This is a genomic window from Streptomyces sp. NPDC104761 (assembly GCF_055583445.1).
In genome coordinates, this window is record NZ_JBVJNZ010000029.1 from 1 (window position 1) to 57,232 (window position 57,232).

Consider the following 57,232-nt stretch of genomic DNA (forward strand, 5'->3'; position numbering starts at 1 on the left):
TGGGATGGGCTGGGTATGCCCCAGACCTCCGGGGGTGGTCCCCCCCCCCCCCACCCCACCACCCCCCCCCCCCCCCCCCCCCCCCCCCCCCCCCCCCGCTTCCCCTGGGGGCCGGATCCCCCCTGTGGGTCAGACGGCCGTACGGCCGCCGTCGACCGGCAGGATCGCGCCCTGCACGAAGCTCGCCGCGTCGCTCACCAGGTAGGCGATCGCCTCGGCGATCTCGCGCGCCTCCGCGGGCCGGCCGGCGGGGGCCTGGGCGTCCAGGTCGTCACCCATGACGGCCGTGCCCTCGGTGCGGGTGGGGCCGGGCTCCACGGCGTTGACGCGCACCCCCTGCGGGCCGAACTCGGCCGCCCACGACTTGGTCAGCAGGTTGACCGCCGCCTTGCTCGACGAGTACAGCGCCATCCCCGCGAGCCCGTACTCGGCGACCATGGTGCTGACGTTGACGATGGCGCCCTGCCCGCGCTCGGCCATGGCCGGGGCGAGCTCGCCCACCAGGTAGAACGGCGCCTTCACGTTCAGGTCGTAGACGGTGTCGACCTGGTCGGCGGGCGTCTGTGCCGTCGGCCCGAACGGGAAGACGCCGGCGTTGTTGACGAGGATGTCGACGCGGCCGCCGCCCAGCGCGGTGGCCTCGCGGGCCAGGCGCCGTACCGAATCGGCGTCCCTCAGGTCGGCCGCCAGGAAGTCCGCCTTGCCGCCGCGCTCCCGGACTGCGCCGACCACCCGCTCGCCACGGTCCGCGTCGCGCCCCGCGACCAGGACGTGCGCACCGCGCTCGGCGAGCAGTGCCGCGGTCGCGGCGCCGATACCGCTGGTCGCACCGGTCAGCAGGGCCACGCGTCCGGTCAGGTCAGCAGAACTCATGAGGTGTCCTTAAAGTGTGGAAAGTGGGGCGAATCCATCGTCCCGCCGCCCGCTTCGTGAGGCGACGGGAGTCCATAGCGGCAGCGGCGTTCCGGGGATTCCGCTCGCCCCATCGGCGGATCCGATGCCCCTCATAAGCGCCCCTTCCACAGGCGGTGCTTATGGCGGCTCTTCGCCGGCCGTATGGCCGTGGCGCGACCGACTGCACACGTCCCGCGGTTACATGACCCGTACGGCTCGGGGCCCCGGCGGCCCGGAACAGTGCGGACCGGCACCGATCGTCAGGTGAGGCAGCGATGAGCGAACCGAACGCAGAACCGAACGCAGAACTCCACGCAGAACCGCACGCGGGCATGAGCGCGGACACGGGCGCGGCGTCCCGGGCGGCGCCGAACGCGTCCGGGGAGAGCAGCGCGTACGACGTGATCGTCCTGGGCGCGGGGCCGGTCGGGCAGAACGTCGCGGACCGGGCCCGGGCCGCCGGGCTCTCCGTGGCCGTCGTGGAGCGGGAACTAGTCGGCGGCGAGTGCTCCTACTGGGCCTGCGTGCCCAGCAAGGCGCTGCTGCGTCCGGTCCTCGCGGTCGCCGACGCCCGCCGCGTGGACGGCGCCCGGCAGGCCGTCACCGGACAGCTCGACGACGCCGCGGTCTTCGCCCGCCGCAACCGTTACGTCACCGACTGGGACGACAGCGGGCAGGCGCTGTGGGTCAAGTCCATCGGGGCCGACCTGTTCCGCGGCCAGGGCCGGCTCGACGGGCCGCGCCGGGTCACCGTGAGCCGGGACGACGGCGCCCGGCAGACCCTCGTCGCCCGGCACGCGGTGGCCCTCGCCACCGGCAGCCGGCCCGCGCTGCCGGACATCCCGGGGATCGAGGAGGCCCGGCCCTGGACGAACCGGCACGGCACCGACTCCAGCACGGTGCCCGGCCGGCTGGTCGTGGTCGGCGGCGGCGGGGTCGGCGTGGAGATGGCGACGCTGTGGCAGGGGCTCGGATCGCAGGTCACGCTGCTCGTCCGGCGGCGGCTGCTGCCCCGCATGGAGGCGTTCGCCGGGGAACTGGTCGCCCAGGGGCTGGCCGAGGCCGGCGCGGACGTGCGGACTGGCGTCCAGGTGACCGCCCTGCGCCGCCCGGACCCGGCGGGGCCGGTGACGCTCACGCTCGACGACGGCAGCGAGCTGGAGGCCGACGAGGTCCTGTTCGCCACCGGGCGCACGCCCAACACCGACGACATCGGCCTGGAGACCGTGGGCCTGACCCCCGGTTCCTGGCTGGACGTGGACACGACCTGCCTGGTCGACGGGGTCGAGGGGGCGTGGCTGTACGGCCTCGGCGACGTCAACCACCGCGCCCTCCTCACCCACCAGGGCAAGTACCAGGGGCGGACGGCCGGTGACGCCATCGGCGCTCGCGCCGCCGGGCGGCCGCTGGACGACCAGGACTGGGGCGACCACGCCACGACCGCCGACCGGCATGCCGTGGCCCAGGTCTTCTTCACCGACCCGGAGGCGGGCGCGGTGGGCCTGAGCGCCGAGCAGGCGGCCGCCGCCGGGCACCGCGTCGAGACGGTCGACCTCGACCTGAACGCCGCCCAGGGCGCCAACCTCTACGCCGACGGCTACACCGGCCACGCCCGGCTGGTCGTCGACACCGACAGGGACGTGCTGCTCGGGGTGACCATGGTCGGGTCCGGGGTCAGCGAGCTGCTGCACGCGGCCACCATCGCGGTCGCCGGCGAGGTCCCCCTCAAACGCCTCCGGCACGCGATCGCCCCGTTCCCCACGGTCAGCGAGATCTGGGTGTTCCTCGTCGCGGCGTACCGACGGCAGCGGGAGCAGTCGCACGCCTGAGCAGGGCGTGAGCGCCCCGGTAGGGGCCGCTGGGAGGGCCCCCGGCGGAAGGCCGGGGGCGGAACTGCGCGGCCGGCCAAGACGCGCCGCGCCCGCCCGACGGCGCACCGCCGGCCCAGCCGCCGCTGACGGGCCGTCACCTGCGGAAGAGCTCGTTCAGGTCCGTCTGCGAGAGCTGGTTGTCGGCGTAGGAGAAGGTCCCCCGCTCCGCCAGCTCCCGGGCCGCGGCGAGCAGTTGGGCGTACATCGCGCGGGCGATGCTGCCGCCCACCGTGACCCGGCGCACGCCGAGTCCGCGGAGGTCGGCCAGCGAGAGGGCGCCGCCCGTCAGGCCCATCACCACGTTCAGCGGGCCGTCGATCTCCCGGACCAGGGTGCCGATCGTCCCGGCGTCGGCCGCGCCCGGCACGAACGCGCAGTCGGCGCCCGCCGCGAGATACGCGTTCGCCCGCCGTACCGCCTCGTCGAGCGGTCCGCCGGTGAGCAGCACGTCGGTGCGGCCGACGAGGACGAACGGCTCGCCGGCCGCGTCGACCGCCTCGCGCGCGGCGCGGATCCGCTCGGCCGCGAGCTCCGGGTCGTACAGCGGCCGGGAGCGGTCGCCGGTGAAGTCCTCGATGTTGCCGCCCGCCGCTCCCGCCGCGAGCGTCATCGAGATCGTCTCGGCCACGGTCCCGGGCGCCTCGCCGAACCCGTCCTCCAGGTCGGCGCTGACCGGGACGCGCACCTCGGCGGCGATCTCCCGGATCCGGTCCACCATCGTCGCGCGGTCGACCCGGCCGCCGCCGTAGTCGTGGTCCGCGCGGCCCAGGGAGAAGGCGATGCCCGCGCTGGTGGTGGCCACGGCCGGGAAACCGGCCGACTCCAGGACGCGGGCGCTCCCCGCGTCCCAGGCGTTGGGCAGCAGGAAGCAGCCCTCCCGGTGCAACTCCACGAAGCGTGCGGCCCGTTCCCGGCGTTGAGTGTCCACGCCGGACATCCTGTCAGCCGGCACCGACAATCAGGCGTCAGCGGCTCCCGGCGAGGTCCAGGGCGATGTCGGTGATCATGTCCTCCTGCCCGCCGACCAGCTTGCGGTGGCCCACCTCGACCAGGATCGCCCGGGTGTCCAGGCCGTGCCGGCGGGCGGCGGCCTCGGCGTGCCGCAGGAAGCTGGAGTACACGCCGGCGTAGCCGAGGGTGAGGGTCTCGCGGTCCACCCGCACCTCGCGGTCCTGCAGCGGTCGTACGACGTCGTCGGCGGCGTCCATCAGCGGGAAGAGTGCGCAGCCGTGCTCCCAGCCCATCAGGTCGGCGACCGCGACGAACGCCTCCAGGGGGCAGTTGCCGGCCCCGGCGCCCTGCCCGGCGAGGGAGGCGTCGACGCGGGTGACGCCGTTCTCGACGGCGACGACCGAGTTGGCCACGCCCAGGCCGAGGTTGTGGTGGGCGTGGATGCCGAGTTCGGTGGCCGGGTCGAGGAGGTCCCGGTAGGCGCGGACGCGGTCCCGGACGCCGTCCATGGTCAGCCGGCCGCCGGAGTCGGTGACGTACACGCAGTGCGCGCCGTAGGACTCCATCAGCTTGGCCTGGCGGGCCAGTTCGGCGGGCTCGGCGAGGTGGGACATCATCAGGAAGCCCGCCACGTCCATGCCCAGCTCCCGCGCGGCGGCGATGTGCTGGGCGGAGATGTCGGCCTCCGTGCAGTGGGTGGCGACACGGACCGAGCGGACGCCCAGGGAGTGCGCCTGCTCGAGGTCGTGGAGCGTGCCGATGCCCGGCAGGAGGAGGGTGGTCGGGACGGAGTTGCGTACGGCGTCGACGACCGCCTCGATCCACTCCCAGTCGGTGTGCGCGCCGACGCCGTAGGTGACGCTGGAGCCGGACAGGCCGTCGCCGTGGGCCACCTCGACGGCGCGGACCCCGGCCGCGTCGAGGGCGGCGGCGATGGTGCGGGCCTGGTCGACGGTGTAGCGGTGGCGGACGGCGTGCATGCCGTCCCGCAGGGTGACGTCCTGGACGTACAGACGGGTACCGGTCATCGGGACGCCACCTCCGGGGCACGGCGGGCGGCCATGCGTTCCGCGGTGCGCAGCGCGGCCGAGGTCATGATGTCGAGGTTGCCGGCGTAGGCGGGCAGGTAGTGGGCGGCGCCCTCCACCTCCAGGAAGACGGAGACCTTCACCGCGTCGCCGCCGGGGGCAAGGGTGCGCAGCGGGTCGTCGGCGGGCACCCGCTCGAACTGCACCTGCTGCTTGAGGCGGTAGCCGGGGACGTAGGTCTGCACCCGGGCGACCATCTCCGCCACGGAGTCGGCCACGCGCGCGTCGTCGCAGTCGCCGACCAGGCAGTGCACGGTGTCCCGCATGACGAGCGGCGGCTCGGCCGGGTTGAGCACGATGATCGCCTTGCCGCGGGCCGCGCCGCCGACCCTCTCGAGGGCGGACGCCGTGGTCTCGGTGAACTCGTCGATGTTGGCGCGGGTGCCGGGCCCGGCGGAGCGGGAGGAGATCGAGGCGACGATCTCGCCGTAGTGGACCTGTGTCACGGCGTTGACGGCGGCGACGACCGGGATGGTGGCCTGGCCGCCGCAGGTGACCATGTTGACGTTCGGGGCGTCCAGGTGGGCGTCGCCGTTGACGGGCGGCACGACGTACGGGCCGAGCGCGGCCGGGGTGAGGTCGACGACCGTGCGGCCGAGGGCGCGCAGCACCTCGTCGTGGCGGCGATGGGCGCCGGCGGAGGTGGCGTCGAAGACGACCGACACGTCCTCGAACTCGTCCAGACCGACCAGGCCGTCGACGCCCTCGTGGGTGGTGGCCACCTTCAGGCGCCGGGCGCGGGCCAGGCCGTCCGAGTCCGGGTCGACGCCGGCCATGGCGGCGATCTCCAGGCTCTCCGACAGCCGCAGGATCTTGATCATCAGGTCGGTGCCGATGTTCCCTGACCCGATGACGGCGACCTTGGTGGTCATGCGCCGGCCCCTTCCGTGGCGAAGGCGACCCCGACCGTGCCGAGGCCCTCGATTCGGGCGGTGAACTCGTCGCCCCCGGCGGCGACCGCCATCGGGCCGAGCGCGCCGGTCAGGACGATGTCGCCGGCCCGCAGCGGGTCGCCGAGACCGGCCAGGGTGCCGGCGAGCCAGCGGGCGGCGGTGAGCGGGCTGCCCAGGCAGTCGGCGCCGGTGCCCTGCGAGACCGCCTCGCCGTTCCTGGCCAGGGTCATCCGGACCCCGCGCAGGTCGACGCGGTCCAGCGGGACCGGGGTGCCGCCGAGGACGAACAGCCCGCAGGAGGCGTTGTCGGCGACGGTGTCGACGATGGTGATGTCCCAGTCGGCGATCCGGCTGTCCACGATCTCCAGCGCGGGCAGCGCGAAGGCGGTGGCCCGCAGCAGGTCGGCGACGGTCGGGTCGCGGTGGGGCAGGTCGGCGGCGAGCACCAGGGCGACCTCGGCCTCGACCTTGGGCTGGAGCAGCCGCCCGGCCGGGACCGGCTCCCCCTCGCCGACCGCCATGTCGGCGAAGAGGGCCCCGAAGTCGGGCCGGCCGACCCCGAGCTGGCGCTGTACGGCGGGCGAGGTCAGCCCGATCTTGCGGCCGACGAGCCGGCGGCCGGCGGCCACGCCCCGCTCGACGTGCAGCCGCTGCACCGCGTACGCGGTCTCGATGTCGCCCTCGGGGAGCAGGGCGCGGACGGGGGCGCAGGGCGTGCCGGTGCGGGTGGCTTCCTCGAGGACGTCGGCCACCTTGGTGACGAGGTCAGGGCTCATGCCGACAGGTATAGGCGGGTGCCCGGAAACGCGGCAAAATGTGTTCCGTGATACGGAACGGCAGTCAGGGAAACATGCTCGACAAGGCGGTGGCGGTGCTGGACTGCTTCCGCCCGGAGGGCGGTGCGTTCCGCCTGACGGAACTGGCGGCGCGCTCGAAGCTGCCCAAGACCACCGTGTTCCGGCTCTGCGCCGACCTGGTCAGGCTCGGCCTGCTGGAACGGGACGCGGACACCTACCGGCTCGGCGGCGCCCTCTTCGAACTGGGCTCGCTGGTGCCGCGCCGGCACGACCTGCGGGAGGCCGCGCTGCCGTTCCTCCAGGACCTGTTCGAGGCCACCCACGAGACCGTGCACCTCGGCGTGCGCGAGGGCCACGAGGTCGTCTATGTCGAGCGCATCCACGGCCACGACGCCCTGCGGCTGCCGTCCCGGATCGGCGGCCGGCTGCCGCTGACCTGCACCGGGGTCGGCAAGGCCCTGCTGGCGTTCTCGGGCGCCGAACTGGTCGAGGAGGTGCTGGCCGCGCCGCTGCCCCGCCTCACCCCGCACTCGATCACGGACCCCGGCCGGCTGCGCACGGCCGTCGAGCAGGCCCAGGTCGCGGGCCTCGCGTACGAGGAGGAAGAGGCCGCGCCGGGGGTCAGCTGCATCGCGGCACCCGTCTTCGCCGGCCCCACCGCGGTCGCGGCGCTCTCGGTGGCCGTACCCTGCGGCCGCTTCCGCCCGGCACAACTGGCCCCGGCAGTACGAACGGCGGCCCTGGGCCTCTCCCGGTCCCTACGCGGCGTCAGGCACCCGCCGGGTACGGCGTGAATGTGCCGTGACGGTGTACGCAGCCGCAGCCGCAGCCGGTTCGGGAGCGGCGGATCGGCTGCCGCACCGTCGACGGACTCGACGCCGATCGCGGAGGCGGACTGCGTAGGCGGACGCCGGACTGCGGAGGCGGACGCCGGACTGCGGACGCGGACGGCGGACTGCGACGGATGGCGGATGGCGGACTGCGACGGCTGACGGAGACGGCTGACGGCTGACGGCTGACGGCGTACTGTCGTGCCCGTCCGGCACCCGCCCTCGCCGGTGCCCGTTGTACGACCGAGGAGGGACTTCCCCTGTGACCTGCCGAGTCGTCCTCGTGGCGCCCGCCGTCACCCCCTCGCTGCGGCGGGCCCGATTCGACGACGGCGACTCGATCGAGAGGCCCGGGGCGGTGGCGCTGTCCTTGCCGGCCGCGGGCGGGGAGGTCAGCTCGCCGAGTGTGCGGTGCCGGGAGACGGCGGCCGCGCTGGGCCTGGACGCCTTGGTGGAGCCCGAGCTGGCGGGCCTGGACGCGGGGCGCTGGCGGGGGCGGACGCTGGAGGAGGTCGGCACCGCCGAACCCGACGCGCTGCTCCAGTGGCTGACCGACCCGGCGGCCGCGCCGCACGGCGGCGAATCGGTAAGGGAGTTGTGCGCACGGGTCACCGGCTGGCTGGACCGGACGGCTCTGACCGCCGGCAGGACGATCGCCGTGGTGGAGCCGGAAGTGGTGCGGGCCGTGGTGCTGCACGCGCTGGGTGCGCCCGAGGCCGCGTTCTGGCGCGTGGACGTCCCGCCGCTGTCGGCGACGGAGATCACGGGCGGCCCCGGACGCTGGAACCTGCGGCTCGGCCAGGCCGGCGGCTAGGTACCGGTCCGGCGGGGCGCCGGAAATGCGGTGGAGCGGTGCGCCGCGTCCTGCCTAGGGTCGCGCCATGACCACCCGCACCTTCCGCGTCACCGTCCGCGGCGTCTTCGACGGCCTCAGCGCCGAGCAGCGCGCCGAACTGCTCTCCCATGCCGCCGAGCACGACGTGCTGCGCGCGGCCTTCACGCCCGAGGGCCACCTCAGTTACGACATCACCGCCCGTCCGGCCTTCACCTTCCGCTTCCAGGACACCGGGGAGGAAGAGGAGGACATCCTGGCGGCGACCGAGCGCGCCGAGGAGGCGGCCGTGGCGTGGCTCACCGAGCGCGGCTACGGCTACAAGAACCTCAGGTCCAGCGCGGAGGACCTCTCCCAGGCGCCCTTGAGCAAGCGGCAGCGCCGGGCGGCCGCGCAGCGGCAGGACTGACCCCGGCTCCAACTCCTCTTCCGGCGCCGCCGGATACGGCCACGGGGGCCTGAAGTCGCCGTGGCTCAGGTCACGTCGAGATGTGGGCGGATTGTGGGGAGCCTGTGCCACGGGCGTGGCATGCTCGGGGGCCACACCGGGTTACCGGCCGGTACTGCCCATCGGTAACCACGTTCGGTGTCTCTTCGCCACCCCCCACCCTCAGGACTGACCTTGCGCAGACGCACAAGGCTCGGGCATGCCCTCATGCCCGGCTTCGCCATGACCGCCCTCCTCCTCGCCGCCGGCTGCGCCTCACCGCCGCACCAGACCGCCGCCGACGGCCGTGCGCGGGAGGCCGCCCAGGTCTCCGACGGCTCCAGCGCCGCCGCCCGCGCGGACGGCCGGACGCTCGCCGTCGCCGCCGCACCGGCCACCGCCGCGACCACGGCCGCGGGCTCGGCGGGTGCGGGCCGGCCGGCGCACCGCACCACGCTCACCGTCACCTCGTACGACAGCAAAACCCGACGTGCCGTCATATCCTCCGCGAAGCAGGGCAGTTCGGCGAGCAAGGGGAAGGCGGGCGCGCCCGCCGTCTCCCCCAGCCCCGCGGCGCCGTCGCCGTCAGCGTCACCGTCGGCATCCGGACCCGCATCCGCATCCGCCCAGCAGGCCGCCGTCGGTGACGTCATCGCCAGCGCCCCCGCGCCCGGCGCCCCGGACGGGCTGCTCGCCAAGGTGACGAAGGTGCTCGGCGAGACCGACGCCGGCACCGAGGTGCAGACCGAGCCCGCGACCCTCGACGCCCTGCTCGGCGACGACACCGCGAAGGGCACCGTGCCCGTCGACCCGGCCGCCTTCGACGTCGACAAGCTGCTGCCCGACGTCAAGGTCTCCTGGTCCAGGACCGGTGACGTGCACGTCGGCCCCGAGGGCGCCCATGTGCCGCTCGGCAGCCTCCGTCTGGACGTCAGCACCGAGGTGCCGGCCGCCGAGGGTGCGCCGGCCTCCGCCGCGGCCTCGGTCGCGGGCTTCGTGCAGGTCGCCCCGCAGGTGGACTTCGCCTACGGCGGCGCGGGCACCGGCACCGCGCCCGGCTCCGCCTACCTCGGGGTCTCCGGCGACTGGAACTCCGGCTGGGCGGTCAAGGGGCGGGCCGGGGCCACCGCGACCCCGCTGCGCATCCCGTTCGCCAAGCTGCACGCCGACCCCGTCCTCCAGGTCGGCGCGGTCCCCGTCGTCGTCAACCTCGACCTGACCTGCTACCTCCAGGTGAGCGGCGACGGCAGGATCACCGTCGACGTGGAGCAGAACCTGAAGGGCGGCTTCAAGGCGGGCGGCACCTTCGGCACGGCCCAGGGCTGGACGCCGGTCAGCAGCTCGACCATGACGAGCACGCCGGTGCGCACCTCGGTGACCACATCGGGAAGCGTCCGCACCGCGCTGGGCGCCGAGGCCTCCGTCGGCCTCTACGGCAGCGTGGGCGTCACCGCCGACCTGGCGCCGTACCTGCGGGGCGAGGCCACCGGCACGGTCACCGCCACCTCGGCGACCCCGGGCGCGGATGCCCAGGGCGCCTGGAACCTGTACGGAGGTGTCGACCTCTCCGGCACCCTCCGCCTCCAGCTGTCGGTCTTCGGCACGCCGGTACTGGAGCGGGGCATCCCGCTGGGCACCCTGCACCGCGAGTGGAAGCTGGCGGGCGGCACCCTCTGACGCAGGTCAGTCCGCGCCGCCCGGTATCCAGCCCTGGCCGCGCAGCACCGCCGAGACGTCCGGCGCCCGGTAGTGCTCCCCCTTGAGCACCTTGCCGTCGGCCCGGCGGGCCACCTGCCCGTCGGGCCCCAGCTTGCTCATGTTGGACCGGTGGATCTCGGCGAGCACCTCGTCGAGGTCGATCCCGTGCACCAGTGCGGTGCCGTACGCCACGTAGACCACGTCCGCGAGCTCGTGCGCGAGCCGGTCGAGCGGCCCCTCGACCGCGACCTCGGCGACCTCCGCGGCCTCCTCGGCGAGCAGCTCCCCGCGGTGCGCGGCCAGTTCGGGAGAGACCTCGGCCGGCGTGGTGCGGGCAGCCAGGCCGAAGGCGTGGTGGAACTCCCGGACGAGCCGGGCGGGCGAGGCACCGGTCGGGGCACCGGGGACGGAACTGGTCATGCGAACGACTGTAGCTCCCGCCACTGACAGTCCCGGCTCGACGCCGTGCCCCGGCCCCGGCCCTGGTCCCGAGCCCGGTCCCACCCCTGGTCCCGACCCCGGCCCTGGTCAGGACGGTGACCTGCTGGCAGGATCGCGCGCATGCCCAAGCTGCTCCCCCGTATCGGCAGACGCCGCGCCCTCCAGTGCGCGGCCGCCGGCGTCGTCGCGTTCGGTCTGCTGCTGTGGTGGCTGCTGCCGCTCGGTGAGAAGCCGCCGACCGGGACGATCGTCTTCAGCACCGGGACGCTGCGCGGCGTCTACCAGGAGTACGGCGAACGGCTGCGCACCGAGCTGCGCAAGGACATGCCCGGCCTGAAGGTGAAGCTGGTGCAGAGCAACGGATCGTACGAGAACGTACGGCGGGTGGCGACCGGCCACGCCGACTTCACCATCGCGGCGGCCGACGCGGTGGAGACGTACGAGCTGAACGGCGGCCAGGACGCCGGACGGCTGCGCGGTGTGGCCCGGCTCTACGACGACTACGTCCAGCTCGTCGTACCCCGCGACTCGGGCATCACCGGCGTCGCGCAGCTGCGGCACAAGCGGGTGGCGATCGGGCTGCCCAACTCGGGGGTGCGGCTGATCGCCGACCGGGTGCTCAGGGCCGCCGGAATGGACCCGGCGAAGGACATCACACCGGTGTCCGACGGCATAGACACCGGCCCGGACCAGCTGCGGGACGGCAAGATCGACGCGTTCTTCTGGTCGGGCGGCCTGCCGACCAAGGGGCTGCTCGACCTGGCGAAGAAGTTCAGCTTCACGTTCGTCCCGATCGGCGAGGGCCTCGTCGCCAAACTGCACACCGAAGGCGCGGCCTCGCTGTACTACCGGGCGACCAACATGCCGGAGTCGGCGTACCCGTCCGTGCAGCAGGGCACGACGGTGCCCACGATCGCGGTGTCCAACGTCCTGATGACCCGCAAGGACGTCGACCCGCGCCTCACCGAGTGGGTGACCCGCACGGTCATCAAGAGCCGTGACGACATCGGCAACCACGTCCACTCGGCCCAGCTGGTGGACCTGCGCACGGCGATCTACACGGACCCGCTGCCACTGCAGGAGGGGGCGCGCCGCTACTACCGCTCGGTGAAGCCCTGAAGCGCCCCGTCAGGAGCCAGGGAGGACCCCTCGCTCACCCCTCTCACCCGTCCCTCGCTCACCCGCCCCGCGGCACGGTCACCGTCACCCGCAACCCCCGCGGCTCATGGTGCTCGCAGGACAGCGAACCGCCGCCCGCCGCCAGCAACGCCCGCGTGATCGACAGCCCCAGCCCCGACCCCTTCACGTTCTGATGCCGCCCGCTCCGCCAGAACCGGTCCCCCACGCGCGCGAGTTCCTCGTCCGTCAGCCCCGGCCCCGTGTCGGTCACCACGACCGTGGACACGTCGCCCTCGGCGCGTACGGTCACCTCCACCAGACCCCCCTCCGGCGTGAACTTCACCGCGTTGTCGATCACCGCGTCCAGCGCGCTGGACAGCGTGACCGGGTCGGCCCACCCGGTGGTCGGCGCGCAGTCCCCGGTCAGCCGGACCCCCTTCGCCGCGGCGGCCGGCGCCCACGCGGCGATCCGCTCCTCGGCCAGCCTGCCGAGGTCGGTCGTCATCAGGTCCGCATCGGCGTGCTCGGCCAGCGCCAGGTCGAGCAGGTCGTCCAGGACCTGCGCGAGCCGCTTGCCCTCGGTGCGGACCGAGGCGATCTCCTCGTTGTCCTCGGGCAGTTCGAGGGCGAGCAGCTCGATGCGCAGCAGCAGCGCGGACAGGGGGTTGCGCAGCTGGTGGGAGGCGTCGGCGACGAAGGCGCGCTGCTGCTCCAGCACGTCCTCGACGTTGTCCGCCATCTCGTTGAACGCCCGGGCCAGCCGTCTGAGTTCCGGCGGACCGCCGGCCGCCGCGACCCGGGACTTGAGCCGGCCGCTGGCGATCGCGTGCGTGGTGGCGTCGAGCACCCGGACCGGCCGCAGCACCCACCCGGTCAGCCGCAGCGCCGCGCCGACGGCCAGCAGCATCGCCGTGCACTCGCCGGCGCCGATGACCAGCCAGTCGCGCAGGGTGCGGGAACGCATCGGGCCGGTGGGCGAGTCGGTGACCACCACGGCGACGACGTCGCCGTCCCGGATCACCGGTGAGGCCACCACCAGCCGGCTGCGCTGCCACGGCCACACCTGTGCGGGATCGTGGCTGCGGCGGCTGAGCAGGGACTCGTCGAAGGCCTCCCGGACCTCGCCGGTCGTCGGCAGCACCCAGTCGTCGGGCGCGTTGGCCATGGAGGACGCGTTCCGGTAGAAGACGCCCGCTCGGATGCCGTAGACGCCGTAGTAGCTGGCGAGTTCGCGGCGGAGGGTCTCCAGGCGGTCGTCCGTGCTCGTGGGGCGTGCGCTGGTGGGCGTGTCGGTGACGAACTGGGCGAGGGCGGCGAACCGCGCGGTGTCGTCGATGCGGTCGACGACGACCTTCTGCTGCTGCGCGGCGGCCGTGCTGACGGCGAGCGGGACGCCGAGCGCGAGCAGCACGGCCGCCATCAGGACGATGAGCAGCGGAAGGAGGCGTGTGCGCACCCGTCCCCGCTACGCGGCCGGGGCGACGAGCCGGTAGCCCACGCCGCGTACGGTCTCGATGAGCGCGGGCATGCGCAGCTTGGCGCGCAGGGAGGCGACGTGCACCTCCAGGGTGCGGCCGGTCCCCTCCCAGCTGGTGCGCCAGACCTCGCTGATGATCTGCTCCCGGCGGAAGACCACGCCGGGCCGCTGGGCGAGCAGCGCCAGCAGGTCGAACTCCTTGCGGGTGAGCTGGACGACCTTGCCGTCCACGCTGACCTGGCGGGTGGGGAGTTCGATGCGGACGGCGCCGAGCCGCAGCGCGCTGTCGCCGTCGGCGCCGGCCTGGCCGTCCTCGTGGTGGGTGCGCCGGCTGACGGCGTGGATCCGGGCGAGCAGTTCCCCGGTGTCGTACGGCTTCACCACGTAGTCGTCGGCGCCGAGGTTGAGGCCGTGGATGCGGGAGCGGACGTCCGAGCGGGCCGTCACCATGATGACCGGGGTGCTGGTGCGCTTGCGGATCTTGCCGCAGACCTCGTAGCCGTCCTGGTCGGGCAGGCCGAGGTCGAGCAGGACGACGTCGTAGCCGTCGCTCTCGGGGACGAGGGCGCGGAGAGCCTCCTCGCCGCTGCGGGCGTGGGTGACGGAGAAGCCGTGCCGGGCCAGGACCGCGGAGAGTGCGGCGGCGACGTGGTTGTCGTCCTCGACGAGCAGCAGTCTCATCCCGGCCCCCTCCGGTTCAGCGGTCGTACGGTCGTGGTTCGTCGTCGGCTTGCCTGCGGAAAACCCACGCGTTGCGAAAAGCGTGCACGCGCGCGTGCACGAGGAGCAGTCACGCTGATGGACGCCGACGGCGTCAAGTGGGTTCCGGTGGCGCGCGGGTTCCGTTACGCGGCCGATACCCGGGCGGCCGCCGGTGCTACGAGCCGTGTCCGACTGCTACCGGATCGTGATGCTCAGATCTCCCTCAGATGTAATGACGCTGGTCATCCGCCCTCACTACATTCCTCCGCAACCGAGGAGGACGGAGCCCGAAAGCGATGACCGAAGTATCGGTGGCCGAGCAGGACGTGGCCGCGACCGGCGAACTGGTCGTCCTGAAGAGTGTCAACAAGCACTTCGGCGCGTTGCACGTGCTCCAGGACATCGACCTGACGATCGCCCGCGGTGAGGTCGTCGTGGTGATCGGGCCCTCCGGGTCCGGCAAGTCCACGTTGTGCCGCACCGTCAACCGTCTGGAGACCATCGACTCCGGATCGATCACCATCGACGGCAGGCCGCTGCCCCAGGAGGGCAAGGAGCTGGCCCGGCTGCGCGCCGACGTCGGCATGGTCTTCCAGTCCTTCAATCTCTTCGCCCACAAGACAGTGCTCGAGAACGTGATGCTCGGGCAGGTCAAGGTCCGCAAGGCGGACCGGAAGCAGGCCGAGGAGAAGGCGCGCGCCCTGCTCGACCGGGTCGGCGTGGGCACCCAGGCCGACAAGTACCCCGCACAGCTCTCCGGCGGCCAGCAGCAGCGCGTCGCCATCGCGCGGGCGCTGGCCATGGACCCGAAGGTCATGCTCTTCGACGAGCCGACCTCGGCCCTCGACCCCGAGATGATCAACGAGGTCCTGGAGGTCATGCAGCAGCTGGCCAGGGACGGCATGACGATGATCGTGGTCACCCACGAGATGGGCTTCGCCCGCTCGGCCGCGAACCGGGTGGTCTTCATGGCCGACGGCCGGATCGTCGAACAGGCCACCCCGGACCAGTTCTTCAGCAACCCGAGCAGCGACCGGGCCAAGGACTTCCTGTCGAAGATCCTGCACCACTGAGGCGCGGCAGACCCCGCTCCCTTTTCACAGAGCTCTTCCGCAGACCTCTGCACCGAGTTCTTCGCAGAGCTCTTCACCGAGCTCTTCACAGCCGTCTCACCACAACGAGGGATGTTCATCATGCAGCTCCGCAAGGTCACCGCCGCCTCGGCCGCCGTGCTCGCGCTCGCCCTGTCCGCCACGGCGTGCGGCAGCGGCGACAAGGACGACAGCGGTTCCTCGGGCGGCGGCAAGATCAAGATCGGCATCAAGTACGACCAGCCCGGTCTCGGCCTCCAGGAGCCCGACGGTTCCTTCTCCGGCTTCGACGTCGACGTGGCCACCTATGTCGCCGGGCAGCTGGGTTACAAGCCGAACCAGATCGAGTTCGTGCAGACCAAGAGCGCCGACCGGGAGAACGCCCTCGCGCGCGGTGACGTGAAGTTCATCGCGGCCACCTACTCGATCACCGACGAGCGCAAGGCGAAGGTGGACTTCGCCGGCCCGTACCTGCTGGCCCACCAGGACCTGCTGGTCAAGAAGGACTCGACGATCGCCAAGGGCGCGGACCTCAACGGCAAGAAGCTCTGTTCCGTGACGGGTTCGACCTCGGCGCAGAACATCCAGAAGACGATCGCGCCGCAGGCCAACCTCAAGGCGGTCGGCACCTACTCGGAGTGCATCGCCGGCCTGCAGAGCGGCGCCGTCGACGCGGTGACCACGGACGACTCGATCCTCGCGGGCTTCGCCGCGCAGGACAAGTACAAGGGCCAGTTCAAGCTCGCCGGCCTGAAGCTGAGCAACGAGAACTACGGCATCGGCGTCAAGAAGGGCGACTCCGCGACCCTCGACAAGATCAACAAGGCGCTGGAGAAGATGGTCGGCGACGGTTCCTGGGACAAGGCCGTCACCAAGAACTTCGGCCCGGCGAACTACAAGAACGAGCCCGCCCCGAAGATCGGCGTGATCGTCAAGTAAGGCACGGGTCTCACGAGGCCCCTCTCGGACGCGCCGCCCGCCACCGCTTCCCCGGCGGCGGCGCCCCACGCCCTCCACGTACGCCACACACCCGGAAGCGCGGGAAATCGTGTTCGACTTTCTTCAAGGCTACGACGTCCTAGGGGCGTTCTGGACGACGGTGGAACTGACCGTCCTCTCCGCCGTCGGCTCCCTGGTCTGGGGCACCCTGCTGGCCGCGATGCGGGTCAGCCCGGTCCCGCTGATGCGCGGGTTCGGCACCGCCTACGTCAACATCGTCCGGAACATCCCCCTGACGGTCATCGTCATCTTCACCTCGCTCGGCCTCGCCGACATCTTCGGCGTGACGCTGGGCGCCTCCGACTTCAAGGTCCAGGGCTTCCGCCTCGCGGTGCTCGGCCTGACCGCCTACACCGCCGCCTTCGTCTGCGAGGCGATCCGCTCCGGCATCAACACGGTGCCCCTCGGACAGGCCGAGGCGGCCCGCGCGATCGGGCTGAACTTCTCGCAGACCCTGCGGCTGGTAGTGCTGCCGCAGGCCTTTCGCGCGGTGATCGGCCCGCTGGCCAACGTCCTGATCGCGCTGACGAAGAACACCACGGTGGCAGCCGCGATCGGCGTCGCCGAGGCCGCGGCCCTGATGAAGACGATGATCGAGAACGAGGCCCAGACGGTGGCCATCGGCGCGGTCTTCGCCCTCGGCTTCGTGGTCCTGACCCTCCCGACCGGCCTGTTCCTCGGCTGGCTCGCCAAGCGCCTGGCGGTGAAGCGATGAGCTCCGTCCTCTACGACACCCCGGGGCCCCGCGCCAGGCGGCGCAACGTGGTCCTCTCCGTCGTCTTCGTCCTGCTCCTGGCCCTGGCCATCTGGTGGGTCTGGCAGACGATGGACGACAAGGGCCAGCTCAAGTGGGCCCTGTGGCAGCCGTTCACCACCTCCGATGCGTGGACCACGTACCTGCTGCCGGGCCTCGGCAACACGCTCAAGGCGGCGGCGCTCGCCATGGTCATCGCCCTCCCGCTGGGCGCGCTCTTCGGCATCGCCCGCATGTCCGACCACGCCTGGGTGCGGATACCGGCCGCCTGGATCGTGGAGTTCTTCCGCGCGATCCCGGTCCTGCTGCTGATGCTGTTCGCCAACGAGTTCTACGTCCGCTCCACCGATGTCGGCAGCGACGAACGGCCGCTGTACGCGGTCGTCACCGGCCTGGTGCTCTACAACGCCTCGGTGCTCGCCGAGGTGGTGCGGGCCGGCGTCCTCGCGCTCCCCAAGGGGCAGACGGAGGCGGCCTACGCGATCGGGCTGCGCAAGGGGCAGACGATGACCGGCATCCTGCTGCCGCAGGCGGTCACCGTGATGCTGCCCGCCATCGTGAGCCAGCTCGTGGTGATCGTGAAGGACACCGCGCTGGGCGGCGTGATGCTGCAGTTCACGGAACTGCTCACGGCACGCGGCACGCTCGCCGCCAACTACGCCAACGTCATCCCCAGCTTCGTCGTCGTCGGCGTCGTCTTCATCCTGTTGAACCTCGCCCTCACCACGTTCGCCTCCTGGCTGGAGAAGCGGCTGCGGCGCAGCAAGCGCGGCACCGGTGCGGTGCTGGGTGCCGAGGACGTCAGCGACCTGAACGCGGCGGAGATCAGCGGTACCTTCGCGACCGGGGCGGGCGGGGCCAACGCCTGACTCCCGGTCAACCCGAACGACGCACACGGAGGCAGCGGCCGCAGGGGCGCTGCCTCCGCCGTTTTCCCGGGCGCCACGGCACTCGCGCGCCCACCATGCTGACGTGTCACCGGGTGCGCCGCTTGACCGGGTGGCGCCCAGTCTGTTGCATACGTTCTGTGATCGTGCACCCTGCTCCAACAGTCTGTTCAACTGTGTCCGTCGGGACGTACGTACGGGCAGGGGGCGCCGCGCCGTGGACCCGGTGATCATCGTCGGAGCGGGGCCCGTCGGGCTCACGCTCGCCCTGGCGCTGGCCCGCCAGGAGGTGCCGTCCGTCGTCCTGGACGAGGGTCCGGGCAAGGACGAGCCGCGCCCGGCGCGCACGGTGGTGCTCCGCGAGGACACCGCCGCCCTGGTGACGCGCCTGTCCGGCACCCCGCCGGAGGACCTGGGCGCCCGCTGGACCGGCTGGCGGTCGATGCGGCGCCGGCAGTTGCTGCGCGAGGTCGTCTTCGACGACGTCGGCGAACCGTCCCCGCTGCACCTCGCCCAGCACGTGCTGACCAACGCCCTGCGCGCCGCGATCGCCGACGAACCGCTGGTCAAGGTCGCCACCGACAGCCGTCTTGACGCCGTCGAGCAGGAGCGCTCAGGCGTCACCGCGCACACCCGGGGCCCCAAGGGCACCTGGTGGCGCGGCAGTTACCTGGTGGGCTGCGACGGCCCCCGCTCGACCGTGCGCAAGCTCCTGGACATCCGCTTCCCGGGCCGTACGGCGGTGGAACGGCACGCGGTCGCCGCGCTGCGCACGGAACTTCCGTGGCCCGGCCAGGCGTTGCTCCATCGGACACCGCCGTGGCGGACGTCCGGGCCCTCGGCCGGGGAGGTGACCGCCCGCCCCCTCCCGGACGGCGTGTGGCGCCTGGACTGGCTGCTGCCGCCCGGCAAGGACCTGGTCACGCCCGAGCTGCTGGTGACCCGGATCCGCGAGACCCTCGCGGGCTGGACGGGCGGCACCACCCCGCCGTACGACCTGCTCGACACCGGCGTCCACACCGTGCACCACCGCCTCGCCCGCAGGTGGCGGGTGGGCCGGGTGTTCGTCGCCGGGGACGCCGCGCACCTGCTCGGCGCGCTCGGGACGCACGGCCTGGACGAGGGCCTGCGCGACGTGGACAACCTCGCCTGGAAGCTGGCCCCGGCCTGGCACCACGGCCCGCACGAGGCGCTGCTCGACAGCTACCAGACCGAGCGGCGCGCGGTGGTCGCCGCCCGGCTGCGCGCCGCCGACCAGGCACTGCCGCTGCTGCGCGGCGGTGGCGGGCTGCGCGGGTTCGTCCCCGGCGCGTCCCGGGGGCGCGACGCGCTCCTCACCGAAGGTCACCTGGGGCAGGGTCCGCTCGGTGCGCCGGGGGCGTACGCCGACTCGCCCCTCGCCCCCCGGCACCTGGAGCACGAGATCCCGGTCGGCACCCCGCCGGGGGCACCGGTCACCGATGTCCGGGTCACCGCGGAGGACGGCACCTTCGTGCAGCTGCGCTCGCGTCTCGGCCGCGGGGCGCTGCTCGTCGTCCTGATCGCGCCCGGTACGGGGGTCTGGGACCGCAAGCACTGGGTCTCCGCCGGGATCATGCCCCGGCTCGCGGCGGCCGTGACCGCGCTGCCGCACCCCGCCGAGCTGCTGGTCGCCGAGGCCTACCCGGGCGCGCCGGCGCACACGGTGCTGCTCGTGCGCCCCGACGGCCAGCTGGTCACCGCCCTCAACGGAGTCCGCCCGGCCGACCTGTACGCGGCGGCCGAGGCGACGCTGGGCGGCAAGGACCGGGAGCAGAACGAGCAGGCGGAGCAGAGCGAGCAGGCGGAGCAGAGGACGGAGACGGAAGCGCAGACCGGTTCCCCCGCCCGGTGACCGGGCCGTCCACATCGTGACGGTGAGTTGACCGGCCCGCACCGGCATGGTGTACTCCGCATCGTGAACGACACGACTGTGCGCCTGTGGCGGAAGGTCCATGTGGACCTGGTCCGCTATGCGGGCTGCGTGTGTCTTCCGTCCTGCTGACTTCGCATTCCTCTTTCTCTCTCCGGGCGCCGTCTGCGCCCGCTTCTGCGAACCCTCATCAGGATCGGTGCACGTGTCTGCCTCTCTCTCGTCGTCCTCCGTTTCCTCGTCCGCCCCCGCGCCCGGCGCCGCGCCCACCCAGGCGGACCTCCTCGACTTCGTCCGGCGTACGGCTGCCGACGCCGAGCTGATCGCCTCGCTCCCGCTGGACCCGGAAGGCCGCACCTGGGTACGGCTCGAGGGCCCCGCCGGCAGCGAGGCCTGGCTGATCGGCTGGCCGCCCGGCTCCGGCACCGGCTGGCACGACCACGCCGAGTCGGTCGGCGCCTTCCTCACCGCCACCGGCGAGCTGAAGGAGTACTCGCTGGCCACCCGGCTGCCCACCGACGGCTGGAAGACCCTGGAACTCTCCGAGGGCGTCGACCGCGAGCGCCGGCTGCCCGCCGGAAAGGGCAGGTCCTTCGGCCGCGACCACGTCCACGAGGTACTCAACGAGTCCACCGAGCACCACGCGGTCTCCGTCCACGCCTACTACCCGCCGCTGCCGCGGATCCGCCGCTACAGCCGCACCGGACAGGTACTGCGCCTGGAGCAGGTCGAGCGCCCCGAGGACTGGCAGTGAGCGGCACGGAACCGGTGGAGGCACGTCCGGTGGGCATCGACGAACTGCTGGAGCGGGTGCGCGCGGGCTATCGGCGCATCGAGGCGCAGGAAGCGTACGAGGCGGCGCACACCGGCGAGGCCCTGCTCGTCGACATCCGCTACGCGGCGCTGCGCGAGCGGGACGGGGTGATACCCGGTGCGCTCGTCATAGAGCGGAACGAACTGGAGTGGCGCCTGGACCCGCAGGGCAGCCACAAGACCCCGGAGGCCACCGGCCACGACCTCCAGGTCGTCGTGATCTGCAACGAGGGCTACGCCTCCAGCCTGGCCGCCGCCTCCCTGCACCAGCTGGGCCTGCACCGGGCGACGGACCTGATCGGCGGCTTCCAGGCATGGAAGACGGCAGGCCTGCCGGTCACACCTCCGTCGTCCTAGTCCCTACGGTCGTCCTAGTCCCTACGGCTCCCCGGTCCCGGTCGCGTCCGTACGGCTGTCGATGAGCGCGGCGACGGCGCTGCAGACGGCTGATGGCAGACGGCGGACGGGGGACGGCGGACGGCACCTCGCGGCGCGTCCGGCGGGGCGCCCAGGCTGAGCGCCTAGTCCTTCGCCGTCGCCGCCGTCACCGCCGGCACCCGCAGCGCCACCCGCCCGGGAAGGGCCGTAGCCATCAGGGCGAGCAGACCGGCGGTTGCCACGACCGTCACGTACAGCAGGGGCGTGACGGTCGGCGCGGCGCGGCCCGTCATGCCGACACTGAAGGCCGTCAGTACGGCGAGCGCGATGCCGCTGCCGAGGGACGTGGCGAGCGTCAGCACGGACAGCACCTCGGTGCGCAGCATGCGCAACACCTGACGGCGGGTGGCGCCGGCCAGCCTGAGCAGCGCGCACTCTCGCACGCGGTCCGCGATCGACATGGCGATCGTGTTGACGACGGCGATGGCGGTGAAGGCGAGGACCAGCCCCATGGCCAGGAAGTTGACCTCGGCGTTGTCCTGCCGGCGGTGGGCCTGGAGCGAGTCGGCGGCGGTCGGCGAAAGAATGTCGAGCCCTGGGAACTCACGCAGTGTAGTCGCGAGTTCTGCATGTGTACGGGCGGTGCGCACGAGGACGGAGGAGGCGAGCGGGTTGTCCACGTGGTGCGAGACGAGGTCGTGGGCGAAGGTGAGGTCGCCGAAGCCCAGACCCCGGGCGTAGACGGCGGCGACGGTGAGCGTGGCGGGCGTGCCGTCGCCGAGGGTGAGTTTCAGGGTGCTGCCGGGCCTCAGACGGTGCTGATCGGCGGCCAGTTCGCTGACGGCGACGGTGCGGTCGGTGAGCCGGCCGAGGGAGCCGGCGGTGACCTCGGGGTCCCAGGTGCGGGCGAGGCCCTCGGGGGTGACGCCCTGGGCCGGGTACTTGTCGAGTCCGATGCGGACGGTCGTACGGACCACTTCGGTGACCGTGTCGTGGCGCGCGCGCAACTGCCGTGCCGCCGCGGCCGGTACGCCGGGTCCCCGGGCGGCGACGACCCAGTCGGCGGTGATCCCGGCGCGGGCCTGGGCGCGGGCGGCGTCGTCGAGGGTGGCCTGGACGAACAGCACGGTGCAGGTCATGCCGATGAGCAGGGTGAGCGGGGTGACGACGGAGGCCATCCGGGCGGCGTTGCCGCGCAGGTTGGCGGTGGCGAGCCGGCCACCGTGACCGGTGAGCCGCAGCGGGCCGGCGAGCAGCAGTGCGGCCGCCCTGACCAGCAGCGGACCGAGCAGGGCGACGGAGGTGGCGAGGACCACGACGGCGAGGAAGGTGACGGGGGTCGAGGCGGGTTCGGTACGCAGGGAGGTGAGCAGCACGACGAGGACGGCTCCACCGGCGAGCAGCAGCAGACCGGCGGCGATCCTGCCCCAGGCGGGCCGGGCGGGCTCGACGCGGGACTCGGCCAGCGCCTCGGTCGGCCGGATCCGGGTGATGCGCCGCGAGGCGATGCGGGCGGCCGTCCAGGCGCCGGCCAGGGTCGCGGCGAGCGCGGCGAGGGGCGGGACGACTCCGGTGGTGTGCTGAAGCGTGGTGGGTACGGCGCCGAGTGCGACGAACCTGTCGTGCAGCCAGGCGCCCAGCGGCAGGCCGAGGAGTGCGCCGAGCGTGCCGGCGACCCCACCGATGATCAGGGCCTCGCGGCCGAGCACCCGGCGGATCTGTCCCGGCGTGGCGGCGATGGCGCGCAGCAGGGCGAGTTCTCGGTGGCGCTGCTGCACGGTGAGCGCGAAGGTGCCGACCACCACCAGGACCGCCACGAGCAGCGAGGTCCCTCCCATGGCAGCGCCCATGCTGACCAGCCGGACCCGGGCGGCGGCCGCGTCCAGGAACTCGGCGGTGCCACGGGCGTCCCCGGTGGAGACCTGGGCGGTGGTGCCGCGCAGTGTCCGCGTCACGGCGTCCTTCAGCTGCTGCGGGTCCGTGCCGTGCGCGGGCAGTACGCCGAACGCGGTGACCTGCCCGGGATGTGCGGCCAGTCTGCGGGCCTCGGCGGCGGAGAAGAAGAGTGCCGTCTGGTGGCGCACGTCCGTGGCCGGGGCGGCGATTCCGGTGATCCGGTAGGCGCGCGGGGCCTGTGTCGACTGCACGGTGAGGGCGTCGCCGGTTCGCAGGTGGGCGCGTGCGGCGAGGTCGCGGTCGACGACCAGGTCGGTGGCGGCTTTTGGAGCCGTACCGGAGACCAGGCGGTACGGAGTGAGCGCGGCGGACTCCCAGGCGTGTCCGTAGGCGCTTCGGCCGCCGGTGCCGGCCCGGAGTCAACGGCTGGGCCAGGAAGGTCAGTTCGGGCACGACCCGGGCGACACCGGGCGTGCGGGCCAGTCTGGTTTCCAGGCCGGCCGGCAGCCAGGCGCGCTCGGCGATGGGTTTCGCCTTGTGCTTGACCTTGGTCTTGCCGTGCTTGTGCTTGACGGTGGTTCGGTGAACGTACTGGTCGGCAGAGACCACGACGGGTGTTGCCGCGTAGCGCTCGGTGCGGATCGTGCCGCGCAGTCCTGTGTCGAGGAGCGTGCCACAGGCGGAGATCAGCGCGGCCGCACACAGCAGGGCGAGGAAGGCACCGAGAAACCCGGCCTTGCGGGCGCGGACGGTCTTGAGGGCGTAGCGCAGCATCATGGCGTACACGCTCGTCCACGCACGGCTGCGCGGGCACTGCGGTGGTCCGGCGTCTTGGAGTGGGGTTAACCCCACCCCCTCAAGGCTGTCGCCCCGTCAGAAGTCCCCGCCCTCCAGGAACTCCGTGTCCTCGCCCTCCTCCTCCAGCGCCCGCCGGACGACCCGGAGGGCCATGCCCTCGGAGTATCCCTTGCGGGCGAGCATGCCGGCGAGGCGGCGGATCCGTCTGTCGCGGTCGAGGCCCCGGGTGGAGCGGAGCCTGCGGGCGACGAGTTCGCGGGCCGTCTCCTCCTCCTGCTCGGAGTCGAGCTGGGCGACCGCCTCGTCGATGAGCGCCGAGTCGACGCCCTTGGTGCGCAGTTCCTGGGCGAGCGCGCGCCGGGCCAGTCCCCGGCCGTGGTGCCGGGACTCCACCCAGGCGTCCGCGAACGCGCTGTCGTTGATCAGCCCGACCTCCTCGAACCGGGACAGCACCTCCTCGACGACGTCGTCCGGGATCTCCCGCTTGCGCAGGGCGTCCGCGAGCTGTTTCCGGGTGCGCGGGGTCCCGGTGAGCAGGCGCAGGCAGATCGCCCGCGCCCGCTCAGCCGGGTCCGCTGGAGGTTCCCCCTGCTCGGCCCTCGACGAGGAGGAGGAACCCCCGTCCTCACCGGACGGCTCCCCGAAGCCGCGCCGGCGCCGCGTCCCGGGCCGCCGCGAGCCACGGCCGGGTGACCCGTGCCCGCGGGGCCTGCCCGGGCCCTCGCCGTACGTACCGTCCCCCTCGTGTCCCCCGTGCTCGGCGCCGCTCGTGCCGTAGGCCTCGTCACCGTCCCCGGCGGAGCCCGGGTCGCCCCCGGTGCCCCTCCCCCGGGGGGCACCGGGGGACGTGTACTCGTGGTCGGCCCAGTCGGTTCGTCGTGTCACGTCGTCAGCTCTTGGCGGTGGCGGCCTTGGGCTTGGTGACCTTGGCGGCGGCCGGGGCGGGCACCGTCTTCGCGGCGTCGTCCGGGGCCGCGGTGGTGGTGACCGCCGCGTCCGCGCCCGGCTCGGCGGCGGGCTTCTCCGGGCGGACGCCGACGCCCAGCTTCTCCTTGATCTTCTTCTCGATCTCGTTGGCCAGGTCGGGGTTGTCCTTGAGGAAGTTGCGCGCGTTCTCCTTGCCCTGGCCGAGCTGGTCGCCCTCGTACGTGTACCAGGCACCGGCCTTGCGGACGAAGCCGTGCTCCACGCCCATGTCGATCAGGCCGCCCTCGCGGCTGATGCCCTGGCCGTAGAGGATGTCGAACTCGGCCTGCTTGAAGGGCGGCGCGACCTTGTTCTTGACGACCTTGACCCGGGTGCGGTTGCCGACCGCCTCGGTGCCGTCCTTCAGGGTCTCGATGCGGCGGATGTCGATACGCACCGAGGCGTAGAACTTCAGCGCGCGGCCACCGGTCGTGGTCTCCGGAGAGCCGAACATCACGCCGATCTTCTCGCGGAGCTGGTTGATGAAGATCGCGGTGGTCTTGGACTGGTTGAGCGCGCTGGTGATCTTCCGCAGCGCCTGGCTCATCAGGCGGGCCTGGAGACCGACGTGGCTGTCGCCCATCTCGCCCTCGATCTCCGCGCGCGGGACGAGCGCGGCGACGGAGTCGATGACGATGAGGTCGAGGGCGCCGGAGCGGACCAGCATGTCCACGATCTCCAGGGCCTGTTCGCCGTTGTCGGGCTGGGAGAGGATCAGGTTGTCGATGTCGACGCCGAGCTTCTGCGCGTACTCGGGGTCGAGGGCGTGCTCCGCGTCCACGAACGCGACCTGGCCGCCGGCCTTCTGGGCGTTGGCCACGGCGTGCAGGGTCAGGGTCGTCTTACCGGAGGACTCCGGTCCGTAGATCTCCACCACACGGCCGCGCGGCAGGCCACCGACACCGAGGGCGACGTCGAGCGCGGTCGAGCCGGTCGAGATGACCTCGATGGGCTCCTTGGCCCGCTCGCCCATGCGCATGACCGCGCCCTTGCCGAATTGCCGTTCAATCTGTGCGAGTGCGGCGTCGAGCGCCTTCTCGCGGTCGGTTCCTGCCATGGGTTCCACCCGGTTTGCTTGAGTCGATCGCTTCACGTCAAAGACGCTAACGCCTGCCACTGACAATGCGCCCCGACGCCGGTTCGGCCTGTGGACAACTCGGGGACATATCCGCCGAAACCGTGTCGTACCGCCGCTGGGATCCCCGCCGTGAGCCGTTCCGGAGCCTCCATAAGAATGGATGTTCGATTTTCGTGTCAAGCGCACCACGCGGTACTCCCGCCACTTCCCCGCAGGGCGCTCACCCACCGCTCACCCGCTGCCCGTCCACCGTTCCGCCACGGGCTCCGGGCGTACACGGCACGCGTGCCGGAGCGCGCGGCACGCCGGGGGCGGCAGCCGGAAGCGGGACCGCCGGGCGGTGGTCCGCACCACCCGGCGAGGCGTTCACCCGATCGTGAGTTTCCTCCTGCCCGCGCCCGTCGTGCGGCGATGCTCGAAGAGGCGGCCGGGGAGAGCGCCGCCCCTGGGTGGCGTGGGTGGGAGAGCGCATGACACGTGAGACGGGACGACGCGGCCTGGACGAGCAGGCCGTGCTGCTGGCAGCGGGGCTGGCCGACCTGGCCGTGAGCACGGTGGGCACCGCATTCGGGACGTTACGGGGGCTGCTGCGCCGCTCGGACGCCGCCGCGCTGGCGGCGGAGGCCGAGCACGACCTCACCGCACGGGGGCGCCTGGTCCTGGACCGGTACGCGGCCGTGCCCCCGGCCCACCTGGAGATCCTCGCCCGGCACGCTCTGGCCCGGCGGACCGCCGGCGATGACTGACCGCTGGGATCCGGCCGCCTTCAAGAGCCGAGTCGACGACGTGCTGCGCCGGTTCGTCGCCGAGGAGGCCGGCCTGTTCGCGGCGGTCGACCCGCTCCTGGGCCCGGTGGCCGAGCAGCTGGAGGCGGCGGCCGCGGACGGCAAACGGCTGCGGGCGGCGTTCTGCTACTGGGGCTGGCGCGCGGCGGGCCAGCCGGACAGCGACGCGCTGGTGCGGGCGGCGGCCTCCATGGAACTGGTGCACGCCGCCGCCGTCGTCCACGACGACCTCATCGACGACAGCCCCCTGCGGCACGGCCGCCCCACCCCGCACGTCGCCCTGCGTGCCGCCGTACAGGACCGTCCGCGCGCCGACGACACCGCGCGGTCGCTGGCGATGCTCGTGGGCGATCTGCTGATGTCACTGGCCGGGCAGCTGTTCGCGACCTGCGGGCTGCCCGCCGCCTACCTCGCCCGGGCCCGCCCCCTGTGGTCGGTGCTGGCCAGGGAACTGATCGCGGGCGAGTGCCTGGAGATCCTGCGCACCGGAGCCGGTCCGGACACCACGGCCTCACTCAAGGTGATCCGCTACAAGACCGCCAAGTACACGGTCGAGCAGCCCCTGTTGATCGGCGGCGCCCTGGCCGGGGCCGGCGAGCGGCTGCGCGAGGGGTACTCCGCGTACGGGCTGCCGTTGGGCGAGGCGTTCCAGCTCCGCGACGACCTGCTCGGCCTGTTCGGAACACCGGAGCACACCGGCAAGGCCAACGCGGACGACGTGCGCGGGCACCGGCCCACCGCCCTGCTCGCGGAGACCTGGCGCCTCGCCCGTGCCGACGACCGGGAGCGGCTGGGCGCGCTGCTCGGCTGCCGTGATCTGGACGCGGACGGCCTGGACGCGGTCCGCGAGGTGATGTGCCGGCTCGGGGCACCCGACCGGATCGAGCACATGATCGGCGCGCGGGTCGCGGAAGCCCTCGACGCCCTCCACCACCTGAACGTGCCGGCCCCTGCCGCCGGTGCCCTGACCGCGCTGGCCCACTCGGCCGCGACCCGGCTGTCCTGAACCCCACGGGCGGCCCGGACCACACCCGCGACGACCCGCGACCACCCCGCGCCCCGCGCGACCGGCGCGCCCCGCGCGACCCGCGATGACAAGGAGCCCTGCCGTGATCCACACCGAGGCCTCGCTGGACACCCTGCGGCACGCCGGTGACGAACTCGCCGACGCCACGGTCGCCGCACTCTTCGAGCGCGGGGAGGTGGGCACGTTCAACACCCTGATGCGCTACGTCTCCACCGCCGGCGCGCCCCTGCCCGACGGGCTGCCCGAGGTCGCACGGGAGTACCTGGAGGCCACCCGGGTGCCGCCGTCCTGGGTGGACTGGGGCGAGATGGAGAAGGCCCGGCTGTTCTTCATCGACAACAACGTGCACATCTCGACCGCGCTCTCCTTCGCCGCCATGCCCGCCTGTTACGTCGTCCCGCGCGTGGCGAAGCTGCTGTCGGCCACCCACGGGCTGAAGTACCCGTCCAAGCGCATGGCGGAGACCGGTCAGTTCACCGTCTACCTCATGCGCCCCGACGCCTTCGAGGCCGGCAGCCGCTTCGTCCCGGCCGTCCAGAAGGTGCGCCTGCTGCACGCCTCGATCCGGCACCACCTCAAGCGCGAGAACCGCTGGGACACCGAGGCGCTCGGCACGCCGATCTGCCAGGAGGACATGATCGGGGGCCAGATGTTCTTCTCGATGCTGGTCCTCGACAGCCTGCACCGGCTGGGCATCCACCTGTCCACGGAAGGCGCGGAGGCGTACTACTACGCGTGGCGGGTGGTGGGCGCCATGCTCGGCGTCGACCAGGAGGCCGTCCCTGAGACCCTCGAAGAGGCACGCGCCTTCCTCGACCTGTACATGGTCCGGCACATGGGCCCCTCCGAGGAGGGCGCGGTCCTGACCCGGCAGCTCATCGACCTCTACGAGGAGGTCGTCCCCGGCACCTTCTTCGACCCGGTCGTCTCCGCCCTCATCCGCCACCTGGTCGGCGACACCTGCGCCGACTGGCTGGAGGTGCCGCGCACCCCGTGGGACACCGTCGTCAAGGCCGTACCGCACCTGCTCGGCGTCCTGGAGACCGTCGAGGACCGCTCCCCGCTGGGCGCCTGGGCCCTGGACCGCCTCGGCCACCTCACCACCGTTCTGGAACTGTCCTCGCTCACCCGTGGCCGCGTCATGCACTACGCCATCCCCGAGCACCTCAGGAAGGACTACGGCGTCGCGGGCACGGTCCCCCGCGCCCGGCGGTGGACCCCGCCGGCCGCCACGGTCTCCTGATCGCCCCCTGCGCCCCTACTCCGCGAGGCGTACGGCGGGTGTCTTCGGCCGGACGACGACCGCGCGGGCGGGCGCCGGGAGGCTGGGCGCATGTCCTCCTCCCTGCAGAGTCCGCCCCGCAGGCCACCGGCGAACCCGCTGGCCGGGATCCTGGTCCGGGTGCGCCCCGCCGAGCGTCTGTGTCACGTGACCGGCGTGCTCCTCGTCCTCTGCGGTCTGGCGCATCTGGTGGTGTTCGCGGTCGACGGCGGGCCCTGGTACGGGCCGGTCTCCTGGCGCAAGCCCGTCACCTTCGGGCTCTCCTTCGGTCTGACGCTGATGGCGGTCACCTGGGTCACCTCCTACCTGAGGGTCGGGGAGCGGCTGCGGACCGTCCTGCTGCTCGTGTTCGCCGCCGACTGTGTGGTGGAGGTCGGCGGGATCACCCTGCAGGCGTGGCGCGGGGTGCCCTCGCACCTCGACATGGAGACGCCCTTCGACACCGCGGTGTCCATGATGCTCGCGGTGGGCGGCGGGGTCCTGGTGGTGCTGCTCACCGTCTTCGCGGTGGCGTCCTTCCGGCACCGGCCGGCCGGTCCCGTGGGCATGGCGCTCGCCGTGCGCTCCGGGTTCGCGGTGCTGCTGGTGGCGCTGGCCTCGGGAGCGGCGATGATCGCGCGCGGGGTGGTGCTCGTCCGGACCGGACACCAGGAGGCGGCGTTCGCCTCGACGGCCCCGCTCAAGCCGCTGCACGCGGTCAGCCTGCACGCGGTGCTGGTCCTGCCGGCCCTGGCCCGGCTGCTGTCGCGCACCGGGTGGAGCGAGCGGACCCGGCGGCGGGTCGTCGCCGCGGCGGTGGGCTGCTACGCGGCGGCCGTCGCCGTCGCCGGGGTGTGGGCGACTCTCACCTACTGACCGCGACTCACCTACTGACCGCGACTCACCCCTGGCGACCGCGACTCACCTCTGGCCACCGCGGAGGCCGTCAGGCCGAGCCCCCCTCGGACTCCGGTTCCTCGGCCGGCCGCTGCCATATCAGGCGCTGCGTCAGGCGCCGCGCGCGCGTGCGCAGCCCGGGGCCGCCCGTGCTCCGCCGGCGGTGCCCCTGCACCCGCGGGTCGTCCGTGACGTCGTACCGCTTCACGTAGGCGCTCAGGAACGCCTGGAGCGTGGCGACCGCCGGGATGGCGATCAGTGCGCCGACCGCGCCGAGGAGCGCGGTGCCGGCGATGACCGAGCCGAAGGCGACCGCCGGGTGGATGTCGACCGACTTGGAGGTCAGCTTGGGCTGCAGCATGTAGTTCTCGAACTGCTGGTAGATCACGACGAACACCAGTACCCACACCGCGTACAGCGGGTTGACGGTGAACGCGATCAGCATCGGCAGCGCGCCCGCGAGATAGGTGCCGATGGTGGGGATGAACTGCGACACAAGTCCGACCCACACGCCCAGCACGGGCGCGTACGGCACGCCGAGGGCCTGCAGCAGGATGTAGTGCGCGATTCCGGAGATCAGCGCCATCACACCGCGCGAGTACAGGTAGCCGCCGGTCTTGTCGACGGCGATCTCCCAGGCGCGCAGCACCTCGGCCTGGCGGGCGGGTGGCAGCACGGAGCACAGGGTGCGGCGCAGCCGGGGGCCGTCGGCGGCGAAGTAGAAGGCGAACAGCGTGATCGTCAGCAGCTGGAAGAGGCCGCCGAGCACCTGTCCGGACACGTCGAGCGCACCGGCCGCGCTGTTCTGCGCGTACTTGCGCAGCCAGTCGGAGTGCAGCAGGCCCTCCTGGACGTCGACCCGCTTCACTTCGGTGTGGAAGGTGTGGTTGACCCAGTTGATGACCGAGTCCAGGTAGTCGGGGAAGTCTTCGACGATCTTTATGATCTGCCCGGCCAGCATCGAGCCGAGCAGGGTGATGAACCCCGCGGTGGCGATCGCCAGGCCGAGGAAGACCAGGAAGGTCGCGAAGCCCCGGCGCATGCCCCGGGAGGCCATCCAGCTCACCGCGGGCTCGATGGCGAGCGCCAGGAAGAACGCGATGAGGATGTTGATCAGCAGTCCGGTGAGCTGGTGGAAGGCCCAGCTGCCCAGCTGGAAGGCGGCGACGAGGGCCAGGGCCAGCACCAGGGCGCGCGGCAGCCAGCGCGGCATGCGGGCGCCCGGTACCGCGGCGCCGGCGGCCGGTGCTCCGGCGCGCGGCGTCGTGTCGGCCGTGCCGGCCGGGGATGCGTCCTGGGCGGTCCGCCCGTCCTCGTCAGTGGATACCACGGTGCAAGTCTCGCCTACGCCACTGACAACGCGTGGCCCGTCTCCGATCCTCGCGCACGGTCAGCGCCTCTCCCCCGGAACGTTCATGACCGTGCAGACCACGCGCCACACGTCCTTGGCCTCCCAGCCGGCGTCCAGGGCCTCGTGCACCGTCAGCCCGCCGAGCTCCGTCATCACGTGATCGCGCGCGAAGGTGTCGGCGTACCCGGAACCGAAGTGTTCATCCATCCGCTGCCAGAAAACCGTCAACCGCATGAAACCAGTATCCCGCCCCTGAGAGTGGGCCCTGCCCGGGAGCGCCTGCCGAGACCGCTTTCCGCCCTACGGTCTTGCGCATGGCCGAATCCGGAGCTTCCTCACTCCCCCCCACGCCCCCGGCGCACTCCCCGCTCTTCCGCGCCGAACGGTTCATGTGGCTCACCGCCCGCGTGCTGGAGCAGCGTCTCTTCGCGTACCACTTCCTGAACGGCGGCCCCGACCCGGTGGAGACCGCGCTGGACGCCTACCGCAACGAGGACGGCGGCTACGGACACGCGCTGGATCCCGATCTGCGCGGCCCGGTGAGCCAGCCGCTGCACGCCGGGCACGCGCTGCGCGTCCTGGACGCCATCGGGCGGTGCGGCGGGCAGCGGGTGGAGCGCGTGTGCCGCCATCTGACGGCGGTCTCCACCGCGGACGGGGCGCTGCCGGCGGTCCTGCCCGGCCCGCGCGGCTACCCGGCGGCGCCGTTCGTCCCGGTCGTCGACGACCCTCCCCCAGCCGCGCATACGCTCGGCCGGGGACACCCCCATGGCTCGCTCCTCGCCACCGGCCCGGTGGTGGGCCTGCTGCACCGCAACGAGGTCTGGCATGCGTGGCTGTTCCGGGCCACCGACTTCTGCTGGCAGGCGATCGACGACCTGGAGAAGTCGCACCCGTGCGAGATCGAGGCCGCGGTCGCCTTCCTGGACACGGTGCCCGACCGCTCACGCGCGGAGGCGGCCGCCGACCGGCTGGGCCGCCTGGTGCGCGAGCAGCGCCTGGCCGCGCTCGACCCGGAGCGCCTCGGCGCGTACCCGGTCGCCCCCGGCTATGCCCCGGGCGAGCACCACTTCCCGCACGACTTCGCGAAGTCCCCGGACTCGCTCGCGCGCACGTGGTTCACGGACGAGGAGATGACCCGCTCGCTCGACTTCCTCGCCGCCGGGCAGGAGGCGGACGGCGGCTGGCCGGTCCGCCGCGAGCAGTGGGCGCCTGCCGCCGCGCTGGAGGCCCGCCCCCGGGTGACGATCGAGGCCCTGCACACGCTGAGGGCGTACGGCCGCTTCGTGGGGTGACCGACGGCTTCGGGAAGGCGGGCGGCGGAAGTCTCAGCCGGTGACGGCCCGCAGCCCCGCCGTGACCACCACGGCGACCCCGACGACGACCAGGAAGGGCGCGCGCAGCACCAGCGCCACGGCGGCCGCCCCGAGGCCCGCGGCCCGGGCGTCCAGCACGAGCGCGTGCCCGTCGGCGAACGTCTGCTGGGCCGTGAGGGCGGCGAGCAGGGCCACGGGCAGCAGGGCGGACAGCCGTCGCACCACCGGCCGCTCCAGCACCCCGGCCGGCACCAGCAGGCCGGCGAGCTTGACGGCGTAGCAGCCGAGGGCGGTCGCGCCGATCGCGATCCAGAAGTTCACCGGGTCTCCTCGGGTGCCTCGTCGCGGGTACGGTCACGGCCGGAGCGGATGCCGGAGACGAACAGGGCGGCCGGTGCCGCCAGCGCGGCCACCAGGACCGGCACCCCGGCCGGCAGCACGGGCAGCAGCCCGAGCCCCAGCAGCACCGCGAGGGCGGCGACCGCGCGGTCGGTCGTGGTCTTCAGCATGGGGGCGAGCAGGGCCAGGAAGACGGCGGGTCCGGCCGCGTCCAGGCCCCAGGCGCCGGTGTCCCCGACGGCCTTGGCGCCGAGCGCGCCGAGCAGGGTGGTGAGGTTCCACAGCACGTACAGGCTGAGCCCGGTGACGGTGAAGCCGATCCGGGCGGCGCGCCGCGTCGGCTGGGCCAGGGTGACCGCGGTGGTCTCGTCGATCACCCACTGGGCGGCGAACGGCCGCACCACGCTCGGGAGGGACAGCACCTGTGAGAGACGCAGCCCGTAGAACGCGTTGCGCACCCCGAGGAAGAAGGCCCCGGCCGCCGCGGTGAACGGGTTGCCGCCGGCCGCGAGCGCGCCCACCAGCGCGAACTGGGAGGCGCCGGTGAACACCAGGAGGCTGAGCGCGCAGGTCTGGAGCAGGCCGAGCCCGCTGCCTGCCGAGGTCACCCCGAAGGCGAACCCGGAGAGTCCCACGGCGACCCCGACCCCGAGGGCGTCCCTGACCACGGCGGAGTCCGGCTTCGGGCCGCCTTCGCCGCGTATGTCTGCGAGTGCTGTCTGTTGTGCCACGCCCGGGACGCTACGGGCCGCCGTGCCCCGCGTCTTGTACGTTCTTGCGCTCGCGCTGGTAGGCGCCCGGTGGGACGCCGACGATCCGGGCGAAGTGCCGGTTGAGGTGCGGCTGGTCGGTGAAGCCCACGGCGACGGCCGCGGCCGCGGGTGCCGTGCCGGCGTCCAGCAGCAGCCGGGCGCGGCGCACCCGGGCGTCGGTCAGCCAGGTGTGCGGGGGCATGCCGTAGGCGTCGCGGAACGCCCGCAGCAGCGCGAAGGGGCTGGTGCCGAGGTCGGTGGCGAGCCGCTCCAGGGTCGGAGGCTCGGCCATCCGCTCCTCCAGCACCGCACGCGCGCGTGCCGCGAGCCGGGCGCCGGCGGTACGGACCTGCCGCTGCGGCAGCGGGCCGCCGTTCAGCCGCAGGAGTCTGGTGACCGCGACGCGCAGCAGGGTGTCGGCGGCGAGCGCGTTGCCCTCGTCGGCGGCGCGCAGCACCCGGTGGACGAGGGCCACGCTGTACGGGTCGTCGAGCACGGGACTGACGAAGCCGGGGGTGCCCCGGATCGCGGTGGTCTCGGCGGCGATCCCCGCCACGAGGTCCGGCGCCGGGTAGACCGCCCCGTACCGCCATCCCTCGGGCACCCCGGCCCGCCCGGTGTGCGGGGTGTCCGGGTTGACCAGCGCAAGCGCCCCCGCCCCCGCCGACACGTCGGAGCCCCGGTGGTGGAAGACCTCGACGCCGTCCGCGATGGCGGCGATCACGAAGTGCTCGTGGGTGTGCCGCACGAACGTCTTCCTGATGTACCTGGCACGCAGCAGATCGACACCGGGCAACGCCTCGTACCGCCAGTGCCGCGCCCGCTCGTCCGATCCCGCCATACGACCATTGTCGGCCGCCCCGGCACACCCGGTGGACCCCTGCCCGCTTCGGGCAGCCGCAGACGGCGAACCGGCCCACGAGGGCTCACCCGCATCCGACGGCGAAGCCGGACCGGGTGGCGATGCGGGCGCCAGACACAGGACCGAAGGCGAAGCCGAGGGCGTCTTTGCAGGTCAGCGCCGCTTGTCAGTGCTCGGGTGCAGGATGGACCCATGGCGAAATCCGCACACCGGGCCCTCGACGGCTTCTCCCCCGCGACCCGCGGCTGGTTCACGGGGGCGTTTTCCGCGCCCACCGCGGCCCAGGCGGGCGCGTGGCAGGCCATCGGCGCGGGCTCGGACGTGCTGGTCGTCGCCCCGACCGGCTCCGGCAAGACGCTGGCCGCCTTCCTCGCCGCCCTGGACCAGCTGACCGCCACGCCGCCCCCGGCCGACCCGAAGAAGCGCTGCCGCGTGCTGTACGTGTCGCCGCTCAAGGCCCTCGCGGTCGACGTCGAGCGGAACCTGCGCAGCCCGCTGACCGGCATCCGCCAGGAGTCCGTGCGCCTGGGCCTGCCCGAGCCGGAGGTGCGGGTCGGTATCCGCTCCGGCGACACCCCGGCCGCCGAGCGCCGCGCGCTGTCCACCCGTCCGCCGGACATCCTGATCACCACCCCGGAGTCCCTGTTCCTGATGCTGACGTCGGCCACGCGCGACGCGCTGACCGGCATCGAGACGGTGATCCTGGACGAGGTGCACGCGGTCGCGGGCACCAAGCGCGGCGCGCACCTCGCGCTCTCGCTCGAGCGGCTGGACGAGCTGCTGCCGAAGCCGGCCCGCCGGATCGGCCTGTCGGCGACCGTCCGCCCGGTCGACGAGGTGGCCCGCTACCTCTCACCGCACCGCAAGGTGGAGATCGTCCAGCCGAAGTCCGGCAAGGAGTTCGACCTCTCCGTCGTCGTCCCGGTGGAGGACATGGGCGAGCTGGGCGGCTCCCCGGCCACCGACGGCAGCGAGGGCGCGGAGAAGCCGTCGATCTGGCCGCATGTGGAGGAGCGGATCGCCGACCTGGTGCAGGCCCACCGCTCGACGATCGTGTTCGCGAACTCCCGCCGGCTGGCGGAGCGGCTGTGCAACAGGCTCAACGAGATCGCCTACGAGCGGGTGACCGGCGAGCCCCTGGACGAGCACCACTCCCCGGCCGAGCTGATGGGCGGCTCGGGCGCGGCCCATGGCGCCCCGCCGGTCCTCGCCCGCGCGCACCACGGCTCGGTCTCCAAGGAGCAGCGCGCGCTGGTCGAGGAGGACCTGAAGGCGGGCCGGCTGCCCGCGGTCGTGGCCACCTCCAGTCTCGAGCTGGGCATCGACATGGGCGCGGTGGACCTGGTCGTCCAGGTCGAGTCCCCGCCGTCGGTCGCCTCCGGCCTGCAGCGCGTCGGCCGCGCCGGACACCAGGTCGGCGCGGTCTCCACCGGCGTGGTCTTCCCCAAGTACCGGGGCGACCTCGTGCAGGCGGCCGTGGTCACCGAGCGGATGCGCACCGGTTCCATCGAGTCCCTGAGGGTCCCGGCCAACCCGCTGGACGTCCTCGCGCAGCAGCTCGTCGCGATGACGTCGCTGGACACCTGGCAGGTCGACGACCTGCTCGCCACCGTGCGCCGCGCGGCCCCCTTCGCCTCGCTCCCGGAGTCGGCGTTCACCGCGGTCCTCGACATGCTCGCGGGCCGCTACCCGTCGGACGCGTTCGCCGAGCTGCGCCCGCGCGTGGTCTGGGACCGGGTCGCGGGGACGGTCACGGGCCGCCCCGGCGCCCAGCGGCTCGCCGTCACCTCGGGCGGCACGATCCCCGACCGCGGCCTCTTCGGCGTCTTCCTGGCCGGTGCCGACCCCAAGAAGGGCGGCGGCCGGGTCGGCGAGCTGGACGAGGAGATGGTGTACGAGTCCCGGGTGGGCGACGTCTTCACCCTGGGCACCAGCTCCTGGCGTATCGAGGACATCACCCGCGACCGTGTGCTCGTCTCCCCCGCCCCCGGCGTCCCCGGCCGTCTCCCCTTCTGGAAGGGCGACCAGCTGGGCCGCCCGCTCGAACTGGGCCGTGCGGTCGGCGCGTTCCTGCGCGAGGTCGGCGCGCTTTCCAAGGACGACGCCCGGCTGCGCCTGCTGGCGGCGGGCCTGGACGCGTGGGCGGCGGACAACGTGCTGTCGTACCTGGACGAACAGCGCGAGGCCTGCGGCCATGTCCCCGACGACCGCACGATCGTGGTCGAGCGCTTCCGTGACGAGCTCGGCGACTGGCGGGTCGTCGTCCACTCCCCCTTCGGCGCCCAGGTGCACGCCCCCTGGGCGCTCGCCCTCGGCGCCCGGCTGGCCGAGCGGTACGGCATGGACGCGCAGGTCATGCACGCCGACGACGGCATCGTGCTGCGGTTGCCGGACGCCGACCTGATGGGCCTCGACCTGCTCGACCAGGCCCCCCTGAAGGCCGGTACGGAGTACGACGCCGAGCAGGCCCCCGTGGGCGCGGCGGACGTCGCCTTCGACAAGGGCGAGGTCGACCAGATCGTCACGGACCAGGTCGGCGGCTCGGCCCTGTTCGCCTCCCGCTTCCGCGAGTGCGCCGCCCGTGCGCTGCTGCTGCCGCGCCGCAACCCCGGCAAGCGCACCCCGCTGTGGCAGCAGCGCCAACGTGCCGCCCAACTGCTGCAGGTGGCGAGCGAGTTCGGGTCGTTCCCGATCGTCCTGGAAGCGGTCCGCGAGTGCCTCCAGGACGTCTTCGACGTCCCCGGGCTCGTGGAGCTGATGGGTGACCTCGAATCCCGCAAGGTCCGCCTGGTCGAGGTCACCACCCCGGAGCCGTCCCCGTTCGCCCGCTCTCTCCTCTTCGGCTATGTCGCCCAGTTCCTGTACGAGGGTGACTCCCCGCTCGCCGAGCGCCGCGCGGCCGCGCTCTCCCTGGACTCCCGGCTGCTGGCCGAGCTGCTGGGCCAGGCGGAGCTGCGCGAGCTGCTCGACGCGGAGGTGCTGACCGAGCTGGAGCGCGAGCTGCAGTGGCTGGCCGAGGACCGCCGGATCAAGGACCCGGAGGGCGTCGCCGACGTGCTGCGGCTGCTCGGGCCGCTCACGGACGCCGAGTTGGCGGAGCGGGGCGCCGAACCGCAGTGGGCCGCGGAGCTGGCGGGCGCCCGGCGGGCCATCAAGGTCCGGATCGCCGGGGCCGAGCACTGGGCGGCGGTCGAGGACGCGGGCCGGCTGCGCGACGCCCTCGGCACAGCCCTGCCCGTCGGCGTCCCCGAGGCCTTCACCGAGCCGGTGAAGGACCCGCTCGGCGATCTCCTCGCACGGTTCGCGCGCACCCACGGCCCGTTCACCTCGGCCACCGCGGCGGCCCGCTTCGGGCTCGGGGTGGCGGTCACGGAGGGCGCGCTGCAGCGGCTCGCCGCGGGCGGGCGGGTGGTGCAGGGCGAGTTCCATCCGGCGGGCATCGGCCAGGAATGGTGCGACGCGGCGGTGCTGCGCAGGCTGCGCCGCCGTTCGCTGGCCGCGCTCCGGCACGAGCTGGAGCCGGTGGCACCGGCCGCGCTCGCCCAGTTCCTGCCGCAGTGGCAGCACATCGGCAAGGGGCACGGGCTGCGCGGCGTAGACGGACTGGTGCGCGCCGTGGAGCAGTTGCAGGGCGCTTCCGTACCGGCGTCCGCGCTGGAGAAGCTGGTCCTGCCGTCCCGGGTGGCGAACTACTCGCCGGCCATGCTCGACGAACTCACCGCGGCCGGCGAGCTCGTGTGGGCCGGCGCGGGTGCCCTGCCCGGCAAGGACGGCTGGGTCTCCCTGTATCTGGCGGACGCGGCCCCCGTGCTGCTCCCGCCGCCCCACCCGCTGGAGCTCACCGCCCTCCACCAGTCCGTGCTCGACGCCCTCTCCGGGGGCTACGGCCTGTTCTTCCGGCAGATCGCCGACCAGGTCCGTGCCACCACCCATCCCGACGCCACCGATCCCCAACTGGCCGACGCCGTCTGGGACCTGGCCTGGTCCGGGCGGCTCACCAACGACACGCTGGCCCCGATGCGCGCCCTGCTCGGCTCGGGCCGTACCGCCGGCTCCACCGCCCACCGCGCCAAGCGCGCCGTCCCACGCGGCCGTTACGGCTCCCTGACGGCGGCGGCCCGCCCCACCTCCCGCACCGGGCCGCCGACCGTGGCCGGGCGCTGGTCGCTGCTGCCGCAGCGCGAGCCGGACACCACCGTGCGCGCCCACGCCCTGGCCCGCACCCTCCTCGACAGGCACGGTGTGGTGACCCGGGGCGCGGTCGCGGCGGAGGGCGTCGAGGGCGGCTTCTCGGCGGTGTACCGGATCCTGTCGGCGTTCGAGGAGAGCGGCCAGGCGCGCCGGGGTTACGTGGTGGAGGGACTGGGCGCGGCCCAGTTCGCGATGGACGGCGCGGTCGACCGCCTGCGCGCGGTGTCCAACGCCCGCGAGCGCGGCGAGGCCCTGCCGGGCACCGGCTTCAAACCCGCCGGAGCCCACGGCGCTTCAGCGCTCTCAGGCCCGAACGGCGGGCACAGCACACCCACCGACTCCCTCGATCCGCTCGGCCCCTTCGACACGGCGGGCTTCCCCGACCTGGACGGCGACTTCAGCTGGCCGCCCGAGCCGCCCGCCGCTCCCGGCGACTACGTCTCTCCCCAGGACCTCGCCCCTGCCGACCCGTTCGCCGCCCCCGGCTACGGCGGCCCCCGAGGTGGCAGCCCCGCCAACCCCTACGGCGCGAACCCCTACGCCTACGGCAACCGCCACACCCGGACAGCCGCGGCCCCCGACCCCAGAGCCGTGGTCCTCGCCGCCGCCGACCCGGCGAACGCCTACGGCGCCGCCCTCCCCTGGCCCGAGCCCCCGACCGGAGCCGGGCACAAACCGGGCCGCAAGGCCGGCTCGCTGGTGGTCCTGGTCGAGGGCGAGCTGACCCTCTACATGGAGCGCGGCGGCAAGACCCTGCTGGGCTGGCCCGCCGCCCCGGACACGGCCGCCATGGACGACACCCGGCTCCGCACGGCGGCGGAGGCGCTCGCGGCCGCCGCCCGCGCGGGCACCCTCGGCACGGTGACGGTGGAGCGGATCAACGGCGTCTCGGCGCTGACCTCACCGCTGGGCACCCTCCTGGAGGCGGCGGGCTTCATCGCGACCCCGCGCGGCCTGCGGCTGCGGGCGTGAAGCACCGTGCGCACCTCACCTCCCGCCCCCTCCGTGCCACCCTTGAGCCATGCCCGAAGGTGACACGGTCTGGCAGGCCGCGAGGCGCCTGCACGACGCACTCGCCGGCCAGGTGCTGACCCGCAGCGACTTCCGGGTGCCCCAGTACGCCACGGTCGACCTCAGCGGCCGTACGGTCCTCGGCACCACCCCGCGCGGCAAGCACCTGCTGACCCGGTTCGAGGGCGGCCTGACCCTGCACACGCACCTGCGGATGGAGGGCGCCTGGAAGGTCTACGGCACCGGTGAGCGCTGGCGGGGCGGTCCCGCACACCAGATCCGGGCGGTGCTCGCCACCGCCGACCGCGCGGCCGTCGGGTACCGCCTCCAGGTCCTGGAGTTCCTGCGCACCGGCGAGGAGGAGCGTGCCGTGGGCCACCTCGGCCCCGATCTGCTGGGCCCCGACTGGAACCCCGACCGCGCCCTGGCCAACCTCCTCGCGGACCCCACCCGCCCGCTCGGCGAGGCCTTGCTCGACCAGCGCAACCTCGCCGGGATCGGCAACATCTACAAGAGCGAGCTCTGCTTTCTGATCGGCGCGACCCCCTGGCTCCCGGTCGGCGCGCTCCCCGCCGACCGCGCCGCGGTCCTCCCCGGCCTCGCCCAGCGCCTCCTGGAGGCCAACCGCGACCGCGTGGTCCGCTGGACCACCGGCCTGCGCGGCCACGACCTCTACGTCTACGGCCGCGCGCCCCGCCCCTGCCTGCGCTGCCGCACGCCGATCCGCCTCGCCGACCAGGGCGACGGCTCCCGCGAACGCCCCACCTACTGGTGCCCGACCTGCCAGACCGGCCCGGCCCCCGCCCCGGGTTCCCGGCGCGCCCACGGAACCCGCCCGCGCACGACCAATTGACGGACCGTCAGAAACGCTCGTACCGTCCCTTCATGCCCCTCACGGCGTACGACCTCACCGGACGCACCGCATTCGTCACCGGCGCCGCCGGCGGCATCGGCCGGGCGTCCGCCGTACTGCTCGCCGAGGCGGGCGCGACCGTGCACTGCGCCGACCGGGACGCGGACGGCCTGCACGAGACGGCCGCGTTGATCAAGGACCGGGGCGGCACCGCCCGTACCCACACCCTCGACGTCACCGACCGGGAGCGCCTCGGGGAGGCCGTGCGGTCCTGCGGGCGGCTGGACGTCATGGCGGCGATCGCCGGGATCATGCACCGCAGCCCGGTGCTGGAGACCAGGGACGAGGACCTCGACCGGGTGCTGGGCGTCAACTTCAAAGGGGTGCTGTACGCCTGCCAGGAGGCGGCGAGGCTGATGCTGGCCGGGCGGAGCGGGGGCAGCATCATCACCATGGCCTCGGGAGCGATCGACACCGGCGGGCCCGGCCTGCTCTGTTACGGCGTGGCCAAGGCGGCCGTGGTCCAGCTGACCAGGACGCTCGCCAGCGAGGTCGGCCGGCAGGGCATCCGCGTCAACGCGGTCGCCCCGGGCTGGACCCGCACTCCCATGACCGACCGCGACGACAGGGCGGAACAGCAGCAGGCGGAGGCCCGGATGGCCCGGATGTCGCCGCTGGGCCGGGTCGGCGAGGCCGTGGACGTCGCGCACGCCGTGCTCTACCTGGCGTCCGACGCCTCCTCGTTCACGACGGGCCAGATCCTGCGCCCGAACGGAGGGGTGGCGATGCCCTGGTAGCCCCTGGCGTCCGCCAGGCCGTCCGCCAGCGGGCCGGCCCCAGGGCCCCCGCCGCCCGGCTCCTCGGCACGCAGTTCACCGGCAGCAGGCTCAGTCCCCACCCGCCGGCGGCCACGGTGCCCTCGAGCGCCCCGGCGCCGTCGGCGAAGGTGATCCGCAGCACGGCCCACCACCACACCGCCGCGAACCCCCACGCAACCCCCCAGCGCACTATCCGCCCCACCATGGCCGCCACCTCCAGCCGGACGCTAGAACGCCGCTCGGCCCACTGGGGAGGCGCACCGAGGGCTCACCGATGCAACGGCCGTGGACCGGCATCGGCGCCTGCTACGCGTTCTCCACGAGGGCGCCCCACGTCGCCTCGGGCACGGTCTTCGGGTCCGCGTCGGACAGCGGGCTCTTCACGGCGTACATGCGTTGTCTCCGGTCGTCAGCCCCCGGTCAGCGTTCCTCCACCATGACCGGATCGGCGGACACCGGCAAATGGACGCATGCCGTCCACGGACGCACGAAAGCCCCGGCCGCCCCTCCCAGGTCTGCCCCGGGAGGGCCCCGGCCGGGGCCTCGCGCACTTCTTCGACGCCGGGTCGGCGCCGCGTCGGTCTATCTCCGCGCAGGGGTCACGCGGCGACCACGTCCACCGCCTCGGCGGGCGCCTTGATGGTCACCCGTTCCGGTGGCACACCCGTCACCGAGACGCTACCCAGCATCGGGCGAACCGGCGTGGGCACGGGCTCGGTGGCCTGGGCGGACTGGGCCAGCTCGGCGAGAGCGAGCTCGTCGCTCACTTCTCGCATGAGCTCGGACATCCGTACGTCCAGCGCGTCGCAGATGGCGGAGAGCAGTTCGGAGGAAGCCTCCTTCTGCCCCCGCTCCACCTCGGAGAGATAGCCGAGTGAGACTCGGGCGGACGAGGAGACTTCGCGCAGAGTACGGCCCTGGCGCTGGCGCTGCCGACGCAGCACGTCACCCAGCAGGCGACGGAGCAGAATCATCGGTGGCTCCCTCCTCGGACCGCGTAGCCGCATCCTTCACGCCCCACCGTACCGCCTCGCGCCGCGGCCGTGCGGGGAGCGATGTCGTGTTCACTCAGGGCTGCAAACATCAAAACCCCCCGTTCTGTTCCGTATCCTGTGCCCGCTCATTCCCGGTCTGTTCGCTCGCAAGCTCCCTCAGAAGCAGTGCGAGTACGCTCCGTACACTCTCTCTACGAATTTCCGCGCGGTCGCCGTTCAACCGCAGGGCCTCCACTTTTCCGCCAGCGGCAGAACCGGAACCAGGGCCGAACGGCCCGTCCACGGCCACGAAGACCGTCCCGACCGGCTGGCCGTCCTGTGGTTCCGGTCCGGCGACTCCGGTGGTCGCCAGGCCCCAGTCGGCACCCAGCGCCTTGCGCACTCCGGCGGCCATCTGGGCCGCGACCTGCGGATCCACCGCGCCCCGCTGGGCCAGCAGAGTGGCGTCCACGCCCAGCAGCGTGTGCTTCAGCTCGGTCGCGTAGGCGGTGACCGAGCCCCGGAACGCCTTGGACGCCCCCGGCACCGTGGTGATCTCCGCCGCTACCAGGCCGCCGGTCAGCGACTCGGCGACGGCGAGGGTCTGCCCCCTCACCGTCAGTAGTCGCACCAGTTGGGCGGCCGTGGAATTCACGCTTCCGTCTCCTCCAACGCCGCCGCCCGCTCGGCGATTCCCCGCCGTCGCAGCACAATGGCCTGTCTCACATAGTCGAGGCCGGTGACGACCGTCAGGACGACGGCCGCCGCCATCACCCAGAACCTCAGGGTCGCCAGCCACCCCGTCAGTGCCAGCACGTACATCCCCACGGCCACGCCCTGGGTGAGGGTCTTGAGCTTGCCGCCGCGGCTGGCCGGGATCACGCCGTACCGGATGACCACGAAACGCATCAGCGTGATGCCGATTTCCCGGGCGAGGATCACGATCGTCACCCACCAGGGCAGGTCGCCCAGCCCGGACAGGCAGATCAGCGCCGCTCCCATGATCGCCTTGTCGGCGATGGGGTCGGCGATCTTCCCGAAGTCGGTGACGAGGTTGTAGGTGCGGGCCAGATGCCCGTCGAACAGGTCGGTGATCATGGCGATGGCGAAGGCCGCCCAGGCGAGCGAACGCCACGCCGGGTCGTAGCCGCCGCCGGCCAGCATCAGGGCGACGAAGCCGGGCACCAGGACCAGCCGGAGCATGGTCAGCAGATTGGCGACGTTCCACAGGCTGGCCTGGTTGACGGCGGCAGCGGCGATCTTCCCGCCGCGCACGGGGCGCTCGCCGTCGTGGGTACCGGAGCCGTGGGAACCGGAATCCGGGGCGGCACCGGAGGTGGCGGCGGAGCCCGGGGCGCCGTGCGCGCCGGAGGGGCCGCCCGCGGCGGACGCCGGGACTCCGGTCATCTGCCCGCCTCCTCGCTCCATGCGGGCGAGCCCTGCAGCGGCTCGGCCACCAGGTCGACACCCTCCGTACCGACCACCTTCGCCTCGACGATACGGCCGACACGCAGTCCCGCGCCGCTGGTCAGCAGCACCTGTCCGTCCGTCTCGGGCGCCTGGTGGTCCGCCCGGCCGCGGATGCCGTCCTCGTCGTCCACGGACTCCACAAGGACGTGCACGGTCTCGCCGAGGCGCTCCTCGGCCCGCTGCGAGACGAGCTCCTCGGCGAGCCGGGAGATGTGCGCGAGCCGCTCGTCGACGACCTCTTCGGGCAGCTTGTTCTCGTACGTGGCCGCCTCGGTGCCCTCCTCGTCGGAGTAGCCGAAGACACCGATGGCGTCCAGGCGGGCGCCGTTCAGGAAGCGCTCCAGCTCGCCGAGATCGGACTCTGACTCGCCGGGGAAGCCGACGATGAAGTTGGAGCGGACACCCGCCTGCGGGGCCTTGCTCCGGATGGTGTCGAGCAGCTCCAGGAAGCGGTCGGTGTCGCCGAAGCGGCGCATGGACCGCAGCACGCCCGGCGCGGAGTGCTGGAAGGACAGGTCGAAGTACGGGACGACCTTCGGGGTGGAGGTCAGTACGTCGATCAGGCCGGGGCGCATCTCGGCGGGCTGGAGGTAGCTGACGCGCACCCGCTCGACGCCCTCCACCTCGGCCAGCTCCGGCAGCAGGGACTCCAGGAGACGGATGTCACCCAGGTCCTTGCCGTAGGAGGTGTTGTTCTCGGAGACCAGCATGATCTCCTTCACGCCCTGTTCGGCCAGCCACCGGGTCTCGTTCAGCACGTCGCTCGGGCGGCGTGAGATGAAGGAGCCGCGGAAGGAGGGGATGGCGCAGAAGGAGCAGCGGCGGTCGCAGCCGGAGGCGAGCTTGACCGAGGCGACGGGGGCGCCGTCGAGGCGGCGGCGCAGGGGCGCACGCGGCCCGGAGGCGGGCGCGACGCCGTCGGGGAGGTCGGCGGGGCCGTGCCCCGGGAGCGCCACCGAGGTGGCCGAGTCCTGCCGCTCGGCGGGGCTGATGGGCAGCAGCTTGCGCCGGTCGCGCGGGGTGTGCGAGGCGTGGATGCCACCGTTGAGGATGGTCTGCAGGCGGTCGGAGATGTCGGAGTAGTCGTCGAAGCCCAGCACGCCGTCCGCCTCGGGCAGCGCCTCGGCGAGCTCCTTGCCGTACCGCTCGGCCATGCAGCCCACGGCCACGACGGCCTGGGTTCTGCCGTGCCCCTTGAGGTCGTTTGCCTCCAGGAGGGCGTCGACGGAGTCCTTCTTGGCGGCCTCGACGAATCCACAGGTGTTGACGACGGCGACGTCCGCGTCCGATGCGTCCTCTACGAGCTGCCAGCCGTCCGCCTCCAAACGGCCTGCGAGCTCCTCCGAGTCCACCTCGTTACGGGCGCAGCCGAGAGTGACGAGTGCGACGGTACGGCGTTCAGGCATGGGCTCAAGACTACTTTGTCTCGCTGACAGCCCACGTCGAAGGGGCTGGCCGATCATGGCCAACCCCTTGTGTACGCGCATGATCCGAACGATTATCCGACTTCCGGGTCGCCCTTGGTGTACGTCAGGCGCTCCACCGCGCCGGGCCGGAACTGGTCCTCGATCTTCTTTCCGTTGACGTAGAGCTGGATGGCTCCGGCGTCACCGAGGATCAGGTTGATCTTGGAGTTGTCCTGGAAGGTCTTGGACTCGCCCTTCTTCAGGAGCCCGTCGAAGAGCATCCGGCCGTTGTGGTCCTTGGCCGAGATCCAGCTGCGTCCGTTGACCGCGCTGACCTGGACGGTGACCTTGTCCTGGGGCGCGGCGGCGATCGCGCTGTCGGAGGGCCCGGGGGTCTTGTCGGGCTTGCTCTCCTTCGGGGTCGGCGAGACCGGCTTGCTGGTCGACGGGGCGGGGCCCTCGGCGACCGACTGCTTGGCGTCGTCGCCGTCGCCGCCCTTGAAGGCGGTGAAGCCGACGAAACCGATCACGACGACGATCGCGGCGACCATGGCCGCCGTCCAGTTGGGCCCGCGACGCTCGGGGCGGATACGTTCCGCCTCGAACAGCGGCGCGGCGGGCGTCGGCGCGGGCCGCCCACCACCGTGGTCCGCCGCGAACTGCGCGAGCAGCGGCTCGGGGTCGAGGCCGACGGCCTTCGCCAGGGTCCGGATGTGCCCGCGGGCGTAGACGTCGCCGCCGCAGGGGGCGAAGTCGTCGGCCTCGATGGCGTGCACGATGGCGATACGGACCCGGGTGCTCCCGCTGATGTCGTCGACGGTCAGCCCGGCGGCGATGCGGGCCTGCTTGAGGGCTCGGCCTACGGAGGGGCGGTCTTCCTCGGACACGTCTGGGAACGGACGCTCGTCTTCAGGGGAGTTGCTGCCGATGGACACGGGGGCGCCTTTCGAGCGTGTAGCCACCTGTGCTGGAGGTTCAGTCTATGGGGGGTGCAAAAGGGTGAGGCAACCGGGCGGTACGACTTTGTACGCCATCGGTATGGCCCGACATCCCGATGACGGGTCAGGTGCGCGCCCCAGCATGGGGTACACACCTTTCCTCTCGCTCAACTTGACGTACGTCAAAGGGAAACGGTTGCCCGACGGTCCCTAACGGGTGGATCACGGTGACGACTCCACCCGGCCCGCAGGCGCCCGTAGCCCTCAGACAGGCCTACCCCTCTAGGTCTACCCCTCGGACTCCCCACGGATCACAGCAAGCACCCCGTCCAGCTCATCAGGTTTTACCAGAACGTCGCGCGCCTTGGACCCCTCGCTCGGCCCGACCACGCCCCGCGACTCCATGAGGTCCATGAGCCGGCCGGCCTTGGCGAAGCCGACGCGCAGCTTGCGCTGGAGCATGGAGGTGGAGCCGAACTGGGTGGAGACGACCAGCTCAGCGGCCTGGCAGAGAAGGTCGAGGTCGTCGCCGATGTCCTCGTCGATCTCCTTCTTCTGCTTGCTGCCCACGGTGACGTCGTCCCGGAAGACCGGCGCCATCTGGTCCTTGCAGTGCTGGACGACGGCGGCGACCTCCTCCTCGGTGACGAACGCGCCCTGCATACGGGTCGGCTTGTTCGCCCCCATCGGCAGGAAGAGCCCGTCGCCCTTGCCGATGAGCTTCTCGGCACCGGGCTGGTCGAGGATGACGCGGCTGTCGGCGAGCGAGGAGGTGGCGAAGGCGAGCCGGGAGGGCACGTTCGCCTTGATGAGACCGGTGACCACGTCGACCGAGGGGCGCTGGGTGGCGAGCACCAGGTGGATGCCGGCCGCCCGCGCGAGCTGCGTGATGCGCACGATCGCGTCCTCGACGTCGCGCGGGGCGACCATCATCAGGTCGGCCAGCTCGTCGACGATCACCAGCAGATACGGGTACGGCTGCAGCTCCCGCTCGCTGCCCTCGGGGAGCTTGACCTTGCCCTCGCGGATCGCCTTGTTGAAGTCGTCGATGTGCCGGAACCCGAAGGCGGCCAGGTCGTCGTAGCGCAGGTCCATCTCGCGTACGACCCACTGGAGCGCCTCGGCGGCCCGCTTGGGGTTGGTGATGATCGGCGTGATCAGGTGCGGGATGCCCTCGTAGGCGGTCAGCTCGACCCGCTTGGGGTCGACCAGCACCATCCGCACGTCCTCCGGGGTCGCCCGCATCATGACCGAGGTGATCAGGCAGTTGATGCAGGACGACTTGCCGGAGCCGGTGGCGCCCGCGACGAGCATGTGCGGCATCTTCGCCAGCGAGTGCATGACGTAGCCGCCCTCGACGTCCTTGCCGAAGGCGACCAGCATCGGGTCGTCGTCCTCGGCGGACTCGGCGAGCCGCAGCACGTCGCCGAGGTTGACCATCTCGCGGTCGGTGTTGGGGATCTCGATGCCGACCGCGGACTTGCCGGGGATCGGACTGATGATCCGCACGTCCGGGCTGGCGACGGCGTACGCGATGTTCTTGGTGAGCGCGGTGATCCGCTCGACCTTCACGGCGGGGCCGAGCTCGACCTCGTAGCGGGTGACCGTCGGGCCGCGGGTGAAGCCGGTGACGGCGGCGTCGACCTTGAACTCGGAGAAGACGGTGGTGAGCGAGGCGACCACCCGGTCGTTGGCCTCGCTGCGCGCCTTGCCCGGGCCACCGCGGGTGAGGAGGTCGAGCGAGGGCAGCGAGTAGGTGATGTCGCCGGAGAGCTGGAGCTGCTCGGCGCGCGGGGGCAGGTCGCGGGGCTTCTCCGGCGCCGGTTTGGTCAGGTCGGCGACGACGGGCTCGACCTTGAGCCTCTCCTGCTTGGGCCGCGCGGCCGGGACCGGACTCGGGCTCGGTGCCGGCACGGGCGCGGGGGTGGTGTCCTCACGGTCGCCCACGCTGACGCCCTGGGTGAGGTCGGCGACGAGCGGCGAGGGCGGCATGCCGTGCAGGACGGCGCCGTCGAGCGCGGCCGCGGCGGCCGCCGCGACGTCCACGGCGTCCATCTGGCGGCCCAGCTCGGGCTGCGGCACGGCGGAGCGCCGCGGACGGCCCCGGCGCTTGGCGAGGGCCTCCTGCTCGGCGCCGTCGGGGTCGTACTCCTGAGGGGCGCCGGAGCGCCTGCGGGGGCGCGCGGGCAGCGCCTGGCGCCACTGCTCGTCATAGCGCTCGTCGTCCTCGCCGTACTCCTGATACCCGTCGTCGGGCTCGGGGTCGTGCAGCAGCCCGAGGCGCACGCCGAGCGCCCGCAGCCGTTGCGGGATGGCGTTCACCGGGGTCGCGGTGACCACGAGCAGCCCGAAGATCGTGAGCAGCACCAGCAGGGGTACGGCGAGGACCTCGGTCATGGTGTACGTCAGCGGGGTCGCCGCCGCCCAGCCGATGAGGCCGCCGGCGTCCCTTATGCCCTGCATGCCGTCGCTGCGGGCGGGCGAGCCGCAGGCGATGTGCACCTGGCCGAGCACGCCGACGACCAGTGCCGACAGGCCGATCACGATCCGCCCGTTGGCGTCCTGCTGCTCGGGGTGGCGCATGAACCGCACGGCGATCATCGCGAGCAGTATCGGCACCAGCAGGTCGAGGCGGCCGAAGGCGCCCGTCACGAGGATCTCGACCAGATCGCCGACCGGACCGCGCAGGTCTGCCCAGGTGCCGGCGGCGACGATCAGGGCGATGCCGAGCAGGAGCAGGGCGATGCCGTCCTTGCGGTGGGCCGGGTCCAAGTTCCTGGCTCCCTGTCCTATGCCACGGAAGACGGCGCCGACGGCGTGCGCGACACCGAGCCAGAGGGCGCGCACCAGGCGGTACACGCCCCCGGTGGGGCTGGGCGCCGGCCTGGGTGCCGGCGCGGACTTCTTCGCCGGGGTCCTCTTGGCGGGCGCCTTCTTGGCCGGGGCTTTCTTCGCGGCGGCCTTCTTCGCCGGAGCCTTCGAGGGAGCGGCCTTCTTCGCGGGCTGCTTCTTGGCTGCGGAGGGACGTGAGGCCATGGGTGTGAGGTTACCGGGGGATGCGACAGGGGACACGTGTGCCCACTGCTTCACCCGTTCGTGTCGGCCTTCGCGGGGCGCGGAACTGACGCACGCTCATGGGCAACTGGGTCCGCAGGCGCGGTCAGTTCTGCGAGGGGAGCGACGGCGTGGCGCCGCCGGTGCCCGGTTCGAGGGCGTCGAGCGCCCGGCGCAGGCCGGTGAGTTTGCGCTCCAGGTGGGCCGCCGTGGCCACCGCGGCCGCGTCCGCGGACTCGTCGTCCAGCTGCTTGGACAGCGCCTCCGCCTGCTCCTCGACGGCCGCGAGCCGGGCGGACAGCTCGGCGAGCAGCCCCGCGGACTCCTTGCCGGCGACCGCGCCCTTGCCGCCGCCCTCCAACTGGAGCCGCAGCAGCGCCGCCTGCTCGCGCAGCTGGCAGTTCTTCATGTACAGCTCCACGAACACCGAGACCTTGGCGCGCAGCACCCACGGGTCGAACGGCTTGGAGATGTAGTCGACCGCCCCCGCGGCGTAGCCCCGGAAGGTGTGGTGCGGACCGTGGTTGATGGCGGTGAGGAAGATGATCGGGATGTCCCGGGTCCGCTCCCGCCGCTTGATGTGCGCCGCGGTCTCGAATCCGTCCATGCCCGGCATCTGGACGTCCAGCAGAATCACCGCGAAGTCGTCCGTGAGCAGTGCCTTGAGTGCTTCCTCCCCGGACGATGCCCGCACCAGTGTCTGATCGAGCGCAGAGAGGATGGCCTCCAGCGCCAGCAGATTCTCCGGCCGGTCATCGACCAGGAGGATCTTGGCCTTCTGCACCATGGCCCGCCCTCCTCGCCCCGGATGTGCACCGGGCGCCGCCCCAGGGGACGACTCCCTTTCGCCGCCCGTCCTTGTGCCGGTCATGGTAGCCGCACCCCGCCTGTCGCCACACCCTGTCACCGCGATGTCACTGTGCACGTAGCAGAAACGCAGCCGGAGACCAGAAGGTTCCCCCAATACCGCACTTCTACACGGGTTCCGCCACCGTGAGTCAGCAACTCCCCGTGCACACGGAACGTTCCCACAACGTTCACATCACACCCGTTCGATCCGGTCACTCCCCGCGCATCCACTGCTCCATCACCGCGAGCAGGTGATCGGGGTCGACCGGCTTGGTGACGTAGTCGGAGGCGCCCGACTCGATGGCCTTCTCCCGGTCGCCCTTCATCGCCTTCGCGGTGAGCGCGATGATCGGCAGCCCGGCGAACTGCGGCATCCGACGGATCGCGTTGGTCGTCGCATAGCCGTCCATCTCGGGCATCATGATGTCCATCAGGACGACCGCGACATCGTCGTGCTGTTCCAGGACCTCGATGCCCTCCCGGCCGTTCTCGGCGTACAGCACCGACAGACCGTGCTGCTCCAGGACGCTGGTGAGCGCGAAGACGTTGCGGATGTCGTCGTCGACGATCAGCACCTTCTCCCCACCGAACCGCATGCCCCGGCGCGGCTGCGGGGACCTCGCCTCCTGCTCGGCGAGCACCGGCCACGCCTCGGCCACCGGAGCCCCCCGGCGGCGGCGCCTGAAGAGCGCCGCGGCGCCGTTCTGGGTCTCCTGGTACGACTTCACCTCGGCCGGCGTCTCGATCTCCACCCCGGACAATTCCAGCGCACGGCTCTGCGAGGCGACCAGGTCCCCGGCCTCCAGCTGGGGCACGGACTGCTGGTAGCCCTGCGGCGGCAGCTCGCTGGGGTGCAGCGGCAGGTACAGCGTGAACGTGGAGCCGCGGCCCGGCTCGCTCTGCGCGTAAATCTCACCGCCCAGCAACTGCGCGATCTCCCGCGAGATCGACAGCCCGAGGCCCGTACCGCCGTACTTGCGGCTGGTCGTGCCGTCGGCCTGCTTGAACGCCTCGAAGATCACCCGCATCTTGCTGGCCGCAATGCCGATGCCCGTGTCGGTCACCGAGAACGCGATCAGCGGCGCGTCCGGATCGCTGAGCGACCCCGCCTCCAGGAGCTGTTCCCTGATCCCCACCGGGACGTCGCCGCTCGCCGGCCTGATCACCAGCTCCACCGAGCCGGAGTCGGTGAACTTCACCGCGTTGGACAGCAGGTTACGCAGCACCTGCAGGAGCCGCTGCTCGTCGGTGTGCAGGGTGGCGGGCAGCTCAGGCGAGACCCGCACCGACAGGTCCAGGCCCTTCTCCGCGGTCAGCGGCCGGAAGGTGGCCTCCACGTAGTCCACGAGCTGGACGAGCGCGATACGCGTCGGGGAGACGTCCATCTTGCCCGCCTCGACCTTCGACAGGTCCAGGATGTCGTTGATCAGCTGGAGCAGGTCGGATCCGGCGCCGTGGATGGTCTCGGCGAACTCCACCTGCTTCGGCGACAGATTGCCCTCGGCGTTGTCGGCGAGCAGCTTGGCCAGGATCAGCAGCGAGTTGAGCGGAGTGCGCAGCTCGTGCGACATGTTGGCGAGGAACTCGCTCTTGTAGCGCATGGAGACGGCCAGTTGCTCGGCGCGCTCCTCCAGGACCTGCCGGGCCTCCTCGATCTCGGTGTTCTTCACCTCGATGTCCCGGTTCTGCTGGGCCAGCAGCTCGGCCTTCTCCTCCAGTTCGGCGTTGGACGCCTGGAGGGCCTTCTGCCGGTTCTCCAGCTCGGCCGACCGCTCCTGGAGCTGCTCGGTCAGCTCCTGCGACTGCTTCAGCAGCACCTCGGTCTTGGTGTTCACGGAGATGGTGTTGACGCTGGTCGCGATCATCTCGGCGATCTGGTTGAGGAAGTCCTTCTGGATCTGCGTGAACGGCGTGAAGGAGGCCAGCTCGATCACACCGAGCACCTTGCCCTCGAACAGCACCGGAAGCACGATCACCTGCGCCGGCGGGGCCTCGCCGAGCCCGGAGGAGATCTTCAGGTACCCGGTGGGCGCCTTCTCCACCAGGATCGTCCGCTTCTCCTGCGCGGCCGTCCCGATCAGCGCCTCACCCGGCCGGAACGACGTCGGCATGGAACCCATCGAGTAGCCGTACGACCCGAGCATGCGCAGTTCGTACGCGTCCTCGTTCTCGGCGCTCATGTCCTTGCCGTCGACCAGCGGCATCGCCAGGAAGAACGCGCCGTGCTGCGCGGTCACCACCGGTGTCAGCTCGCTCATGATCAGGGAGGCCACGTCCACCAGGTCGCGGCGGCCCTGCATCAGCGCGGAGATCCGGGCCAGGTTGCCCTTGAGCCAGTCCTGCTCCTGGTTGGCCACCGTGGTGTCGCGCAGGTTGGCGATCATCTTGTTGATGTAGTCCTGGAGCTCCTGGATCTCGCCGGACGCGTCCACGTCGATCTTCAGGTTCAGATCGCCGCGGGTCACCGCGGTCGCCACGCGCGCGATGGCCCGCACCTGCCGGGTCAGGTTCCCGGCCATCTCGTTCACCGACTCGGTGAGGTCCCGCCAGGTGCCGTCCACGTCACGCACGCGTGCCTGCCCGCCCAGCGCCCCCTCGGTGCCCACCTCACGGGCGACCCGGGTGACCTCCTCGGCGAAACTCGACAGCTGGTCGACCATCGTGTTGATCGTCGTCTTGAGTTCGAGGATCTCGCCGCGCGCGTCGATGTCGATCTTCTTCGTCAGGTCGCCCTTCGCGATGGCCGTGGTGACCATCGCGATGTTGCGGACCTGGCCGGTCAGGTTGGACGCCATCTGGTTCACCGACTCGGTGAGGTCCTTCCACGTCCCCGCCACACCCGGCACGTGCGCCTGGCCGCCGAGGATGCCGTCCGTACCCACCTCACGGGCCACCTTGGTGACCTGGTCGGCGAACGAACTCAGCGTCTTGACCATCTGGTTGATGGTGTCGGCGAGCTGGGCCACCTCGCCGCTCGCCTCGATGGTGACCTGCCGGGTCAGGTCGCCGTTGGCGACCGCGGCGGACACCTGGGAGATGTTCCGCACCTGCATGGTCAGGTTGTTGGCCATCTGGTTCACGTTGTTGCTCAGGTCCTTCCAGATGCCCGTGACACCCGGAACCCGCGCCTGGCCGCCCAGGATGCCCTCGGTGCCCACCTCACGGGCCACCCGGGTCACCTGCTCGGCAAAGCTGGACAACTGGTCGACCATGGTGTTGACCGTCGTGACGAGCTCGAGGATCTCGCCCTTCGCGTCAACAGTGATCTTCTTCGACAGGTCGCCCTTGGCGACCGCCGTCGTGACCTCGGCGATGTTGCGCACCTGGATGGTCAGGTTGTTCGCCATGAAGTTCACGGACTGGGTGAGGTCCTTCCAGGTGCCCGCCACCCCCTGCACCTCGGCCTGGCCGCCGAGGATGCCCTCGGTGCCCACCTCGCGCGCCACGCGGGTGACCTCCTGGGCGAACGACGACAGCTGGTCCACCATCGTGTTCAGGGTGTTCTTCAGCTCCTGGATCTCACCGCGCGCGTCCACGGTGATCTTCTGGGAGAGGTCGCCGCGGGCCACCGCGGTGGCGACCTGGGCGATGTTGCGCACCTGGGCCGTCAGGTTGCCGGCCATGCCGTTCACGGAGTCCGTCAGGTCCCGCCACACACCGGCCACACCCGGCACCTGCGCCTGACCGCCCAGCCGTCCCTCCGTACCCACCTCGCGGGCCACCTTGGTGACCTGGTCGGCGAACGCCGACAGTTGATCAACCATCGTGTTGATCGTGTTCTTCAGCTCGAGGATCTCGCCGCGCGCGTCCACGTCGATCTTCTGGGACAGGTCGCCCCGCGCCACCGCCGTCGTCACCTGGGCGATCTGCCGCACCTGGGAGGTCAGGTTGCCGGCCATGAAGTTGACGGAGTCCGTCAGCTCCTTCCAGGTGCCCGAGACGCCGTCCACGCGCGCCTGACCGCCGAGGCGGCCCTCGGTGCCCACGTCCCTGGCCATCCGCGTCACCTGGTCGGCGAAGCTGGAGAGCTGGTCCACCATCGTGTTCACGGTGTTCTTCAGCTTCAGCATCTCGCCGGAGACGTCCACCGTGACCTTCTGCGACAGGTCACCGTTGGCCACCGCCGTCGTCACCTGGGCGATGTTGCGCACCTGACCGGTGAGGTTGCGGAACGCGGTGTTGACGGAGTCGGTGAGGTCCTTCCAGGTACCGGCGGCCCCGGGCACCTGCGCCTGGCCGCCCAGCTCACCCTCGACCCCGATCTCCCGGGCCACCCGGGTGACCTCGGCACCGAACGACGACAGCTGGTCGACCATGCCGTTGACGGTGTTCTTCAGCTCCAGCATCTCGCCGGCCACGTCCACCGTGACCTTCTGCGACAGGTCACCGTTGGCCACGGCCGTCGTCACGGCGGCGATGTCGCGCACCTGGGTCGTCAGGTTCCGGAACACCGTGTTGACGGAATCCGTCAGGTCCTTCCACGTGCCCGCCGCGCCCGGCACGTTCGCCTGCCCGCCGAGCCGCCCCTCGCCACCGACCTCGTTGGCCACCCGCGTGACCTCGTCCGCGAAGATCCGCAGCGTCTCGGTCATCTGGTTGATCGTCTCGGCGAGCTGCGCGACCTCACCGCGCGCCGGAACGGTGACCTTGCGTGACAGGTCACCGTTGGCGACCGCGGTGGTCACCTCCGAGATCCCGCGCACCTGCGCCGTCAGGTTGCCGGCCATGGTGTTGACGGAGTCGGTGAGCTCCTTCCACGTGCCCGCCACCCCCGGCACGTGCGCCTGACCGCCCAGGATGCCGTCCGTACCCACCTCACGGGCGACCCTGGTCACCTCGGAGGAGAACGCCGACAGCTGGTCCACCATCGTGTTGACGGTTTCCTTCAGCTCCAGCATCTCGCCGGCGACCTGGACCGTGACCTTCCGCGACAGATCACCCTTGGCGACCGCCGTCGTCACCAGCGCGATGTCCCGCACCTGCGCCGTCAACCGGTACGCCATCGTGTTCACCGAGTCGGTGAGGTCCCGCCACGAACCGGACATACCGCGCACCCGGGCCTGACCGCCCAGCTTGCCCTCGGTGCCCACCTCACTGGCCACCCGGGTGACCTCGTCGGTGAACGTCGACAACTGGTCGACCAGGTTGTTGACGGTCCGCCCGACCTTCAGGAACTCACCGCGCAGTGGATGCCCGGCCCCGTCCGCCGACGGCGACCGCAACTCCATGCGCGGCGACAGGTCACCCTCGGCCACCGCCGTCAGGACCCGGCCCACCTCGGAGACCGGCCGTACCAGGTCCTCGACGAGCGCGTTGGAGTTGTCGATGGCAGCCGCCCAGGAGCCCTCGCAGGCGCCCGTCTCCAGCCGCTCCGTGAGCTTTCCCTCACGTCCGACGACACGCCGCACCCGCGACAGCTCACCCGTGAGGTGGAGATTACGGTCGGCCACCTCGTTGAAGACCGCCGCGATCTCCGACATCACGCCGTCCCCGGACACCGTGAGCCGCTTGCGGAAGTTGCCGTCCCGCATCGCCACGAGCGCCACCAGCAACCGGTTCAGGGAAGCCGTGTCCACCTCGGTGGTGCCGTCACCGCCCCGCTGCCTGCTCAGGGACGGTCCGCCCTTCGCGCGCGCCTTAGTGCCCCGCGCCGCTGCGCCAGACTCCACTGTGTCCCTCCCGCAGGGGTCGACCGTTACCGCTGTACTCGGACACCGCCGTACTCGGCGTACCGCTTACTCCGGCGTACCAGTTACTGCTGCGTATTTCTGCCGGACGAGATCCGGCCACACCAGGGGCTGCTGCCCGCCCTGCACGCAACGCATTCGGGCCGACCGGACCTTCATCACAAGCTTGCCCAGTGTTTCACCCTCGCCGAACCAGGCCATAACAGTTCGGCAGCTTCGCACATCGTCCGCACACCCTGGGGGCGTAAACACTGGCGACCGGCATCCGCTCGGACGGCGAAGGTAAGTAACCTTGCATGCGGCTGTCCAGCCGCACCGGTCCGTCCGGCCTGGGCGGTGGCACGAGAACGAGCGGGCATTCGGAGGGGCGGCCGCAGACCATGACCACCGGAGTGATCCCCGGGGGACACAACCCGGAGCCACGGCCCACGGGCGAGCGCATGCCGCAGCAGCGCCACCAGCCCGGCCAGGCAAGCCCGCATGTCGAGACCCGGACGGGGAGTTCTGTGATCACCGCGCGCGCGGCCGCCACCTTCGAGCCCGTCGGGCGATCGGTCGCGACCGCCCGGGCCTTCGTCCGCGACACGCTCCAGGGCTGGGGCTTCGCGGACGTCGTCGACGACGCCGTGGTCCTCACCAGCGAACTGGTGACCAACGCCGTGGTGCACGCCGGCACCCACGCCGACGTCCTGTGCCTGCGCACGGACGACGGGGTGCGCATCGAGGTCGCCGACCGCTACCCGGAACGCGAGGTCCCGCTCCAGGGCTCCGCCGTCAACATGGGCAGCCCCGACCGCGAAGGGGGCCGCGGACTCCAGCTCTGCGCGGCCCTCGCCGCCCGCTGGGGCGTCGAGTACACGTCCACGCACAAAAATGTCTGGTTCCAGCTGGATCTTCCGGAGCGTCCGGTCGGCACCCGCGCGGCCGGCCCGTCCCTCCCCGCCGACCTGCTGCCCCTGGCCGACGGCAGGGTCCGGGTCGCGGTCGTCCAGATCGACCGCAAGGGCTCCATCTCCGCCTGGAACGAGGACGCCGAGGAAATCTTCGGCCACAGCGCAGCCGAGGTCACCGGCAAGCCGCTCACCGACCTCGCCGCCTGGCCGCACACCCCCGGCACCGGCACCGGCATCGCCGAGGCGCTCCAGCTCTCCCGCTGGGAGGGCAGCTACGGCATCCGCGGCGCCGACGGCCGCGTGACCTCCGTCTACGCCTCGCACCTGCGCGTCCGCGACACGGGCGGCGAGCCCTCCACGGTCTGCCTGCTCGTACGCGACCACGAACGGGCCGTCCTCCAGACCCCGTTGCGCCTGCCCGCCTCGGACGCTGGCGTCACCTCCGACGGCCAGAGCAGCGACCCCTTCGAGGTGTTCATCGGCTCCCCCGCCCCTGACGACCTCGACGGCCTCCTCCAGCGCACGGTCGAACGCGCCCGCGACATGCTCGACGGCGACTCCGCGTTCCTGCTCCTCGCCACCGACGACGAGACCGAGTTGGAGGTCCGCGCCTCCACCGGCCTCCCGTCGGCCCGTCAGCGCTTCGCGCGCGTACCCGTGGAAGCCGGCCCCGGCCGCTACGGCTCGGCCCGCATGCCGGCCGTACACGACGACCTGGCGGCCGTTCCGGGCGCGGTCCCCCTCCTCACCGGCACCGGCATGCGCTCCGTCGTCACCGTCCCGCTGAAGGTCGAGGGCCGCCTCACCGGCTCCCTGGGCGTCGCAACCGAGGCACCGGGCAGATACTCCAACGAGGAGGCGCTGCGCCTCCAGTTCGCCGCCGACCGCATCGCCCTGGCCGTCGAGTCGGCCCGCCTCGGCGAGCTG

The 57,232-nt window shown here is 72.4% G+C and carries 46 protein-coding genes and 1 pseudogene (1 of these 47 cut by a window edge); 23 read left to right on the forward strand and 24 right to left on the reverse strand.

Going from position 1 to position 57,232, the window contains the following annotated elements; translation table 11 throughout:
* Positions 1-129: 129 nt before the first annotated feature.
* The gene (locus ACZ63F_RS41400; RefSeq protein ID WP_469719076.1) at positions 130-873 is read right to left on the reverse strand and encodes an SDR family NAD(P)-dependent oxidoreductase; all 744 of its coding nucleotides are present in this window, start codon (positions 871-873) and stop codon (positions 130-132) included.
* A 353-nt stretch (positions 874-1,226) separates the two neighbouring features.
* On the opposite strand from ACZ63F_RS41400, the gene ACZ63F_RS41405 reads away from it, so the two are divergent.
* Positions 1,227-2,723 carry a dihydrolipoyl dehydrogenase family protein gene (locus ACZ63F_RS41405; protein ID WP_469719078.1) on the forward strand — a complete coding sequence of 499 codons (1,497 nt, stop codon included), beginning with the start codon at positions 1,227-1,229 and terminating at the stop codon, positions 2,721-2,723.
* A gap of 136 nt (positions 2,724-2,859) precedes the next feature.
* On the opposite strand, the gene ACZ63F_RS41410 is transcribed toward ACZ63F_RS41405, so the two are convergent.
* The 4 genes from ACZ63F_RS41410 to mhpD are packed head-to-tail and all read right to left on the reverse strand — an operon-like array spanning position 2,860 to position 6,473.
* Positions 2,860-3,702, reverse strand: coding sequence for an isocitrate lyase/PEP mutase family protein (locus tag ACZ63F_RS41410; protein WP_469719079.1), 843 nt, complete (start codon positions 3,700-3,702; stop codon positions 2,860-2,862).
* A 28-nt stretch (positions 3,703-3,730) separates the two neighbouring features.
* Positions 3,731-4,744 (reverse strand): 4-hydroxy-2-oxovalerate aldolase, encoded by a 1,014-nt coding sequence (dmpG, locus tag ACZ63F_RS41415; protein ID WP_469719081.1) that lies wholly within the window; start codon positions 4,742-4,744, stop codon positions 3,731-3,733.
* Complete coding sequence (locus ACZ63F_RS41420; protein WP_469719083.1) at positions 4,741-5,676, reverse strand: acetaldehyde dehydrogenase (acetylating); 936 nt, start codon at positions 5,674-5,676, stop codon at positions 4,741-4,743. The genes dmpG and ACZ63F_RS41420 overlap by 4 nt, the downstream gene beginning before the upstream one ends.
* Positions 5,673-6,473, reverse strand: a complete 801-nt coding sequence (gene mhpD / locus ACZ63F_RS41425) for a 2-keto-4-pentenoate hydratase (RefSeq protein ID WP_469719085.1) — start codon at positions 6,471-6,473, stop codon at positions 5,673-5,675. The genes ACZ63F_RS41420 and mhpD overlap by 4 nt, the downstream gene beginning before the upstream one ends.
* A 74-nt stretch (positions 6,474-6,547) precedes the next feature.
* Here mhpD and ACZ63F_RS41430 point away from each other — a divergent pair, with 74 nt between their 5' ends.
* From ACZ63F_RS41430 to ACZ63F_RS41445, 4 genes are all read left to right on the forward strand, one after another.
* Complete coding sequence (locus ACZ63F_RS41430; RefSeq protein ID WP_469719087.1) at positions 6,548-7,288, forward strand: IclR family transcriptional regulator; 741 nt, start codon at positions 6,548-6,550, stop codon at positions 7,286-7,288.
* Between the two features lie 298 nt (positions 7,289-7,586).
* The gene (locus tag ACZ63F_RS41435) at positions 7,587-8,138 is read left to right on the forward strand and encodes a histidine phosphatase family protein (protein ID WP_469719089.1); all 552 of its coding nucleotides are present in this window, start codon (positions 7,587-7,589) and stop codon (positions 8,136-8,138) included.
* A 67-nt stretch (positions 8,139-8,205) separates the two neighbouring features.
* On the forward strand, positions 8,206-8,565 hold the full coding sequence (locus tag ACZ63F_RS41440; protein ID WP_469719091.1) for a DUF6204 family protein: 360 nt from the start codon (positions 8,206-8,208) through the stop codon (positions 8,563-8,565).
* 246 nt (positions 8,566-8,811) lie between these two features.
* Positions 8,812-10,260, forward strand: a complete 1,449-nt coding sequence (locus ACZ63F_RS41445; protein ID WP_469719136.1) for a hypothetical protein — start codon at positions 8,812-8,814, stop codon at positions 10,258-10,260.
* Between the two features lie 6 nt (positions 10,261-10,266).
* On the opposite strand, the gene ACZ63F_RS41450 is transcribed toward ACZ63F_RS41445, so the two are convergent.
* Complete coding sequence (locus ACZ63F_RS41450; RefSeq protein WP_469719092.1) at positions 10,267-10,701, reverse strand: pyrophosphohydrolase domain-containing protein; 435 nt, start codon at positions 10,699-10,701, stop codon at positions 10,267-10,269.
* A gap of 141 nt (positions 10,702-10,842) precedes the next feature.
* Here ACZ63F_RS41450 and ACZ63F_RS41455 point away from each other — a divergent pair, with 141 nt between their 5' ends.
* Positions 10,843-11,841 carry a TAXI family TRAP transporter solute-binding subunit gene (locus ACZ63F_RS41455; protein WP_469719094.1) on the forward strand — a complete coding sequence of 333 codons (999 nt, stop codon included), beginning with the start codon at positions 10,843-10,845 and terminating at the stop codon, positions 11,839-11,841.
* A 58-nt stretch (positions 11,842-11,899) separates the two neighbouring features.
* On the opposite strand, the gene ACZ63F_RS41460 is transcribed toward ACZ63F_RS41455, so the two are convergent.
* Both ACZ63F_RS41460 and ACZ63F_RS41465 read right to left on the reverse strand, forming a co-directional pair.
* Positions 11,900-13,297 carry a HAMP domain-containing sensor histidine kinase gene (locus ACZ63F_RS41460; protein WP_469719096.1) on the reverse strand — a complete coding sequence of 466 codons (1,398 nt, stop codon included), beginning with the start codon at positions 13,295-13,297 and terminating at the stop codon, positions 11,900-11,902.
* A gap of 9 nt (positions 13,298-13,306) precedes the next feature.
* Positions 13,307-13,999, reverse strand: a complete 693-nt coding sequence (locus ACZ63F_RS41465; protein WP_293999046.1) for a response regulator transcription factor — start codon at positions 13,997-13,999, stop codon at positions 13,307-13,309.
* 317 nt (positions 14,000-14,316) lie between these two features.
* Here ACZ63F_RS41465 and ACZ63F_RS41470 point away from each other — a divergent pair, with 317 nt between their 5' ends.
* From ACZ63F_RS41470 to ACZ63F_RS41505, 8 genes are all read left to right on the forward strand, one after another.
* Positions 14,317-15,093, forward strand: coding sequence for an amino acid ABC transporter ATP-binding protein (locus ACZ63F_RS41470; RefSeq protein WP_352364788.1), 777 nt, complete (start codon positions 14,317-14,319; stop codon positions 15,091-15,093).
* Positions 15,094-15,213: 120 nt separating this feature from the next.
* Complete coding sequence (locus ACZ63F_RS41475) at positions 15,214-16,050, forward strand: glutamate ABC transporter substrate-binding protein (protein ID WP_469719097.1); 837 nt, start codon at positions 15,214-15,216, stop codon at positions 16,048-16,050.
* A gap of 109 nt (positions 16,051-16,159) precedes the next feature.
* Positions 16,160-16,825 carry an amino acid ABC transporter permease gene (locus ACZ63F_RS41480; RefSeq protein ID WP_469719098.1) on the forward strand — a complete coding sequence of 222 codons (666 nt, stop codon included), beginning with the start codon at positions 16,160-16,162 and terminating at the stop codon, positions 16,823-16,825.
* The gene (locus ACZ63F_RS41485; protein WP_469719099.1) at positions 16,822-17,733 is read left to right on the forward strand and encodes an amino acid ABC transporter permease; all 912 of its coding nucleotides are present in this window, start codon (positions 16,822-16,824) and stop codon (positions 17,731-17,733) included. Before ACZ63F_RS41480 ends, ACZ63F_RS41485 begins: the two co-directional genes overlap by 4 nt.
* A gap of 235 nt (positions 17,734-17,968) precedes the next feature.
* On the forward strand, positions 17,969-19,624 hold the full coding sequence (locus ACZ63F_RS41490; protein WP_469719100.1) for an FAD-dependent monooxygenase: 1,656 nt from the start codon (positions 17,969-17,971) through the stop codon (positions 19,622-19,624).
* Between the two features lie 102 nt (positions 19,625-19,726).
* Positions 19,727-19,774 (forward strand): hypothetical protein, encoded by a 48-nt coding sequence (locus ACZ63F_RS41495; protein ID WP_372496870.1) that lies wholly within the window; start codon positions 19,727-19,729, stop codon positions 19,772-19,774.
* Positions 19,775-19,847: 73 nt separating this feature from the next.
* Positions 19,848-20,396: a cupin domain-containing protein gene (locus ACZ63F_RS41500; RefSeq protein ID WP_469719102.1), complete on the forward strand. Its 549-nt coding sequence runs from the start codon at positions 19,848-19,850 to the stop codon at positions 20,394-20,396.
* Complete coding sequence (locus ACZ63F_RS41505; protein WP_469719138.1) at positions 20,387-20,812, forward strand: rhodanese-like domain-containing protein; 426 nt, start codon at positions 20,387-20,389, stop codon at positions 20,810-20,812. The genes ACZ63F_RS41500 and ACZ63F_RS41505 overlap by 10 nt, the downstream gene beginning before the upstream one ends.
* 164 nt (positions 20,813-20,976) lie before the next feature.
* On the opposite strand, the pseudogene ACZ63F_RS41510 reads toward ACZ63F_RS41505, so the two are convergent.
* From ACZ63F_RS41510 to recA, 3 genes and pseudogenes are all read right to left on the reverse strand, one after another.
* A pseudogene (locus tag ACZ63F_RS41510) lies at positions 20,977-23,506 on the reverse strand (ABC transporter permease).
* A gap of 96 nt (positions 23,507-23,602) precedes the next feature.
* The gene (gene recX / locus ACZ63F_RS41515) at positions 23,603-24,412 is read right to left on the reverse strand and encodes a recombination regulator RecX (protein WP_469719104.1); all 810 of its coding nucleotides are present in this window, start codon (positions 24,410-24,412) and stop codon (positions 23,603-23,605) included.
* Positions 24,413-24,416: 4 nt separating this feature from the next.
* Complete coding sequence (recA, locus tag ACZ63F_RS41520) at positions 24,417-25,550, reverse strand: recombinase RecA (RefSeq protein ID WP_469719105.1); 1,134 nt, start codon at positions 25,548-25,550, stop codon at positions 24,417-24,419.
* A 491-nt stretch (positions 25,551-26,041) separates the two neighbouring features.
* Here recA and ACZ63F_RS41525 point away from each other — a divergent pair, with 491 nt between their 5' ends.
* The 4 genes from ACZ63F_RS41525 (at position 26,042) to ACZ63F_RS41540 (ending at position 29,520) form a co-directional block, all read left to right on the forward strand.
* Positions 26,042-26,317 (forward strand): polyprenyl synthetase, encoded by a 276-nt coding sequence (locus ACZ63F_RS41525; RefSeq protein WP_457699432.1) that lies wholly within the window; start codon positions 26,042-26,044, stop codon positions 26,315-26,317.
* On the forward strand, positions 26,310-27,362 hold the full coding sequence (locus tag ACZ63F_RS41530; RefSeq protein ID WP_469719107.1) for a polyprenyl synthetase family protein: 1,053 nt from the start codon (positions 26,310-26,312) through the stop codon (positions 27,360-27,362). The genes ACZ63F_RS41525 and ACZ63F_RS41530 overlap by 8 nt, the downstream gene beginning before the upstream one ends.
* A 103-nt stretch (positions 27,363-27,465) precedes the next feature.
* On the forward strand, positions 27,466-28,626 hold the full coding sequence (locus ACZ63F_RS41535) for an oxygenase MpaB family protein (RefSeq protein ID WP_469719109.1): 1,161 nt from the start codon (positions 27,466-27,468) through the stop codon (positions 28,624-28,626).
* 90 nt (positions 28,627-28,716) lie between these two features.
* A complete protein-coding gene (locus ACZ63F_RS41540; protein ID WP_469719111.1) occupies positions 28,717-29,520 on the forward strand; it encodes a hypothetical protein in 804 nt (267 codons plus the stop codon).
* 70 nt (positions 29,521-29,590) lie between these two features.
* Here the strand turns inward: ACZ63F_RS41540 and ACZ63F_RS41545 are convergent, their stop codons facing one another.
* Together ACZ63F_RS41545 and ACZ63F_RS41550 are read right to left on the reverse strand one after the other, a co-directional pair.
* Entirely contained in the window at positions 29,591-30,871 is a 1,281-nt protein-coding gene (locus ACZ63F_RS41545; protein ID WP_469719113.1) for an AI-2E family transporter, read from the reverse strand.
* A gap of 60 nt (positions 30,872-30,931) precedes the next feature.
* Positions 30,932-31,126: a DUF3046 domain-containing protein gene (locus tag ACZ63F_RS41550; protein WP_352364815.1), complete on the reverse strand. Its 195-nt coding sequence runs from the start codon at positions 31,124-31,126 to the stop codon at positions 30,932-30,934.
* An 80-nt stretch (positions 31,127-31,206) separates the two neighbouring features.
* On the opposite strand from ACZ63F_RS41550, the gene ACZ63F_RS41555 reads away from it, so the two are divergent.
* On the forward strand, positions 31,207-32,187 hold the full coding sequence (locus ACZ63F_RS41555) for a hypothetical protein (protein WP_469719115.1): 981 nt from the start codon (positions 31,207-31,209) through the stop codon (positions 32,185-32,187).
* Between the two features lie 33 nt (positions 32,188-32,220).
* On the opposite strand, the gene ACZ63F_RS41560 is transcribed toward ACZ63F_RS41555, so the two are convergent.
* From ACZ63F_RS41560 to ACZ63F_RS41570, 3 genes are read right to left on the reverse strand one after another with little or no spacing between them, the layout of a single operon-like run.
* Complete coding sequence (locus tag ACZ63F_RS41560; RefSeq protein WP_352364819.1) at positions 32,221-32,529, reverse strand: AzlD domain-containing protein; 309 nt, start codon at positions 32,527-32,529, stop codon at positions 32,221-32,223.
* A complete protein-coding gene (locus ACZ63F_RS41565; RefSeq protein ID WP_469719116.1) occupies positions 32,526-33,278 on the reverse strand; it encodes an AzlC family ABC transporter permease in 753 nt (250 codons plus the stop codon). Before ACZ63F_RS41565 ends, ACZ63F_RS41560 begins: the two co-directional genes overlap by 4 nt.
* 10 nt (positions 33,279-33,288) lie before the next feature.
* Complete coding sequence (locus tag ACZ63F_RS41570; protein WP_457735252.1) at positions 33,289-34,140, reverse strand: AraC family transcriptional regulator; 852 nt, start codon at positions 34,138-34,140, stop codon at positions 33,289-33,291.
* A 213-nt stretch (positions 34,141-34,353) separates the two neighbouring features.
* Between ACZ63F_RS41570 and ACZ63F_RS41575 the strand changes: the two genes are divergently transcribed.
* From ACZ63F_RS41575 to ACZ63F_RS41585, 3 genes are read left to right on the forward strand one after another with little or no spacing between them, the layout of a single operon-like run.
* Positions 34,354-39,324 (forward strand): ATP-dependent helicase, encoded by a 4,971-nt coding sequence (locus ACZ63F_RS41575; protein WP_469719118.1) that lies wholly within the window; start codon positions 34,354-34,356, stop codon positions 39,322-39,324.
* 49 nt (positions 39,325-39,373) lie between these two features.
* Complete coding sequence (locus ACZ63F_RS41580; protein ID WP_469719120.1) at positions 39,374-40,216, forward strand: Fpg/Nei family DNA glycosylase; 843 nt, start codon at positions 39,374-39,376, stop codon at positions 40,214-40,216.
* Positions 40,217-40,248: 32 nt separating this feature from the next.
* Positions 40,249-41,013: an SDR family NAD(P)-dependent oxidoreductase gene (locus ACZ63F_RS41585; RefSeq protein WP_469719122.1), complete on the forward strand. Its 765-nt coding sequence runs from the start codon at positions 40,249-40,251 to the stop codon at positions 41,011-41,013.
* Positions 41,014-41,633: 620 nt separating this feature from the next.
* On the opposite strand, the gene ACZ63F_RS41590 is transcribed toward ACZ63F_RS41585, so the two are convergent.
* The 8 genes from ACZ63F_RS41590 to ACZ63F_RS41625 form a co-directional block, all read right to left on the reverse strand.
* Positions 41,634-42,008, reverse strand: coding sequence for a helix-turn-helix domain-containing protein (locus tag ACZ63F_RS41590; protein WP_352364829.1), 375 nt, complete (start codon positions 42,006-42,008; stop codon positions 41,634-41,636).
* Positions 42,009-42,117: 109 nt separating this feature from the next.
* Entirely contained in the window at positions 42,118-42,663 is a 546-nt protein-coding gene (locus ACZ63F_RS41595) for a CinA family protein (RefSeq protein WP_469719123.1), read from the reverse strand.
* A complete protein-coding gene (gene pgsA, locus ACZ63F_RS41600; protein ID WP_469719125.1) occupies positions 42,660-43,415 on the reverse strand; it encodes a CDP-diacylglycerol--glycerol-3-phosphate 3-phosphatidyltransferase in 756 nt (251 codons plus the stop codon). The genes ACZ63F_RS41595 and pgsA overlap by 4 nt, the downstream gene beginning before the upstream one ends.
* Positions 43,412-44,884, reverse strand: coding sequence for a 30S ribosomal protein S12 methylthiotransferase RimO (gene rimO / locus ACZ63F_RS41605; protein ID WP_469719126.1), 1,473 nt, complete (start codon positions 44,882-44,884; stop codon positions 43,412-43,414). Before rimO ends, pgsA begins: the two co-directional genes overlap by 4 nt.
* A gap of 92 nt (positions 44,885-44,976) precedes the next feature.
* Entirely contained in the window at positions 44,977-45,819 is an 843-nt protein-coding gene (locus tag ACZ63F_RS41610) for a helix-turn-helix domain-containing protein (RefSeq protein ID WP_469719128.1), read from the reverse strand.
* Positions 45,820-46,110: 291 nt separating this feature from the next.
* Entirely contained in the window at positions 46,111-48,858 is a 2,748-nt protein-coding gene (locus ACZ63F_RS41615; RefSeq protein ID WP_469719130.1) for a DNA translocase FtsK, read from the reverse strand.
* Between the two features lie 124 nt (positions 48,859-48,982).
* Positions 48,983-49,663 (reverse strand): response regulator, encoded by a 681-nt coding sequence (locus ACZ63F_RS41620; RefSeq protein WP_189262252.1) that lies wholly within the window; start codon positions 49,661-49,663, stop codon positions 48,983-48,985.
* Between the two features lie 274 nt (positions 49,664-49,937).
* Complete coding sequence (locus ACZ63F_RS41625) at positions 49,938-55,394, reverse strand: HAMP domain-containing protein (protein ID WP_469719132.1); 5,457 nt, start codon at positions 55,392-55,394, stop codon at positions 49,938-49,940.
* A 398-nt stretch (positions 55,395-55,792) separates the two neighbouring features.
* On the opposite strand from ACZ63F_RS41625, the gene ACZ63F_RS41630 reads away from it, so the two are divergent.
* Positions 55,793-57,232, forward strand: the 5' portion of a protein-coding gene (locus ACZ63F_RS41630) for a SpoIIE family protein phosphatase (protein WP_469719134.1). It continues 1,314 nt past the right edge of the window; only the first 1,440 of its 2,754 coding nucleotides appear in the window; its start codon is at positions 55,793-55,795; the stop codon falls past the right edge of the window.

What these genes read in the sequence shown, in the direction of transcription:
- ACZ63F_RS41400 (WP_469719076.1), bottom strand. Translation starts at nt 873, where the DNA reads ATGAGTTCTGCTGACCTGACCGGACGCGTGGCCCTGCTGACCGGTGCG.
- ACZ63F_RS41405 (WP_469719078.1), top strand. Translation starts at nt 1,227, where the DNA reads ATGAGCGCGGACACGGGCGCGGCGTCCCGGGCGGCGCCGAACGCGTCC.
- ACZ63F_RS41410 (WP_469719079.1), bottom strand. Translation starts at nt 3,702, where the DNA reads ATGTCCGGCGTGGACACTCAACGCCGGGAACGGGCCGCACGCTTCGTG.
- dmpG (WP_469719081.1), bottom strand. Translation starts at nt 4,744, where the DNA reads ATGACCGGTACCCGTCTGTACGTCCAGGACGTCACCCTGCGGGACGGC.
- ACZ63F_RS41420 (WP_469719083.1), bottom strand. Translation starts at nt 5,676, where the DNA reads ATGACCACCAAGGTCGCCGTCATCGGGTCAGGGAACATCGGCACCGAC.
- mhpD (WP_469719085.1), bottom strand. Translation starts at nt 6,473, where the DNA reads ATGAGCCCTGACCTCGTCACCAAGGTGGCCGACGTCCTCGAGGAAGCC.
- ACZ63F_RS41430 (WP_469719087.1), top strand. Translation starts at nt 6,548, where the DNA reads ATGCTCGACAAGGCGGTGGCGGTGCTGGACTGCTTCCGCCCGGAGGGC.
- ACZ63F_RS41440 (WP_469719091.1), top strand. Translation starts at nt 8,206, where the DNA reads ATGACCACCCGCACCTTCCGCGTCACCGTCCGCGGCGTCTTCGACGGC.
- ACZ63F_RS41445 (WP_469719136.1), top strand. Translation starts at nt 8,812, where the DNA reads ATGCCCGGCTTCGCCATGACCGCCCTCCTCCTCGCCGCCGGCTGCGCC.
- ACZ63F_RS41450 (WP_469719092.1), bottom strand. Translation starts at nt 10,701, where the DNA reads ATGACCAGTTCCGTCCCCGGTGCCCCGACCGGTGCCTCGCCCGCCCGG.
- ACZ63F_RS41455 (WP_469719094.1), top strand. Translation starts at nt 10,843, where the DNA reads ATGCCCAAGCTGCTCCCCCGTATCGGCAGACGCCGCGCCCTCCAGTGC.
- ACZ63F_RS41465 (WP_293999046.1), bottom strand. Translation starts at nt 13,999, where the DNA reads ATGAGACTGCTGCTCGTCGAGGACGACAACCACGTCGCCGCCGCACTC.
- ACZ63F_RS41470 (WP_352364788.1), top strand. Translation starts at nt 14,317, where the DNA reads ATGACCGAAGTATCGGTGGCCGAGCAGGACGTGGCCGCGACCGGCGAA.
- ACZ63F_RS41475 (WP_469719097.1), top strand. Translation starts at nt 15,214, where the DNA reads ATGCAGCTCCGCAAGGTCACCGCCGCCTCGGCCGCCGTGCTCGCGCTC.
- ACZ63F_RS41485 (WP_469719099.1), top strand. Translation starts at nt 16,822, where the DNA reads ATGAGCTCCGTCCTCTACGACACCCCGGGGCCCCGCGCCAGGCGGCGC.
- recA (WP_469719105.1), bottom strand. Translation starts at nt 25,550, where the DNA reads ATGGCAGGAACCGACCGCGAGAAGGCGCTCGACGCCGCACTCGCACAG.
- ACZ63F_RS41525 (WP_457699432.1), top strand. Translation starts at nt 26,042, where the DNA reads ATGACACGTGAGACGGGACGACGCGGCCTGGACGAGCAGGCCGTGCTG.
- ACZ63F_RS41530 (WP_469719107.1), top strand. Translation starts at nt 26,310, where the DNA reads ATGACTGACCGCTGGGATCCGGCCGCCTTCAAGAGCCGAGTCGACGAC.
- ACZ63F_RS41540 (WP_469719111.1), top strand. Translation starts at nt 28,717, where the DNA reads ATGTCCTCCTCCCTGCAGAGTCCGCCCCGCAGGCCACCGGCGAACCCG.
- ACZ63F_RS41550 (WP_352364815.1), bottom strand. Translation starts at nt 31,126, where the DNA reads ATGCGGTTGACGGTTTTCTGGCAGCGGATGGATGAACACTTCGGTTCC.
- ACZ63F_RS41555 (WP_469719115.1), top strand. Translation starts at nt 31,207, where the DNA reads ATGGCCGAATCCGGAGCTTCCTCACTCCCCCCCACGCCCCCGGCGCAC.
- ACZ63F_RS41570 (WP_457735252.1), bottom strand. Translation starts at nt 34,140, where the DNA reads ATGGCGGGATCGGACGAGCGGGCGCGGCACTGGCGGTACGAGGCGTTG.
- ACZ63F_RS41575 (WP_469719118.1), top strand. Translation starts at nt 34,354, where the DNA reads ATGGCGAAATCCGCACACCGGGCCCTCGACGGCTTCTCCCCCGCGACC.
- ACZ63F_RS41580 (WP_469719120.1), top strand. Translation starts at nt 39,374, where the DNA reads ATGCCCGAAGGTGACACGGTCTGGCAGGCCGCGAGGCGCCTGCACGAC.
- ACZ63F_RS41585 (WP_469719122.1), top strand. Translation starts at nt 40,249, where the DNA reads ATGCCCCTCACGGCGTACGACCTCACCGGACGCACCGCATTCGTCACC.
- ACZ63F_RS41590 (WP_352364829.1), bottom strand. Translation starts at nt 42,008, where the DNA reads ATGATTCTGCTCCGTCGCCTGCTGGGTGACGTGCTGCGTCGGCAGCGC.
- pgsA (WP_469719125.1), bottom strand. Translation starts at nt 43,415, where the DNA reads ATGACCGGAGTCCCGGCGTCCGCCGCGGGCGGCCCCTCCGGCGCGCAC.
- rimO (WP_469719126.1), bottom strand. Translation starts at nt 44,884, where the DNA reads ATGCCTGAACGCCGTACCGTCGCACTCGTCACTCTCGGCTGCGCCCGT.
- ACZ63F_RS41615 (WP_469719130.1), bottom strand. Translation starts at nt 48,858, where the DNA reads ATGGCCTCACGTCCCTCCGCAGCCAAGAAGCAGCCCGCGAAGAAGGCC.
- ACZ63F_RS41620 (WP_189262252.1), bottom strand. Translation starts at nt 49,663, where the DNA reads ATGGTGCAGAAGGCCAAGATCCTCCTGGTCGATGACCGGCCGGAGAAT.